Source organism: Aestuariibaculum sediminum, assembly GCF_014596945.1.
GTDB classification, from domain to species: Bacteria; Bacteroidota; Bacteroidia; order Flavobacteriales; family Flavobacteriaceae; genus Aestuariibaculum; species Aestuariibaculum sediminum.
The window spans coordinates 230,686-288,356 of record NZ_JACVXB010000002.1 but is presented as its reverse complement, the minus strand read 5'-3'; the positions used below and the strand labels follow the sequence as shown (position 1 = coordinate 288,356).

Genomic DNA, 57,671 nt, shown 5'->3' with positions numbered 1-57,671 from the left:
TACGCCAGAGACGCTTACGCCTGTGCTGAACCTGAATTTAGAACCAAAATTCGAGCTATTACCGAATTACCATGGTCTAACTTATTCATATACAACATGTTCTTGCGCCCTAGCGTCAAAGAGTTGGAAAACTTTAAAGAAGATTGGCTGATACTTTGCGCACCTGGATATATTTGTCCTGACCCTTCAGAATTTGGCATTCGTCAGGGGAATTTCTCAATTATCAATTTTACTGATAAGATTGCATTAGTTGGTGGTTCTGCTTATACAGGCGAAATGAAAAAAGGTATTTTTTCTGCTTTAAATTTAATATTGCCAGTTGAAAAGAATGTACTCCCCATGCATTGCTCTGCCAATGTTGGTAAAAAAGGAGATACAGCGATATTCTTTGGATTATCGGGAACCGGAAAAACAACATTATCTGCAGATCCCGAAAGAAAACTTATTGGCGATGACGAACACGGTTGGACGCAAGATAATGTTATATTCAATTTTGAAGGCGGATGCTATGCGAAAGTTATCGATTTAAGCGAAGAAAAAGAACCAGACATATTCCGAGCCGTTAAACCTGGTGCTATGTTAGAAAATGTTGTTTTTAAAGACAATGGAGAAGTCGATTATATGGATAGTTCTATCACTCAAAACACACGAGTAAGCTACCCCATTTATCATATCGATAATATTCAGGAAACACTATATGCCAACAATCCTAAAAACATCTTCTTTTTAACCTGTGATGCTTTTGGTGTTTTACCGCCAGTCTCTAAATTAACACCAGGACAGGCAGCATATCATTTCATTTCTGGATATACCGCTAAAGTAGCCGGCACCGAAGCCGGAATTACAGAACCTGTACCATCATTCTCTGCTTGTTTTGGCGAACCATTTATGCCTTTACACCCTGCAGTTTATGGAGAAATGCTAAGTAAAAAAATGCAGGAAGCTGGTGTTAATGTATGGCTTATAAATACAGGATGGAGTGCAGGACCTTATGGTGTCGGTTCTCGTATAAAACTAAAATACACTAGAGCCATGATTACGGCTATACTTAATGGCGAATTAGATGAAGTAGATTACGAACAAAACCCAATATTCGGATTGTTCATGCCTAAATATTGCCCTGGTGTCCCTTCTGAAATGTTAGACCCAATGAATACATGGCTTCAAAAAGGCGCTTACATTGGTAAAGCGATTCAATTGGCGCATTCATTTCATTTAAACTTTGAAAAATTTGCTCATCAGGCTTCGCAACAAATTGTAGAAGGCGGACCATTAATTGATGAACATCATCATTTGGGAGAACATATTTAAATCATTTTGATAAAAATTTAGTGTCCATAATTTTGTATCAAAGAGTGGTTTAATAAAGCGGTTTAGGAATGCATAAAACCCAGCTAAAATTTAATTCAACATACCAGGCCGTAAATAAACCCTTTTTCAAACTGTACAAGAGCCATAATATTAGGTTCTTGTACAGTTTTTTTTTAGTGATTATGTAGCATCTACTTTTTTAATCTTTATATATTAGCGCAAAAAAAGAAGGATGTTAAAAGCGGTAATTTTTGATATGGATGGTGTTATAATAGATAGTGAACCCCTTCACTATAAAGCCTACCATAATATGTTTAAGGATGTAAACGTTAAAGTTTCTCCTGAATTATACGAATCTTTTACCGGGCAATCGACATTAAATGTGTGTAAACGCGTTTGCGACACCTTTAAACTAAATGAAACACCAGAAACTTTGGTTGCCATAAAGCGGAAACACTATGAATATATTTTTGACAACGATAAGGAATTCGATTTAATCGAAGGAGTTTTAAACCTTATAAAGGATTATCATGCTAACGGATTAACCCTAGTCTTAGGCTCTTCGGCTTCAATGCCAAATATTGAACGAATTTTTAAGCGTTTCAATTTAAACCCCTATTTTAAAGCGAAATTAAGTGGCGCAGACTTAAAAGCATCTAAACCTCATCCTGAAATTTTTATAAAAGCAGCTGAAGCTACTGGTTTCCTACGTCACGAATGTATGGTTATAGAAGATAGCACCAATGGGATTGAGGCAGCAAAAAGCGCGGGTATTTTTTGTACGGGATACGACAGCAAACACTCTAAAAATCAAGATTATACTAAAGCTAATTTAGTGATAAAAAGTTTTGATGAAATTTCTTTTGAGCGGGTTAAACATTTATTTTAAAACAGCATAACCAAAATTTACAGAAAATGGTACACACCAAATTATAACGTGATTATACGTTTCGAAATTAATGTTTTCTGGTAAGTCGTAACTGTAATTGCCATTAACCCCCTTTATAGCGCCTAAGGTAATGTAAGTTGAAGCTGAGGTATTAGTAGCTAAATAAACCTCCAGATTAGGACCTTCGTCGGTTTTAAAGTTTGTTAAAGCTAAGGTTTTCTTATCTTTATCAATACTGGCCATACCAGAAGTTTCGTGAGCCGAAGAAACAAAATCTCCGGTGTAAGCAGCTTCGTCCGAAGTCATTTCTTCCATTTCCATGTTTTCTTCAGACATTTCAGTTGTATCATCTGAAGATGAACAAGAACTAAACAACAATGTAGTCAAAGCTAATAAGTAAAAAAGTTTCATAGTTAATAATTTAAAGTAGGTTTCTTCGTTTGTCGAAACACATTGTAAATCTTTACAACTAATCTTTGTTTGAATTATTTACTTTTTGAATTACCGCCTTTAATCGTTCTTTTCGCAATTCGGCTTCTTTTCGCTTTTTATTCTTTTTCTGCTCCATCAACCTGGCATGCTTGGCCTTGTTCTTAGTGTTTTTGCTCCTTCCCGTTTTCGCCATAAATTATTTTTTCGATTTAATCAATGTATTCTGTTCTTCCATAAGCTTTGTAAGCTTGGTTAGCAACTCAATATCTTTAGGGGTTGACACTGTTGTGTCTTCTGTATCCTGAGATTTATTTCGTAAACGGTTTAAAAATTTCACCACTAGAAAAATGGTAAAAGACACAATTAAAAAATCGATTAAAGTTTCTCCCAAAATTCCGTAGCCAATAGCGACTTCATCGGTTATGACCTTACCTGAAACGTCTAAAACAGCCTCTCGTAAAATAATGCGTTTATCATGAAAATTTACTCCATCGGTTAATAAGGATAAAGGAGGCAAAAAGACTTGTTTTACCAATACATCGATAATTTTGTTAAACGCAGCACCAATAATGATACCAACAGCCATATCCATCATATTACCCTTTACAGCAAACTCTTTAAACTCTTTCAATAATTTTTTCATAAGTATTTAGATTTGAAATAGATCTCTTTAAAACTAAAAAATCTTGCTAACATATATGGTTGTTAGCAAGATTTTCTGTCATCTTTTAATTACTTTCAATCTACTTTTTATAATACTTAGCGTAGCCTCTATAAGCAAAAAAGCCCAATACCGCTATTATTGCACAAGCAACACCTATAAATTTCAGACTTACAATTTGGTCTCCACTAGCATAACTGTGCAATCCAGCTAAATAAAAGTTTACTCCAAAATAAGTCATCATAATACTTGAAAAAGCCATAATAGACATGAGGTTAAAAAACCAACGCCCTCTTAAACCAGGTACTAATCGCATATGTATCACAAAAGCATACACCATTATACTAATTAATGCCCAAGTTTCTTTAGGGTCCCAACCCCAATAACGTCCCCAACTTTCATTAGCCCACATCCCGCCTAAAAAGTTCCCTATAGTTAGCATAGTTAAACCTACGGTTAAAGCCATTTCATTAATTATGGTTAGTTCCTTAATATTTAAATCAAGTTTCTTTTTATTGTTCTTATTAGTGAAAATCATTAGTAACAATGAAACCACCCCTAAAATCATACCTAAGGTGAATGGTCCATAACTTGCTACAATTACTGCAACATGTATCATTAACCAATAACTATTTAATACGGGCTGCAAGTTTGCAATGGCAGGATCCATCCAGTTCCAGTGTGCTACCATTAAAATCATTGAAGTAACAAATGCCGTTGCTGCAATCGTTAAATCACTCTTTCTTCCAAAAGCTAAACCAAAAAACATAGTAGCCCAAGCAACATAAATCATAGATTCGTATGCATCACTCCATGGCGCATGACCTGATATGTACCAACGGGTAATTAATCCAGCTGTATGCAAAAGAAACAAACCTAATATGATAAACTTAAATACCGTTATTGATACATTTAAAGCTTTGCTTTTTTCTTTAAAAATTTGAACAATTAATAAAACAAAAAGTAAACTACCTGCATACATATACCAGCTAAACAACTTCTTAAATATGTCATATTTATTATATAATATTTCAGTCTTTACCTTTTGATCACTTAGCATTACCGAGCCTCCATACTGATGCTGTGTTTTTTTAAACGCATCTAATAACTTGGAAGCTTCAGAAAAATCTCCTGTTTGTTTTGCTTGATTTAGAGTATACAAATAGGCTCTAAATCCGCTTCTAACGAAATTAGAATAAAGTGAATCCTGAATTTTATAATTTCCATATTTGTAATCGTAGGCCGATATCCATTTGTTGTTTTGGTCGTTAGGAACAGGAAATATTCTTAACGATGCCCCCTCAATTGTATTGAATAATAATCTAACCCGCTGATCAGTTTCTTTTATTTTCTTTTGATAACCATTCGGAACAGTTACACTGTAAGCATCTTCTAAATACGGATCTAACTTATAGGTACCATCCTCATTTAAAAAATCGACTAAAGCGAATAATTTATCCTCTTTGTTTACACCAATTATATTACGGAGGGAATCGGTTTCTTTTGGGCGTAAATAAATAACAGGAACATTATACCAAAGTGTTGGACTTTCTTGAATAGATAAAAATACCTGATTTGCATCAAATCCTTCGTAACTATCATTTTTACTAAGCTTACGAAGCAATTCTGACGCATAGGTATTTACAGGCATCATGCGCCCACTTAAATCCTGAATAACTAAATGTCCGAATTCATTAGCTACTTTTTTTGGCGTAATATTAGCAGCTAAAATTGAATCTATCTGATTTTTAGTAGGTTTACCGTCGTGAGTACTATGATTAGCATGATTTTGTGAATAACCATTTAATGCGAAACACACCAAAAACACACCTAGTAATTTTGCTTTTTTAGCCTTTACTTTATTAAGCATCACTTTTAATTCTCCAAAACGAGAACCCTTAACAAATAAAATAAGTAGTAAACCCGCGTAAAGCAGAAAATACCCAATATAAGTTAGCAACGTACCCCAATAATCGTGATTTACAGATAAAATTGTTCCTTTCTCATCGGGATCAAAACTAGATTGAAAAAATCGATATCCTCTGTGATCTAAAATATTATTCATGAAAATTTTATAATCAAAATTCTCCTCTTGTTCATCAATTACGGTTACCTTACTTGAAAAGGAAGAGTATCCTTTATCTGTACCTGGGTAACGTTCAGCTTCAAAATCATTAAGTTTTATTGAAAATGGCAATTCCAAGACTTTAGAACCATATTTAAATGCGAAATCTAAGCCACCAATTTTTATTTGCTTAAAAGCGTTGTTCATCCCTTTTCCACCAAGCAAACCAACTCGTTGTGTTTCCCCACCTGTGGTAACCTTTAAAACAACACCATCTTCATCATTTTTTAAAATTTTAGATTTTTGAACAATATCAAATTCGCCCTTCACAACAGGTTTTGGAAAAACCATTTGCATATCGCCAATAACATAACGGGAACGAAGCATTAATGGCTGAACGCTATCCTTAACCAACTTACCTTGCGACATCGTTGCCATGACCATATATTCACCTTCAAATGGCGATTCGATATTTAATTGATCATTTTTATAAGTAATATTAATAGCGCCAGGTGTAGGTTTATTAAGAGCGAATAATATGTTATGAATACTTTGAACCTCCCCGACTTTTAAAAAGTGATTATGCGGAGCGCCACCACCCGCTTCAACTATTTTTAAATAGGATTCGCCATTTTCACTCGGTACAATATCTTCTTCGGCACCTTTAATAAATTTTTCGAGTTCTATCGTTACGGGCTGTTGATCGTATCGGGTTTCTATTTTAAAATCATTCTCCAATCGAGACGAAAAATCTACTTTTTCCTCTAATGGCAATCGTTGTGCTACCCCATTAATTTCGTAGTCACCATCTATGTAGGTTGTGATGTAGGTGTCTCTTGACAAAAATGTATTTTCAGTAGCGCCTTCGCGAATAGCCATCATGCCTTCAAAACTTATGTAACGCGTAACCCCTGCTCCGATAATGATGAAAATGAAAGCTAAATGCAACAGTAATGTTGCCCATTTTTCCTTTTTATGTAACTTATATCTGAATATATTACCTGTAAAGTTAATTACAAATAATACCATAATGGCCTCGAACCACCAGGCATTATAAATTAAATTTCTAGTGTAAGCCGTTGGTGATGTTTCCTGCCCTGCATCTAAAAACGTTCCCGTTGCCATAGCAGCAGCAAAAGCAATAAACAAAACAGAAGTTAAACGAGTGGAAAAAAGAATTTTCGAAAGTTTATTTTGCATAGTACGAACCCTTTTTTGAGGTCGTGCAAATTTAAGTATTTAAGTTTATTTTGTGCCTGTAAAAATGGAAAGAATTGTTAATCATATGCTAATGTTATATTCGATTACAAACAATAATAAAAATTAGTTAGCCTGCCTGGCTTTAAATATTTCCATATACAAAAAAGTTCCCATCTTTCTAGCCCGCCGCTTAGCATTCTCTGCATAATCTCCTGCAAACAACTCATCAATGGTTTGGTACCATAAATTTAGCCACAAACCAAAATGTACGTCGCTAATACTATTATTGTTTTCCTGATCTACCTTAACATGAACTTTTAATGGATTCCCCAGGTATTTGGTTTTCAAAAATAAGCTTGATTCCCAAAAACCCGTTAATTTTTCAAGGTGAGCATCCCAATCGCTAATTGCATTGTTAAAAAACGGGCCTAATACTTTATCTTTTCTAATCTTAGCATAAAACGATGACACTAATAAAAAAACATCTTCTCTGGTGGTAATATCTTTTTTAATCATAATACTCAAAGATATAGTTTTCGGTTTTTAAATCACTTTATATTGTCTATTTTTGCCTTATGATTTCAGTAGTAATTCTTGGCGCCGGAAATGTAGCCACACATTTATATAAAGCCCTCAGTAAAACTCAGGAAACTGAGGTTAAGCAATGGTACAACAGAAGCATAGATGCTATAAATTCGTTTAAAAATGAAGTTTACATTACCGACGATTTGTCGCAATTAAAACAAGCCGATATTTATATTTTGGCTGTTAGTGATGATGCTGTAAAACCTTTAACGAAACAACTCCCTTTTGAAAACCGATTGGTGGTTCACACTTCGGGCAGCGTAAACATTCATGATATGGATAAAAAGAATCATCGTGGTGTTTTTTATCCGTTGCAAAGTTTCAGCAAATCTGCAACACTTAATTTCACCGATGTTCCCATTTGTATTGAAGCCATAAGGAGTGAAGATTATCACCTTCTAAAAAAGATGGCCATTGCCATTGGTAGTCCGACAAAAAAAGTAAACAGCGAGCAACGTAAAGTTTTGCATTTAGCAGCAGTTTTTGTCAATAACTTTACCAATCAATTATATCGTGTGGCGCATGAAATAACTGAAAGTGAAGGTGCTGAATTCGATCTATTAAAACCTTTAATTTTAGAAACCGCCAAAAAAGTACAGAAATTATCGCCTTACGTTGCCCAAACAGGCCCGGCAAAACGAAACGACAAAAAAACTTTAAACAAACACGCCAAGCTACTAACAAATAAGCATCATAAGGACATATATGATCTTTTAACCAAATCGATTCAACATACCCATGGAAGAAAAAAGCTATAAAGAATACCTACAACATATTACAACATTCATTTTTGATGTTGATGGCGTTTTAACTAACGGAAACGTGAATATTACTACTTCTGGAGAATTACTGCGAACCATGAACGTTCGCGACGGATATGCCCTGAAATTTGCTGTAAACGCAGGTTACAACGTCGCCATTATTTCGGCTGGACAAAATGAAGGTGTGAAATTACGTCTGGAAGGTTTAGGTGTAAACCCCGTTTACTTGGGTGCTAGTAATAAGGCAAAACAGTTTGAAACCTATATATCTAAAAACAATATTAAAGCTAAAAATGTGCTTTACATGGGAGATGATATTCCAGACCACGCTGTTATGAAACGGGTTGGTTTGCCTAGCTGCCCGCAAGATGCAGTACCTGAAATAAAAAGTGTATCAAAGTACATTTCACACAAAAAAGGAGGCGAAGGTGCCGTTCGTGATGTTATTGAACAAGTTCTTAAAGTACAAGGTAAATGGGAATTTTAAAAAATTAAAACAATGTATAATTGAATCGAGTAAGAAGACGGATTGCTAATAACTTTGGTTACATAGGTTTTGGAAATAACCAAAAAGTTTTCAACCAAAAGACAACCATTCCCTTTTCGGTTTTAAAAGATAAACTTAATTCCGAGGCGCATGCTCATGTTCAACTGCATTTTAAACACCAAAATTTAACCCAAGCAGATAAAGAACTAATTAAAAAAAACATAAGAAGAGCTGCGAAGCAACAAAAAATAAAAATCTTCATTCTTTTTATAATATTCTTTACTGCTGCAATTTTATTTATAAAACTTCTTATTGACCAATTTATGGCCAATATTTAAATCAACATTTTTTTGAAGTATTTAAAACTCATAAGATGGCAAAATTTAATTATGATTGTTATCACACAATTATTGATAAAATATGCTTTTTTAGATCCTTTTGGCGTTGCTACAAGTTTAGATGTAACAGGTATTACCGTATTAATAGTTTCAACCTTATGTATTGCAGCAGCAGGTAATATTATTAACGATATTTGTGATGTAGAAACAGATACTATTAACAAACCAAATAAAGTTTTAATTGGTAAATCCATTTCGGAGAAAACAGCTTACAATTTATTCATTATTTTAAATGTTACAGGTGTAGGTCTGGGTTACTATCTTGCTGCCAGCGTTAATCGCAATGCATTCCTGGGTATTTTCGTAATCATTTCGGCATTACTTTATATTTATGCGACCTATCTCAAACAATTGGCACTTATAGGGAATCTCGTTATTTCTTCATTAGTTTCATGTAGTATTTTAATTGTAGGGGTGTTTGAATTAATTCCGGTAATCACTCCCGAAAATCAAAATATTCAATTAGTCATTTTTAAAATTATTTTTAAATATGTGGGTTTTGCTTTTGTTATTAATTTATTACGTGAAATCGTAAAAGATATAGAAGATGAACAGGGCGATCGAGAAGCTAAAATGAAAACACTCCCGATAGTTTTAGGCAGAAAAACAACAAAAAACATTGTCATTATTTTAAGTCTTGCTTTTACTGTAACTTTATTTTTTTATGTTTTTCAAAACTTATACAAATCAGTAATTGCCAATATTTATTTCATTGCGCTTATCATAGGTCCTTTAATATACAATACACTCAAACTATTTAATGCAGAAAGCAACACTGACTATCACCAGGTAAGCAGTAGTTTTAAAATAATTATGCTTTTCGGAATGCTTTCCTTACTTTTATACAAGTATATTTTACTGGCTAAGTAATAATAAATATGAAATATGGCTTATCTGCTTCGCAACAAGTAAGTACATTACTTTCAAAGATATCGTAGTTGTTTTAAATTAAAAATGTTAAAAGAAAAACTTAAAAACCATCACATTATATTAGCCTCAGGCTCTCCAAGACGTCAGGAATTTTTTAAAAATTTGGGGCTCGACTTCGAAATTAGACTAAAACCGGTTAAGGAAGAATACCCGACGCGATTAAGACATTTCGAAATTTCTAATTACCTAGCACAGTTAAAGGCTTTGCCTTATAAGGAAGAATTAAAGAACAACGATATTTTAATAACCAGTGACACCATTGTATGGCACGACAATAAAGCTTTAGGAAAACCGCAGGATGAAAAAAAAGCTTACACCATTTTAAAATCGTTAAGCCACAAAACGCATCAGGTTATTACATCGGTTTGTTTTACAACCAAAACGTTTGAAAAAACGATACACAACATTACCGATGTTACTTTTAAAGAATTAACCGACGATGAAATTTGGTATTACATTAAAACCTGTAAACCTTTTGACAAAGCAGGCGCATATGGAATTCAGGAATGGATTGGTCAAATTGGTGTTATCGAATTAAAAGGCTCATATTTTAATGTTATGGGTTTACCAACACACATTGTATATAAGACATTGAATCATATTGTTGATGACGCTTAAATATTCTAAAACAAAGTTTAAGCAAATTAATAACATGTTCAACTACTAAAAATATATACTATGGTATTAGATTTTTTTAACGACAACAAAAGCAAATTAATCATTTCAGGAATTGCATTAATTCTGCTTTTCATTTTTCACTATTTTTTAAACTTCGCCATTACCAAAATTGCGAAGAAAAGCGGCTTTAATGATGCGCGCATTAGACTCATAAGAAAGTATGTCAATATCGGCTTAACAGGTATCGCCTTGGTTCTTGTAGCATCCATATTTGGTACAAACTTTAAAGATTTAGCGGTTATATTTTCATCTGTTTTTGCAGTTATTGGAATTGGATTTGTTGCCGTATGGTCCATTTTAAGCAATATTACTTCTGGTGTTATTATGTTTTTCAATTTTCCGCATAAAGTTGGTGACAAAATAAAAATTCACGACAGCGATTTCCCCATTGAAGGCATTATTGAGGATATTACCGCCTTTCAATTGCATTTAAAATTAGATAACGGCGATTTGGTAACCTACCCTAACAATTTAATGCTTCAAAAAGCGGTAACTTTAATTAAAAAAGACGCCATTAATGATGAAGCCCATACTGAATAAATATTCTATATATTTATAACATGGCTAAGAAAAGAACAAAAAAGCATCAAAAAAAATCTGGATTAGCGCCCGGAAGTGTTATTTACACGGGTGAAAAATCGGATAAAAAACTATTTTTAGAAGTTTTCGATTACACTCCGGAAGAGTATATTGAAAAAGAACTAAACAGTATTGAAGAGGTTTTCGATTTTAAACTCACCGATTGCGTTTCATGGATAAATGTTAATGGTCTTAACCATGTTACCGAAATTGAAAAGTTAGGAATTCATTTCAATCTTCACCCCTTGGTTATTGAAGATTTAGTTAGTATTTCACAACGTCCGAAAATTGATGAATATGAAGATTATTTATTTGTCGTTCTCAAAATGTTGTATCATGATGCTGATGAAAATATTATTAACGAACAGGTAAGTTTTATTTTGGGGCCTAATTACGTATTGTCCTTTCAGGAATCTGAAGGCGATGTATTTGGTGCTGTTCGAGATCGCATAAGACAAGGTAAAGGCCGAGTACGAACTATGCAGTCGGATTACCTGCTTTACATTTTAATGGATGCTATTGTTGATGAATATTTTAGCATTATTGAAACATTGGGTTATAAAATTGAAGACTTAGAAAGTGATATTTTTGAAGGAAGCATAGAAGAAACAGCTACTAAAGATATTCAGGAGTTAAAGAAAGAAATCCTAAAAGTAAGGCGTTCTATTTTTCCGCTTCGAGAAGTAATAAGTCGAATTGAAAAAGACGAAAGCAATCTAATTCAGCAACGCACAAAAACCTATTACCGAGATATTTATGACCATTTATTTCAAGTAACAGAAAACATCGACATTTACCGAGAAATGATTTGGAGTTTAATGGATATGTACATGACCACCATTAGTAATAAAATGAATGAAGTCATGAAAGTCTTAACCATTATGGCCTCAATATTTATTCCCTTAACTTTTATTGCAGGTATTTACGGAATGAATTTCGATTATATTCCTGAACTACATTATAAATACTCTTATTTTATTTTATGGGGTGTAATGATTGTCCTATTTATAGCTATGCTTATTTATTTTAAGCGTAAAAAATGGTTATAAATTCATATTCAATTTAACGTTAAAGAAATTTTAAAGACACATCCTTTCCTTATATAGTTTGGTATATTTGAAACAAGCTAACATTTCAACCATGCAAAAAAACTTCCTATTTGTTCTTTTATTAATATTTTCATTTTCTATAAGTCAGGCACAAAAGCCCAAAACACCTGCTTCTTCTGAAATTTTCGAATCGATACAAAAACTAAACTTTTTAGGCTCTGTATTATATGTTGCAGCACATCCCGACGACGAAAATACGCGTCTCATCTCATACATGTCTAATCATGTAAAAGCGAGAACCGCATATTTGTCCTTAACCCGTGGCGATGGTGGACAAAACTTAATTGGTCCGGAAATAAGAGAACTGTTAGGCGTTATTCGAACACAAGAATTATTAGCCGCACGACGTATTGATGGTGGTGAGCAACAATTTACAAGAGCAAACGATTTTGGGTATTCTAAGCATCCCGATGAAACTTTAGACATTTGGGATAAAGAACAAGTACTCAGCGATGTGGTTTATGCGATACGCCAATTTCAACCAGATATAATTATTAATCGATTTGATCACAGGACTCCGGGTACAACTCACGGCCATCATACTGGTTCTGCAATGTTGAGTTTTGAAGCTTTTGATTTAGCTAACGACAAATCGGCATTTCCTGAGCAATTAAATACTACAAATACCTGGCAACCTAAACGTTTATTTTTTAATACGAACTGGTGGTTTTACGGAAGCCAAGATGCCTTTGATAAAGCCGATAAAAATAACATGTTAAGTTTCGATATTGGTGTTTATTACCCACTAAAAGGTTTGTCAAATAATGAAATTGCGTCCATTGCCAGTAGCCAGCACTTGTGTCAGGGGTTTGGTAGAATGCATCAGCGTGGTTCGCAAAATGAATACATAGAATTTCTAAAAGGTGAACCTATTCATGATAAAACAGACGTTTTCGATGGTATCGACACGTCTTGGAGTCGAATTAAAGGCGGAAAAGCAATCGGTAATATTTTATATGCTGTTGAAAACAACTTCAACTTCACTAACCCTGCAACTCATATACCAGACCTGTTAAAAGCTTACGAATTACTTCAAGATATAGATAACGAACACTGGAAAAATCAAAAGACGAAAGAAATAAAAAATATTATAGCAATGTGTACTGGACTTTACTTAGAAGCTTCAGCCGAATCACCAACAAGTACGCCTAATTCAAAAATTAACATAAATATTGAAGCCTTAAATAGAAGCGAACAAGACATTATTCTGGAATCAATTTCACAAAGTGATGGCGTATCGATTTCAAAACATATAGAATTAACAGAAAATGATTCAAAAAAATTTCAAACCGAATTTAGAATCCATGCGAATCATGACTATACAACACCATATTGGTTAGAAAAAAAGGGAACTTTAGGTATGTATACCGTTGAAGACCAAACTATAATAGGTCTTCCAGAAACCCCAAGAAGTGTTTTTATAAACTTCAACTTAAAAATAAACAACACACCTTTAACTATAAAAAAACCAGTTATTTACCGCTATTCCGAACCAGATAAAGGTGAATTATATCGTCCTTTTGAAATCATACCAGAAGCTTCGGCAAAAATCTCAGAGAAGGTCATTATCTTTAACAATGGTGAGGAGCATCGTATCAACCTTATTGTAAAAGCGGGTCATGAAAATCTAATTGGAACAGCCGAAATTTGTCACCCTGAGAACTGGAATATTTACCCAGAAAAACAAAATTTTAATATCGCCAATAAAGGTGAAGAACAAACCTTAACGTTCACTATTACACCTCCAAAAAATCAATCTGAAGGTTATATTAGCCCTATAATTCATGTGGGAGACAATAGTTATACCAAAGAACTTATAGAAATAGATTACGATCATATTCCCTATCAAACTGTTTTATTACCTAGCGAAAGTAAAGTAGTAAGATTAGATATAAAAAAACAAGGCAATAACATTGCTTATATTGCTGGTGCCGGAGATGTAGTTCCTGAAAGTTTAGAGCAAATTGGTTACCAAGTGCAAACCATTTCCCCTGATGATTTAAACGCCGAAACCCTTAAACGCTTTGATGCTGTTGTGGTGGGTATTAGGGCCTACAACACTATAGATGAATTAAAGTTTAAACAACAAATTTTATTTGATTTTGTTGAATCTGGTGGCAATATGATTGTTCAATATAACACCAATCGTGGGCTTAAAACAGACCATTTAGCGCCTTACGATTTATCGATTTCAAGAGATCGTGTGACCGATGAAAATGCCAAAGTCACAATTCTGCAACCTAACCACCCAATTCTTAATACGCCAAATAAAATTACATCAAAAGATTTTGAAGGTTGGACCCAAGAGCGAGGTTTGTATTTTCCAAATAAATGGGACAAAGCATTTACGCCCATTTTGTCTATGCACGATAAAGATGAATCACCAAAAGATGGCAGCTTGCTTGTTGCCAAATACGGTAAAGGCTATTATATTTATACAGGTTTAAGTTTTTTTAGAGAATTTCCCGAAGGTGTATCTGGAGCTTATCGCTTATTTGCAAATATGCTTTCTATTGGAAAAAACCAGCTAACACAAAAACACCAACTTAACGACTAACCATGAGCAAAAACAACCCGCCTAAACATAAATGGTTAAAATTATACTCCTTGGTTTTAATTGCCAATGCCGTTTACATATTCCTTTTCTACTTAATTACCAAGACCTTTTAATATGCAGACATTAAATTGGATCGACTGGGGCGTACTTATATTAACACTTTTGGCTATTGTAGCCTACGGCACATGGCAAACTAGAGGTAGTAAAAACGTAAAAGATTATTTAAAAGGAGGTAACACTTCGCACTGGTGGACCATTGGTTTATCCGTTATGGCCACGCAGGCAAGTGCTATAACATTCTTGTCTACTCCGGGTCAGGCTTATAATGACGGTATGGGGTTTGTGCAATTTTACTTTGGGCTGCCCATAGCAATGATTGTAATTTGTATGGTTTTTATTCCCTTATACCATCGTTTAAAGGTGTATACAGCTTACGAATTTTTAGAAAACCGATTCGACTTAAAAACCAGAACCCTTACTGCCATACTATTTTTAATTCAGCGCGGGTTGGCTGCTGGTATTACTATTTTTGCACCGGCCATTATTTTATCGGTTGTTTTAGGCTGGGACTTGCTTTCGCTTAATATTATTATTGGAGTACTAGTAATTATTTATACTGTTTCAGGGGGTACACGAGCTGTAAATGTGACGCAAAAACATCAAATGATTGTTATTTTTATTGGCATGCTGGTCGCCTTCTTTTTAATTGTTAGCGACCTACCTAAAGACATAACGTTTTCTAAAGCATTAAAGATTGCTGGAGCAAACGGCAAAATTAATGTTCTTGACTTTTCCTTCAGTTTAAATAATCGCTACACATTCTGGAGCGGCATCATTGGAGGAACATTTTTAATGTTGTCTTATTTCGGAACAGACCAAAGTCAGGTGCAGCGCTACTTATCTGGTAAATCTGTTAAGGAAATGCAATTAGGATTAATTTTCAACGGTTTGCTAAAAGTACCCATGCAATTCTTCATACTGCTAGTTGGTGTTATGGTGTTTGTGTTTTACCAGTTTAATGAGGCACCAGTAAACTTTAACCCTACAGCAACGGAACTGGTATTGAATTCTGAGTATTCAGAAGATTATAAAACGCTTCAAGCAGAACAGAAAGCCATTTTTCATGAGAAGCAAGAGCTCATCTACTCCTTTTTAAATTCAGGTAATATCGATACACAACAACAATTAGCAAAAGTGAATGATGCATCGGATAACATAAGGAACGAAGCTAAAACATTAATTGAAAAAGCAGGCGAATCGCAACAAATAAAAGTAGAAAGTAACGATAAAGATTACGTGTTTATTCATTTTATTTTAAATAACCTTCCGCGTGGATTGATAGGCTTACTATTAGCCGTTATTTTAAGTGCTGCTATGTCCAGTACCGCAAGTGAATTAAATGCATTAGGATCCACAACCACCATCGATTTATACAAACGCAATACCGAGAATAAATCCGAAGAACAAATGGTATCTGCTTCAAAATGGTTTACCTTACTATGGGGAGTTCTAGCTATTGGAGTAGCCTGCATCGCAGAATTAGCAGAAAACCTAATCCAACTGGTAAACATTATTGGCTCTATCTTTTATGGCAATGTTCTAGGTATCTTTTTAATTGCCTTTTTCTTTAAATCGGTTAAGGGTAACGCCGTTTTCATCAGTGCTCTTATCACCCAAATAATTGTTATTGGATTATACCTTTTAAACCTTTACGACATTATTAATTTACCTTTTTTATGGCTAAATTTTGTAGGTTGCATTGTAGTCATCATTTGTAGCTTGCTTTTAGACTTCAAAAAAACCACACATTTGGATAAAGGAATTTTAATAACGCTTATTGGTGTACTTTCTATTTTCAGTACTTTAATATTATATAATTAATGGATACATCAAATAAAAAAATACGCTGGGGCATAATTGGATTAGGTAATATTGCCAATAAATTTGCTACCGATTTAGCCACGATTAGCAATGCCGAACTATATGCTGTCGCGTCAAGAAATCAAGAAAAAGCAAACACTTTCGCAAAAAAACACAACGCTAAACAAGCCTATGCAAATTATGAAGCGCTAGCAAACGACTCCAATATCGATGCCGTTTATATAGCTACACCGCATACATTTCACAAAGAAAATACCATATTGTGTTTACAAAAGGGTATTGCTGTGCTTTGCGAAAAACCATTTGCTATGAACAGCAATGAAGTTGAAGAAATGATTGCGACTGCTAAAGCTAATAAAACACTTTTAATGGAGGCGTTATGGACTTACTTTTTACCGCATTATCAATATGTTTTAAATTTGTTGCAGCAAAAAACATATGGCGATATAAAAACCTTGCATGCCGATTTTGGATTTCTTCGTCCTTTTGATACAAATTCCAGGCTTTTTAACAAATCCCTTGGTGGCGGAAGCCTTTTAGATATTGGTATCTACCCCATTTTTGCAAGTCTTTCAACACTCGGAATTCCTGATATAAAAGAAGCAAAAGCAACCTTTTTTGAAAATGGTGCCGACGCTTCTTGCGACATGGTTTTTAGTTACCCAAAAAACGTTAAAGCCTACCTTAAAAGTTCGCTTTTAGAAGATTTACCAACGCAGGCTATTTTTAAATGTGAAAAGGCCACCATTAAAATAAATACCCAGTTTCATGCGCCGTCAACGGTCTCTATTATAACAAATGAAAGTGAGGAAATTATTGATTTTAATTACAATACTATTGGTTATAATTTTGAAACCATTCATTTCAATAATTTACTTCTTGAAGGAAAAACTGAAAGCGATATAATGACCTTCGAATTCAGTAAAAACCTTATAAGCACTTTAGATGAAGTAAGTCATTTAATTGGATTAAATTATTAGAAATTCAACCATTAAATGAAAGTTTTCAAACCCCCTTTCGTCTAAAAATCAAAACAAAAAATATGCACATTAAAATATGGTCCGATATACGCTGTCCTTTCTGCTATATTGGAAAAAAACACTTTGAAGCTGCCTTAAATAATTTCCCACATAAGGATGATATTACTATTGAATGGAAAAGCTTTGAATTAGATCCCAACTTACAAACTAATACTACTATAGATGCTCTAACTCATTTTGTAGAAAATAAAGGCGTCGATGCCGAACGCGCCAAACATATGTTTAATAATGTTACAGCTATGGCGGCCAATACGGGACTTGATTTTAATCTTGAAAAATCCATTCCTGCAAACTCATTAAACGCACATCGATTGTTACATTTTGCCAAGCAACAAGGAGTCTCTAATCAAATAAAAGAAGCTTTACTAAAAGCGCACCTTTGCGAAGGTAAAAACATTGATGATACTAATTTTTTGGTGGAATTAGCAAAAACCATGGGTCTGGATAATCATAAAGTTAAAAACATGTTCTCTTCGGATGCATTTACTTATGAAGTTAGACAAGATGAAATGGAGGCTAGAAACCTAGGCATAAACAGCGTACCCTTTTTCGTTATTGATAACAAATATGGAATTTCAGGAGCGCAACCTATAGAGGCATTCACTAATGCCCTGCATGAATCGTATGAAAAACATCAAAATAAACCATTAAAAGCCGCAACAGAAAACACATGCGATATAGATGGAAATTGCAACTAGCAGAACGCTATGAATAAAAAAGGACATGATTTAAAGTTTTAAATCATGTCCTTTTTTTTGGTAACGACTATTCTATAACGCCCCCCACTCTTTTAAAGAATCCTTGTTCATTTTTACATAATCTGCATTTCCAGCTGCCTCCGCACCTGCTAAGGATTTTTTTGCTGCAGCAATAGCTCCCTTTTTATCCCCTGCTTTAGCATGAATTAAAGATTGCTGTCTTAATTGCCAAAATGGAGCTTTATCACCTGCCATAGCTATAGATTTATCTATCCATTCTTTGGCTTGATTAATATCTTTTCCCTCCTGCAAATAGTACACTGCTGCCGAAAAATAATCATTAGCTCCAGGACCATTCATAGCTCTATCAATAGAAGCTGTAACTATAGATTCGGTAGGCATATCAATTTTAACACCAACATAAGTACTTTCCCAAAGTATACCAAGTACAACAGAATTATTAGTTAAGTCGTCAAAACTTATTGTAAACGTTTCAATATTAACAGGCATTTCGTAAACATCAGCCTTTACCTTTGCAGCTACTTTCGAGTCATCCCAATTTTGAGGTGTTCCCCAATTTGAAGTATCATTGTAAAAAACAACTTCCCATGATTTTTTTCCTGGTGTTGCAAAAACAGCATATTCACCTGCTTTCAATTCAGAACCACCAATTGTAACATTAGTACTAAAACTAATTTTTGTATTGGCATTTGCTCCTAAACGCCATAATTTGTCGTATGGGACCAAATCTCCAAAAATGGTTCTTCCTCTCATATTAGGTCTGCTATATTCCAAAGTGACATCGGTTAAACCTACCTTTTGCTCCACTTTTGAAAACGGACTTGGAGCTGGTGTTTTAATCTGCGAATAACCGCTTAGCGAAACGGCTACAAATAAAATAGATGCGATAATTTTTTTCATTGTTGTTGGATTATTAAGTTATAAGGATTTTAAAGTTAATAAATAAGCACCCTGAATTTGTTAACAAAACCTTAAAAATCGTTTGATTATTATCCTTCTAAGGTATTTATAATTTCTTCAAAAATAGATATCTTTTTTATTTAACATAAATTTTGTTTAACTTTTACTTGTTATAGTTAAACATTTTGTATCTTTATATAAATATATAGGGTTATGAGTAAAAAGAACACAATATCGGCCGATTGGCTAATTACGGAATACATGAATTATGTTTTAAAAAATGATGGGAAACCGAAATCGGTATATGCATTCACTCAAGACATAAACACCGATGAGGCCAAATTTTATGAATATTTTGGATCTTTTGAAGGTTTAGAAAAATCAATTTTCAATACCTTCTTTAAAAATACATTACAGCTTTTAGAAAAGGATTCCAATTATACATCGTTTAGTCCGAGAGAAAAATTATTAAGTTTCTATTTTACATTTTTCGAAGTCTTAACAGCAAATAGAAGTTATGTTTCTTACACTTTAAAAGATTACAAAACCAATTTACAACGGCTTAAAATCTTTTCGGAATTAAAATCCAGTTTCAACGAATTTATAAATAGCTTAGAAATTGAAACGATTGAAACCAAACATAAAGATATCGACTCGTTTCAGAAGAAAGCATTAAACGAATCGGCCTGGATTCAGTTACTTATCACTATTGAATTCTGGCTTCAAGATGCCTCAGCTAAATTTGAAAAAACAGACATTTTCATTGAAAAATCGGTAAATACAAGTTTTGAAATTTTAAATATTTCTCCTTTAAAAAGCATTATTGATTTAGGGAAATTTTTATACAATGAAAAAATACAAATGCAATAACCTCAAATGAAGACAATTGATAGCATACCGACGTCTAAAATTCAAAGAGCATCAAAATTAGTATCGACAGGTGCTAAGGTAGGTGTGAACTATTTAAAATATTATGGCGATAAAATCACTAAAACCGAAGAAGAAGCCAAAGAAACCCTCAATAAAAATAATGCAGAAGATATATACGATAGTTTAAAGCAACTTAAAGGAAGCGCCCTTAAAGTCGCTCAAATGTTAAGCATGGAGAAAAACATTTTACCTTCGGCTTACGTTGAAAAATTTTCGTTATCTCAGTTTTCTGTCCCTCCATTATCTGCCCCTTTAGTACTTAAAACCTTCAAAACGAATTTAGGTAAACTGCCAAGCCAGATTTATGACTCTTTTAATTTAAATTCTGTCAATGCGGCCAGTATAGGTCAAGTGCATGAAGCAGAAAAAGACGGGAAAAAACTAGCTGTGAAAATACAATACCCTGGAGTTGCTAGCAGTATTGCTAGCGATTTGGCTTTGGTAAAACCTATTGCAATCAAAATGTTTAATATTAGAGGAAAAGACTCCGATAAATATTTTAAAGAAGTTGAAAACAAACTTATTGAGGAAACTAATTACATTCTGGAGGTTGAACAAAGTAAAACCATTGCAAACGCGTGTAAACATATACCAAATCTTAAATTCCCAAACTATTACGAAGAATTATCGTCAGAACGGATAATTACCATGGATTGGATGGAAGGCATTCACCTTTCAGAATTTACAGCAATCAATACCGATGACATTCTGGCACAACAATTAGGCCAGGCACTTTGGGATTTTTACATGTATCAAATGCACGTTTTAAAAAAGGTACATGCCGACCCACACCCTGGTAACTTTTTAGTTTCAAAAGAAGGCCAGCTTATTGTTTTAGACTTTGGGTGCATGAAGGCTGTTCCCGATAGTTTTTATATACCTTATTTCGAATTGGCCAAAAAAGAAAATTTAAATACACCAGATATTTTTAGAGAAAAAATGTTTGAACTTGAAATATTACGCCCCGATGATTCCAAGGAAGAAATCGAATTTTTCTCGGCCATGTTTTACGATATGCTAAGTTTATTCACCCAGCCATTTCATTCGGAAACTTTCGATTTTTCCAATGAAACTTTTTTTAAAGCTATATCAGATATGGGGCAACGTTACAGTAAAAGCACTGAACTTAAACAAATGAACGGCAATCGTGGATCGAAACATTTTATATACATAAACCGTACTTTTTTCGGATTGTACAATTTAATGTTCGATTTGAAAGCTAAAAATATTGCCATTAATAATTTTAATAACCTACAATGACTTACATAAGCAACGAACAAATTGAAAACATGCATCACTTGTACCGCATTAATTTAATTAATAGTTGTACAGGCTTTAAAAGTGCCAACTTAATTGGAACAAAGTCTAAACATGGTATAGATAACGTCGCAGTTTTTAGCTCAGTAATTCATCTAGGAAGTCACCCTCCTTTACTTGGTTTTATATTACGACCAACGACCGTTTTAAGGAACACTTACGAAAATATAAAAGAAACAGGCGTCTATACTATTAATCACATCCATAAAAATAGTATTGAAGACGCGCATCATACGTCAGCCAAATATGGCAATACGATTTCCGAATTCGACGTTACTAATTTAACACCTGAATTTAAAAATAATTGTTATGCCCCATTTGTTCAGGATGCTCCAGTACAATTAGAAATGGCATATCTTAATGAATATGAAATAAAAGAAAATGATACCATTTTAGTTGTTGGTAAACTTGTGGGTTTATATATAAATCAGGACATATTAGAAAAAGATGGATTCATTAACCTCTCAAAAGCCGAAATTGCCTCTATTAACGGGTTAGACACTTACACGATTCCTAAATTTGAAAAACGATTAGCGTATCAGCGTCCAAAAGAAGTAAAAACCAAGCATATTTAAACTAAGGTATTATGAAAATTTTGGTTACAGGTGCTACTGGTTATATTGGTAAACGCATCATTCCTTTGTTATTACACGAAGGACATACCATTGTTTGCGCTGTTCGAGGCAAACTTCGTACCGAACAAAAATATTACGACGAGGATAACATTCATGTTGTTGAAGCCGATTTTTTAAAACCTGAAACCTTAGTTAACATTCCTAAAGATATTGACGCAGCGTATTATCTCATTCACTCCATGTCAAACTCGGTCGACCAGTTTCATAAAATGGAGGAATCTTGTGCGATAAATTTTAAAAATTACATCGAAAAAACGACAGCTAAACAAGTCATTTACCTGAGTGGTATTACCAACGACACCAAGTTATCTAAACACCTGTTATCACGAAAGAATGTAGAACACACTTTACAATCAAACATCTATTCCCTTACTGTTTTTAAAGCTGGTATCATTGTGGGTTCTGGTAGTGCTAGCTTTGAAATAATTAGAGATTTAGTAGAAAAACTACCTGTAATGGTTACTCCAAAATGGCTTAATACCAAGACACAACCTATTGGCATTCGGGATGTTTTAAGTTTTCTCATTAATGCCCTTGAAAAAAAAGAGTTGTATAATACTTCACACGATATTTTTGGTCCTGAGATATTAACTTACAAGGAGATGTTACTTCAATTTGCTAAAATTAGAAAGTTAAAACGATACATTATAACATTACCAGTTATGACACCTAAACTTTCTAGTTATTGGCTGTATTTTGTTACCTCAACGTCCTACAAATTAGCAAGTAGCCTGGTAAATAGCATGGGGATTGAAATTATAGGGAAACCGAGTAATATTAATAAAATACTACAAGTAAACCCCATGACTTATAAAACAGCAGTAGAATTGGCTTTTGAGAAAATTGAAAGTAATCATATTGTTTCCAGCTGGAAAGATGCCTTAATAAATAGTAGACATAAAAAACGAGCTTCGAGCAAGTATTTAAAGGTTCCTAAATACGGGTGTTTTAAAGATATAAAAGAACGTGAGGTTAAGGATGAACAACGCACATTAAATAAAATATGGGCTATTGGCGGAGAAAATGGGTGGTACTATGGTACATTTTTGTGGCAAATTCGTGGTTTTTTAGATAAACTAGTTGGTGGTATAGGTTTGCGCAGAGGCCGAACCAATAAAACTGAAATACATACTGGCGATGCTTTAGATTTTTGGCGGGTTCTTTTGGCAGATAAACAACAAAAACGGCTCATACTTTTTGCTGAAATGAAATTACCTGGCGAGGCATGGCTTGAGTTTCAAGTAGCCCACGGTAAAGTATTTCAACGAGCTACCTTTAGACCTCGTGGTTTAGCAGGTAGACTGTACTGGTATAGTGTATTACCCTTTCACGGCTTTATTTTTAAAGGTATGATTAATGAATTAGCCAATGCTTAATTTAACTACGCTATGAGTAAGACTTTAAAAAAACAAAATCTACCTCAAAAAATATGTCCTGTTTGTGGCTTCACTTTCTCTTGGCGTAAAAAATGGCGAAACACTTGGGAATCGGTAAAATATTGTAGTGAAAAATGCAGAAAACAGAATTAGACACGCATTTAATTTGGTTTAGAAACGATTTAAGAATTCACGACAACGCCTCAATACAACAGGCTGTAACAAATGCTGCTAAAGTGTTGGCCGTGTTTTGTTTCGATACTAAAGCATTCGAAATTGGTGCCCTTGGATTTAAAAAAACCGAAAAGTTTAGAGCGCGATTTCTAATTGAAACAGTTAAAAACCTAAAAGCAAATTTAGAGCAATATAACATCCCATTATTCGTATACTTGGCCGAACCTGAACATTGCCTTCCTAAATTGATAAGAGAACATCAGGTTTCTAAAATTTTCATGCAAAGAGAATGGACCCATGAAGAAACCTTAAGCGTCAACCAAGTAAAGTCTAACTTGCCTAATACGGTTAAGGTTATTGAAACTTATAATCAGTTTTTATTTCACCCCGACGACATTCCTTTTCAAATAACATCAATTCCTGAAGTCTTTACCAATTTCAGAAAACAATGCGAAAAGCGATGTATGGTTCGCCCGTTACTGCCAGAAACATTAAGTGGTTTTAAACAACCTAAAATTCAAAACACAACACGTATACCAACCCTTTCAGAATTAGGTTTTGAACCGTTCTACACACATGCAGATAGTGCTTTCCCTTTTCAAGGTGGCGAAAATCATGCAATACATAGGTTACATGACTATTTTTATGAAACCAAGAAGTTAGCATTTTATAAAAAAACACGAAATGGGCTGCTTGGCACGAACTACAGTTCTAAATTTTCACCATGGTTAGCCAATGGCAGCCTTTCGCCCCGCTACATTTATCATGAAGTTAAAGAATTTGAAAGGCATCACATAAAAAACCAATCGACGTATTGGTTAATTTTTGAACTCATTTGGCGCGATTATTTTAAATACATATCGATAAAACATGGTAATGCTATTTTTAAAATTGGAGGCATTTTAAATAAATCTTATCAATGGAATAGAAATCCAGAAAAAATTAAAAATTGGATTGCAGGCCAAACATCAGAACCGTTTGTTAATGCCAATATGATCGAACTTAAAAGCACAGGCTGGATGAGTAATCGTGGACGACAAAATGTAGCGAGTTATTTTTCTAGAACACTTAACCTTGATTGGCGCATTGGTGCCAGTTATTTTGAAAGTTTACTTATAGATTACGATGTACACAGCAATTACGGAAACTGGATGTATGTGGCAGGTGTAGGTAACGATCCTAGGCATCGAACATTCAATGTAAAGCTACAAGCCGAACACTATGACCCACATGGTAAATACCAACGGCAATGGCTACAAAACAAACTTTTTTAAACGATAACTACCTTTTTTGAAGACACTCAGACTCATACTTGGCGATCAATTAAACAGTAAACACCGTTGGTTTAAAAACGAACAAGACGACTATGTGTATTGTATGTTTGAAATGCGTCAGGAAACCGATTATGTTAGGCATCATATTCAAAAGCTTGTTGGATTTTTTGCAGCCATGCGCGCTTTTGCTAACACTTTAAGAGCCCAAGGTTGCCATGTTGTATATTTTCAACTTGACGACCAAAGAAACACCCAAAATCTTACCGAAAACCTAAACCTTCTAATACATCAATTTAAGATACAAAAATTCGAATATCAATTACCAGATGAATACCGACTAGATGAGCAATTACTGGATTTCACCAATAGCTTAAATATAGCTTACCAAAGCTATTCAACAGAACATTTTTACACCAACCGTGAAGAATTACAAACCTTTTTTAAAGGCAAAAAACAATATGTCATGGAAATGTTTTATCGCTATATGCGAAAAAAACACAACATATTAGTCTTTAATGGCCAACCTGAAGGCGGCAAATGGAACTATGATAAAAGCAATCGAAACAGTTGGAAAGGAACTCCAGAAATACCACCATTTAAACGCTTTAACAACAACATTTCTGAACTCCTTGATTTAATAAAAAAAGAAGGTGTGAATTATATGGGAATGTGCGACTCTAATAATTTTTGCTACCCTATAAATCGGGAGCAGGCCTTAGATCAATTAAAATATTTTTGTGAATATTTACTAATTCATTTTGGAGATTACCAGGATGCCATGCACACCAAACAAGCCAACCTATTTCACTCCAGACTATCATTTGCCATGAATTTAAAGCTTATTTCTGCTAAAAATGTTGTCGATACGGTACTAAACTATTGGCGCAAGTTTGGTGAACACATTTCTATTACACAAGTAGAAGGTTTTATAAGGCAGATTTTAGGTTGGCGAGAATACATGCGTGGTATGTATTGGGCGATGATGCCTGAATTTAAAAATGAAAATTATCTGCAAAACCACAACCCGCTACCCGATTTTTACTGGACTGGAGATACTAAAATGAATTGCATAAAGCAAAGCATAAAAGACAGTCTTAACAACGGCTACGCACATCATATTCAACGCCTTATGATTACTGGAAATTTTGCATTACTCACTCAAACGCATCCCGATGAAGTTGATTATTGGTATTTAGGGATTTATGTAGATGCTTTAGAGTGGGTTCAATTACCTAACACCAGAGGCATGAGTCAATTTGCCGATGGTGGAAAAATAGCGACCAAACCTTATATCTCCAGCGGAAGCTACATTAATAAAATGAGTAATTATTGTAATACCTGCTTTTATAACCATAACGAAAAGACTCGAGACAACGCTTGCCCTTTTAATAGTTTATATTGGCATTTTTTAGATGAAAAACGTGATCAATTTTTCAATAACCATCGCATGCGTATGATGTACAGCCTGCTTAATAAAATGGATAAAAATAAATTGTTAAAGCTTAAAAAAAGAGCCCAGCGTATTATAGATAATCCCGATCAGTTTTAAAACATATGAAAGATAATTTAAGTATTGTTTGGTTAAAGCGTGACCTTCGTTTATGGGATAACGAAGCTATTTTTAACGCCATACATTCAAATCAAAACGTACTTTTAATTTATGTTTTTGAAACTTTTCTCATTACCGACAAACATTACAGTAAACGGCATTGGGATTTTGTGAAGCAATCTTTAGAAGACCTTAATAATACATTATACCAGTACAACTCAAAAGTACTAATCATAGAAAACTCTATTGAACAAACCATAAAAACCCTTCAAAAGTATTACCAAGTTACCCATGTGTATTCCCATCAGGAAACAGGGCTTTTTTTAACTTTTGAAAGAGATCTAGCCTTCGGTAAATATTGTAAAACACAAAACATTAGCTGGCAAGAAAGTATCAATAACGGTGTGCAACGAGGCTTAAAAAACCGTGCTACTTGGTATGACGATTGGACAGATTTCATGGGGCAACCAGAATTTAATTTCAACCCTGGTAAAAACCAGTTACTATCTATTACTCATATCGAAAAATTAGAACATCATTTTAAACTGGTATCTTTGGTAACTACCAAAAACACCTCCTTTCAAAAAGGAGGCACCAGTACTGGATTAAAATGCCTCAATTCCTTTTTAAACGACAGAAACAAAAGTTATATGTTCAACATCTCTAAACCTCGAGAATCCAGAACATCCTGTAGTCGAATATCGCCCTACTTAGCATGGGGAAATTTATCTGTAAAACAAGTTTTAAATGCTACTTCCGAAGTCTATAAAAACAAAACAAATAATCGACATATCAACGCTTTTAAATCACGTTTGCGTTGGCAGGCACATTTTATCCAGAAATTTGAAATGGAACATCAAATGGAATTTCGCAGCGTAAATAAAGGATATACAGAATTAAATAAACCCAGAAATTTAGAATATCAGCAAGCCTGGAAAGCTGGTAAAACAGGGTTTCCTTTAGTAGATGCTTGTATGCGTTGTTTAAATGAAACGGGGTATTTAAATTTTAGAATGCGCGCCTTAGTTGTATCGTTTTTTACACACAGTCTTTGGCAACCCTGGGAAGATTGTGCAGCATATTTGGCTAGTGTATTTCTTGATTTCGAACCTGGTATTCATTATCCGCAAATACAAATGCAAGCGGGAGAAACAGGAATTAATGCACTACGCATTTACAGCCCATTAAAAAATAGCAAAGCATTAGACCCTGAAGGTAAATTTATAAAACAATGGGTTAAGGAGTTAGTCCCTTTGGATGCAACAACGATTCATGATCCTAGCAGCATATCCTATTTCGACCAACAACTTACGGGTTTCGAAATTGGTGTGACTTATCCCACTCCCATAATTAATGATAAATTAGCCCGTAAGTATGCGAGTAACACCCTTTGGAAACTAAAAGATTCCCCATTTGTTAAGCAAGAAAATAGACGCATTTTAAAACGTCACACCTTAAAGGATCGAAGCATTATGCTTAAAAATTCATAAAACTATTCATTAAAACTTATGATAATTCAATTATTTTGTTTAACTTTTTATAATTAATATTAAACATTTTGTATTTTTGAACTAACTATCTTAGGTTTTATGTTATTTAATACTACATATAAAGATATAAACGTGACCCGTCAAATTAATGATTTGATTGGAAAGCCCTATTCTTTATGGTCTTCTATAAAATTAAAAGGTGTAGGCTCAAAACGCATGATTATTGATGAAGCCAGTCCGCAATTAAAAACAGTATTAAATGAAATAGACGACATTAACTACGGTAATATAGAATTGAGACCAGGAGGCATCTTAATCCATATCACCAAAGGATTAGACCGATTTTCCTGGACGATCCCCTATTTTCATTTAGTAATATTTAAAAGCAACGGAATCAGTATACATTCAAATGGAAAATTTGTTCATTTTAAAAAAAACAAAACGTTACAAGAGAATAAATCATTTTTTAAAAAACTTATCGCGCAAAAAATAAAGTTTGAAGAACATCATAAGTTAAACTTAAGATAATGAACAACGCATTTAATGAATTAGAAATCGATCGCATTATTGAAATGGCTTGGGAAGATCGTACGCCTTTTGAAGCTATCACTTATCAGTTTAATATAAATGAACAAGATGTAATTAGTCTTATGAGAAAAGAATTGAAGCCGAGTAGCTTTAAATTATGGCGAGAAAGAGTGCAGGGTCGAAAAACAAAGCATCGCAAGCGGCGACAATTTGAAATAGGTCCCTTTAAATCTAGCAGACAAAAACAAATATCTGCAAACAAAATTTCAAAAAGATAAACAACAAATTAAGTCCTTAAAAATCGTGATAAACTTACCCGGTAATTAGAAACGTAAAACTCATTTAATTATGGAAACCATTGAAAAAGCATTAGCATTTGAGCAAACAAGTTTAAGATCTCTATCCACCAGTGATCGTGTTAAAATTTCAAGACAAGCCAAAACATTAATACTGGAATTAAATCAAATTTACAAGGCTAAGAAGGATGAAAAAATCATGGATATCATGAAACGACTTACCGTAATAAAACGCAAGGTTGAAAAACGCCTTAACGGCAAACACTTGTTAAATAATATATAAAACATGAAAAATATAATTATTGTAGGAGGAAGTAAAGGCATAGGAAACGCTATTATTTCCTCTTTGATAGAAAACCATAAAATTATAAATATTAGCAGAACACCTCCACCTCAAACCCATGTTAATTTAACGCATTTCCAAACTGATGTTATTGCCGATGAACTCCCTGAAATAGATTCTGCCGACGCCCTAATTTATTGTCCTGGAAGTATCAATTTAAAGCCCATATCTAGATTATCTGTGAATGAATTTCAAGCGGATTTTGAGCTCAATGTGTTAGGTGCCGTTAAAGCCATTCAAAAATATTTACCTCAATTAAAGCAAGGAAATAAACCATCAATCGTGTTATTTAGTACAGTAGCCACAAAATTAGGTATGCCTTTTCATGCCAGCGTTGCCGTGGCTAAAGCCGGTATTGAAGGTTTGGTTAAATCGTTAGGTGCCGAATTAGCTCCAACGATTAGAATAAATGCCATTGCTCCTACAGTAACTAATACAGAATTAGCGTCTAAACTACTAAGAAATGACAAAATGGTTGAGTCTATCACAGAGCGTCATCCGTTAAAAAAAATACTAAAACCAGAAGAAGTTGCTGAAATGGCCGTATTTTTAATATCTGAAAAAGCAGCGTCAATATCTGGACAGATTTTTAATATGGATAATGGCATTGTATCCTTTAAATTATAAACAACACTTATGAAAAAACTATTTTTAATACTTACCATGTTCTCATTTTTCGCAAAATCTAATGCTCAGGCCGAACCCAAAGAATCAATCTATGATATTAAAATAAATAGCTTAGAAGGCGATCCAATAAATTTATCGGATTTTAAAGGACAACACATACTATTTGTAAATGTGGCATCAAAATGTGGATTTACGGGGCAATATGCTGATTTGCAAAAATTATACGACACATATAAGGATGATTTAATGATTATTGGTGTGCCTTGCAATCAATTTGGCAGTCAGGAACCAGGTTCAGCCGGCGACATTCAAAACTTTTGTGAAAGAAACTATGGTGTTACATTTTTAATGACTGAAAAAGTGGATGTTAAAGGTGCAAGCCAACATCCATTATATCAATGGTTGACAAAAAAAGAAAAAAACGGAAACATCGATACATCTGTAAAATGGAATTTTCAAAAATATTTAGTTGATGGAAATGGTCGTTTGGTAGATTATTACCTATCGGCAACCAAACCGTTAAGTGATAAGATTACGAATCATTTACAATGAAAACAATAAAATATTTTTTTGTATTCCTGATTGTCAATTTTAGCGCTTTGGCCATGGGGGTCTGGTTGATGCAAAGTGGTCCCCAATCGGAATGGTATTTGAATTTAAATAAAGCCCCCTGGACACCTCCTGGTTGGGTTTTTGGTGCGGCTTGGACCTCAATTATGCTATTATTTTCTCTGTATATGGCATTTTTATGGCAAAACCAACCAACAAAAAAAGTGTTAGCCTTATTTATCATTCAATTCATTTTAAATGTAGGCTGGAATTTTGTGTTTTTCAACCAGCATTATATCGGATTAGGACTATTAGTTATTCTTTTATTAACGGCTACAGTATGTATATTTCAGTTCGATTACCGCAAAGTTTTAGCCCTAAAATCACTATTAATAACTCCATATTTAATTTGGTTGTGCATTGCTAATTCGTTAAACCTCTATATCTGGCTTTATAATTAAAATATGAAAATATACACCCTACATAAAACTCAAAAATTACCAATTAGTGTAGATGAGGCCTGGCATTTTTTTTCAGACCCAAAAAACTTAAAGATTATAACACCAGATTATATGGGATTTGATATTATTTCTGGCGCTGATAGACCTATGTTCTCTGGTCAAATTATTCAGTATATCGTAACCCCTGTTTTAGGCATTAAAACCAAATGGGTTACCGAAATCACCCATGTTATCGATAAGCACTATTTTGTCGACGAACAACGTTTTGGCCCTTACAGTCTGTGGCATCACAAACATTTTATAAAACCTATAGAAGGTGGTATTGAAATGGAAGATATAATAGACTATAAACTTCCCTTAGGTATTCTAGGGCAACTTTTTCATCCTATTTTAGTAAAGCCAAAACTTGAAGAAATTTTCGACTATCGCACAAAAAAATTAGAAACACTTTTCGGCACTCTATAAATGAAGAAAACAATAAATATTTTTTGGTTTCGTCGCGATTTACGACTTCACGATAACCATGGTTTGTATGAAGCATTAAAAGGCGATATACCAGTTTTACCTATTTTTATTTTTGACACTGAAATATTAGAGCGTCTCCCAAAAAGTGATGCCAGAGTAACATTTATTTTCGATACACTTCAGCAGTTAAGAAAACAACTCCAAGAACAATTTAATAGCGCTATTGCTTTCTATCATGGAAAGCCCTTAGATATATTTAAAAGTATTTATGAAACATATAACGTAAATACCGTTTTCACAAATCGCGATTATGAGCCTTATGCTTTGACTCGGGACACAAAAATTAAGGCCTTTCTTAAATCTAAAGAAATATCATTTAACACTTTTAAAGACCAGGTGATATTTGAAAAAGACAACATTGTAAAAAGCGACAGCACACCTTACGTGGTTTACACACCATTTATGAAACTTTGGAAATCAACTTTTAAAAGTAACTCCATAGAAAGCTATTCAAGTGAATCACATTTAGAAAATTTGGTTAAATCAGATCAACTTCCTAATATCGAATTAGAAACGATGGGTTTTAGTAGGTCCAATCAAACTATTGAAGACTATACTGTTTCTATGAATCTCATTTCGAATTACGAAGACACAAGAAATTATCCTGCAAAAGACGCAACATCAAAACTCGGGCCTCACCTTCGTTTTGGTACGGTAAGTGTCAGAGAAATGGTTAACAAAGCTAAACAATGTAAAAATGAAGTGTTTTTACAGGAATTAATTTGGCGTGAATTTTTTATGCAAATTCTGTGGCATTTTCCGCATACAGTAACCGAAAGTTTTAAAGCGAAATACGACCGAATTGTTTGGAGAAATAATGAAGAGGAATTTAAACGTTGGTGCAACGGACAAACTGGTTATCCGCTTGTCGATGCCGGCATGCGGCAATTAAATGAAACAGGGTTTATGCATAATCGTGTAAGAATGTTGGTTGGCAGTTTTTTGTGTAAACATTTATTAATCGACTGGCGTTGGGGTGAAGCCTATTTCGCTGAAAAATTACATGACTACGAAATGGCCAGCAATGTTGGAAATTGGCAGTGGGTTGCTGGATGTGGTGTTGATGCTGCTCCCTATTTCAGAATATTCAATCCTACTACACAAATAGAAAAATTTGACAAAAATCTAAATTACATAAAAACATGGGTACCCGACTTTCAAGAATTAACCTATCCGCAACCTATAGTCGATCATAAATTTGCTCGAGAACGATGTTTAAAAGTTTATAAAGAAGCTTTAAATAGTTAATTGAAACTATTTAAATGACAAATATCAGGTCTTAAATAATCTTTATTTTTTACTTTTAGAAGAACTAAAATAAATAGGATTATGACTGATTTAGATATCGCAAAAGCGGTTACACTACAGCCTATTACAAAAATTGCTGAAAAATTTGGAATTGATTCCGATATCATAGAAATGTATGGCAAATACAAAGCAAAATTACCATTACATTTAATTAACAAAAAGACAGCTTCACAAAGTAATTTAATTCTAGTATCTGCCATTTCTCCCACACCGACAGGTGAAGGCAAAACCACGATATCCATTGGGCTTTCCGAAGGCCTAAATCTCTTGAACAAAAAAACGACCGTAGTTTTAAGAGAACCCTCTTTAGGTCCAGTTTTTGGAATTAAAGGAGGTGCTACAGGTGGTGGATATTCTCAAGTTCTTCCTATGGAAGACATTAATTTACACTTTACGGGCGACTTTTCGGCCATCGAAAAAGCTCATAATCTTCTTGCTGCCATTATTGATAATAATATTCAAAGTAAAACAAACTCTTTAAAACTCGACCCTAGAACCATAAGTTGGAAACGCGTTGTAGACCTTAACGATCGTGCCTTAAGACGTGTTATCGTTGGTTTAGGCGGTACGACTTCTGGAATTCCAAGAGAATCAGGCTTCGATATTACAGCAGCTTCAGAAATTATGGCTATCCTTTGCTTAGCTGAAAATATAAGTGATTTAAAAACCCGTCTTGGAAATATATTTATTGGTTACACGTTTAATAAATCACCTATCTACGCTAAAGATTTAAAAGCCGAAGGTGCTATGGCTACCCTTTTAAAAGATGCTATAAAACCCAATCTCGTTCAGACCATCGAAGGGAATCCTGCAATTATACATGGCGGCCCTTTTGCGAACATTGCTCAGGGAACAAATTCTGTTATCGCCACATTAATGGGCATGTCACACTCAGAATACACAGTAACCGAAGCCGGTTTCGGATTCGATTTAGGAGCCGAAAAATTTTTCGATATAAAATGTCAGAGTGCAGGATTAAAACCAAAAGCAGTTGTTCTAACCACAACCATAAGAGCTTTAAAATATCATGGTGGTGCCGATTTAAAATCTTTAACTGAAGAAAATATTGAAGCTTTAAAAAATGGATTACCAAACCTAGAAAAACACTTGGAAAACATTGCTAAATTTAAGGTACCTGCGGTTATAGCCATTAACAAGTTTACAAGCGACACCGATGCTGAAATAGAGCTTATTAAAAGTTTTGCTACTCTAAAAAACGTAAAAGTTGCCTTAGCTGATGTTTGGGCCAAAGGTGGCAAAGGAGCTATTGAATTAGCACAAAACGTGATTGATTTAGTAGAGTCTAAATCATCTGATTTTAATCCGTTGTACCATTGGGAATACCCTGTAAAAGATAAAATTGAAACGATAGCGAAAGAAATTTATGGTGCTGAACATGTAGATTATACATCTAAAGCGAAAGCACACCTCAATAAAATATCTGATTTAGGCTTGGAACATTTACCCGTTTGTATTGCCAAAACACAAAAATCGTTAAGCGATAATCCTAAATTATTAGGACGTCCAAAAGATTTTATTATTACGGTAAGAGAAATTGAAATAGCATCGGGTGCTGGATTTTTAATTCCTATTACCGGAGATATCATGCGTATGCCGGGGCTGCCCAGCCATCCTGCTTCAGAACACATTGATATTAATGATGAGGGGGAAATTACCGGGTTGTTTTAAATTATCAGATTCTAAAAATGTTTGTAAACCAAACGCAACATCTGTGTCTAATATGTACTTCAACCTAAAAAAATAAGCTTAATTTAGAAGCTTTTTTAACCCGAATTGTAACTTATGAATACACTAAAAAACTTCTTTTTTGTCTTAATATGTTTAACCTTTGTTTTAACTCATGCTCAACACCCTGAAAGACAATACACTGCTGATGTCGAAAAAGCCAAAGATTGGGTAAAACTTATTAATTGGACCCGATTTAAAAACTTATCTAGGACGTCTTCGCAACAAACATTAATGGGTGAAATTTTACTAAATGCCAATAAATATGCACTGACCAATTGGTGGGAAAAACGTGGATTTAAAAATACGCCCTTAAATGAATACCTAGATTTAAAAGGTGTTTCCGAACATTATATACGTCCTGTAGCAGCCGAAGCCGAGGCGTTAGCTGCTTCATTAAGAATGGGGCTTTACGACAGCTCTTTTACAGGCATACCTGAAGCAGAAGCCGAAGCAAAAACAATTCAATTAATTAAAAGTTTATCGCATAGTCATTTATCTATTTCAAACCAAGGCTGGGGAAGAAAATGGCAATCGGCTTTATGGGCAGGCTATACGGGTTTTGCTGCCTGGATGATGTGGGATAAATTAGATAAATTAACACGGAATGAAGTATTATTAATGATTTATGAAGAATGTGAATGGATTATGAACGATAAAAACCTACAACAAATAAAAAGCTACAGAGACCTGAATGGAAATATTACCAGTCCGGGCGATACTGGTGCTGAAGAAAATGCGTGGGATAGCCTAATCCTTTCGGTTGCCTGTGCCATGATGCCAGAAAATCCAAATCATAATAAATGGATGAATAAACTAATTTTTCTAAATATTAATGCACTTTCCCGCCCTAAGGATTTATACAACACAAAAAAATACAATGGTAAACCATTCAACAAATGGCTAATTGGAACCAATATTAATAACGACGGAACCATTGTTAATCATCATTTCATTCATCCGGATTACATGACCTCGCCATTTGAATTTAACCCAATTAGATTTTTTGCCTTAGCACAAGCACCAACTCCTAAAGTTTTTAAACAAAAATTAGAATTGGTTTTTAGTGCCTTTACCGAATTAAATTTTAAAGTAGGAGATTCCATTACAGGAGGAATTGTAAAATCTCCAGGAGGAACCATTTTCAATAGTCAATCGAATACCATATTTTATCCTTTAGGCACAGATTGGGGTAAAGATCGACGTATGAATTTTGCTTCTTTTTGTAGTACTACATCTGCTTTTGCTAAACATAGTAAAACAAAAAAGGAAGCTTCTAAATGGGTTTTAAAATTTGGACAAACGGCTTTGGAAATGCAAAACCGTTTTGATGATGGTCACACATATACAGACAAAAGTGAGGACAGTTACCCGTCTAGAGAAGAATGGGTTGCCGACATGGCAACAACTGCTTATATCACCGAAACCCTAAAATTATTAGGTAAAACAAAGTTTACAAATAAAAATTTCAACTAAGGTTAAAAAAACAAAAGAGGCTGTCTAAAAAGGATAACTTTCGTCCACCTGAACTTCATTCAGGTTCTCATTAAATCTGATAATCAATGATATGAGATTCTGAAATAAATTCAGAATGACGAGTTTTGTGACTTTTTAGACAGCCTCTTTTTTTAATACATTTTATATTTAATCCAAACGTTCAATCTTAGCTCCTATAGCACGTAAACGCTCATCAATATTTTCGTAACCTCGGTCTATTTGTTCAATATTTTGAATTGTAGACGTTCCTTTGGCTGATAATGCCGCAATAAGTAATGATACGCCTGCACGAATATCAGGAGAGGTCATTGTCATAGCCTTTAAAGTTGATTTAAAATCATGACCAATTACTGTTGCCCTGTGCGGATCACACAATATAATTTTTGCTCCCATATCGATTAATTTATCAACAAAGAACAAACGACTCTCAAACATTTTTTGATGTATAAGTACACTTCCTCTGGCTTGGGTTGCCACTACTAAAACAATACTTAGTAAATCGGGTGTAAAACCAGGCCAAGGTGCATCAGAAATCGTTAATATGGAACCATCGATAAAACTCTGAATTTCGTAACCATCGGTATGCGCAGGTATATGAATATCGTCACCTTGTTTTTCTACAGTTATTCCTAATTTCCTGAATACATTTGGAATAACACCTAAATCATTCCAAGACACATTTTTAATAGTAAGTTCACTTTTAGTCATGGCAGCCAAACCAATCCAACTCCCTATTTCAATCATGTCGGGTAACATAGTATGACTTGTTCCACCTAAGCTATCAACGCCATCAATAATTAACATATTAGAACCTACGCCGCTAATTTTTGCCCCCATACGATTGAGCATTTTGCATAATTGCTGCAAGTATGGTTCGCAAGCCGCATTATAAATTGTTGTTTGTCCTTCAGCTAATACCGCGGCCATAACTATATTGGCTGTTCCTGTTACAGAAGCCTCTTCTAATAGCATGTAAGTTCCTTTCAATCTATCGGCTTCAACACCATAAAATTGCTCTTCCTTACTATATCTAAATTTGGCGCCTAAATTAATGAGTCCTTCAAAATGAGTATCTAATCTTCTTCGTCCTATTTTGTCGCCTCCAGGTTTTGGAATATATCCTTTACCAAATCTAGCCAGCAACGGCCCAACAATCATAATAGATCCCCGCAAACCGCGACCATCTACTTTAAATGCATCGGACTCCAAATATTCTAGATTAACTTCATCGGCTTGAAAAGTATAAGACCCCTTGCCTATCTTTTCAATTTTAACCCCTAGGTTACCTAGTAATTTAATAAGCTTATTGACATCAACAATATCAGGTATATTGTTGATAGTCACGACATCGGAAGTTAATAATACTGCACATAAAATCTGTAATGCTTCATTTTTGGCACCTTGCGGCTTTATGCTTCCTTTTAATCGGTGCCCGCCTTCAATTTTAAATGTTCCCATACCTGTTTAGAAGCGTTTTCTTTGACGATTCGACGAGTTTTTCTTGTGATGACCTTTCTTGTTGTTACTGTATTTACTCTTGCTTCGCATTAAACTAGAGGAATCTGACAAATCTTCATCTGAATTTTTCAAATTAATTTTTCCTCCGGAAAGCTCAAATAAATGGTCATAAATCACATCGTCTTCAACGGTATCCTTGTTCCAATTTAAAAAACACTTTTTCATATGGTTGGCAATGGTAAAAGTTAAAGCTTCTTTTAGCTCTCCTTCTTCCCATGTGTTGGCCACATCAATCATGGTTTTTATATTGTTTCCGTAAAATCGGTACTTTGGGAAATTTTGTGGATATTTTAAAGGCTCTGGGCGTTCTTCAAAAAGTTCCTTCGATGGTTTTTCGAAAGGAGAATCGGCGTCTAATTCAAAATTAGACATTATAAATAACTGATCCCAAAGTTTATGTTGAAAATCTGGAACATCACGTAAATGTGGTTGCATATTTCCCATTACCGCAATAATTGCTTTTGCTACTTTATTACGTTCTTCCTTGGTTTCACGCGATTTAGCATAGTTAATCATTTTTTGAATATGACGTCCATATTCTGGTATAATTAAATGTTCACGCTCTGTATTGTATTCTAAATTATCTATTGTCAAAATAAAAAGTGTAGAGTTAAAAAATTATGCACGTAGTAATCATGCTTTTGCAAAATACAAAAAAAGAACTAAAGACTTATTACGCCTTCAATTTTTTCTGCTACTTCTTTATACTTAGAAATTACAGCATCTGGATCTTTCATTTGTAAATTAATTGAAATGCTGGTATAATTTCCGTTTTTTGAAGCCGTTTTATTTATAACTGCTCCCATATTATCAAAAATTGCTTCTAAATCAGAAATTTTTCCTGTTTCAGTTTTAACAATAAATTTATATAAATATTCCGAAGGCCAAATGGTTGTTTGGCTTAATTGTTCTTTTAATTTTTTATAAAATTCTTCCGAATTTGTAGGTGTACTCATAATTGTTCATGTATACTGCAAATATAATGTTATATAAATTTATAAACCGCCTTTTACAAGGCAAATGTAATTTAGTATCAACATAAAACTAGAGCATTTTTTTTATAACGGTTAAATTCCGAATTTTACAACTAAATTATCGCAGGTGTGAATACGAGAAAAATTGTTATTACTGGTGGTCCAGGAACAGGAAAATCGTCTTTAATTAACGAATTATCCAAAAGAGGCTATACTTGTTTAGAAGAAATTTCTAGACAGGTAACGCTACAGGCACAAAAAGAAGGAATCGACCAGTTGTTTTTAAATAACCCTATTCAGTTTAGTGAATTGCTCCTAAACGGCAGATTAAAACAATTTGAAGATGCTAATTCGCATGAAGCAGATACGATTTTTTTTGACCGTGGTGTTCATGATGTAATCGCTTATTTAAATTACAGTGGCGACACATACCCAAATCATTTTGTTGAAGCCTGTGAGCAATCGGTTTATGATACTGTTTTCATTTTAAAACCGTGGGAGGCCATTTATACTTCCGATAACGAGCGCTATGAGAATTTTAGTCAGGCATTAAAAATCCATGAGCACTTATTAAATACTTATAGTACTTTTGATTATCATTTAAATGATGTCCCTTTTGATACCATAGAAAACCGCGTAGATTACATTTTAAATCAATTAAAAATGTAATGGAACATCCTATTAACATATTAGAGCGCTATTGGAAATACACCTCGTTTAGGCCACTACAGGAAGATATTATTAATGCTGTATTAGAAGGCGAAGATACCTTTGCCTTACTACCCACTGGCGGTGGAAAGTCGTTATGTTTTCAAATTCCAGCACTAGCCCGAAAGGGCATATGTATAGTAGTCTCTCCACTAATTGCATTAATGAAAGACCAAGTGAAGCAATTAAACAACAAAGGCATTAAAGCAATGGCTATAACAAGTGGTATTAGTTACAATCAGTTGGATGCCCTACTCGATAATTGCATTTATGGAAATTACAAATTTTTATACCTATCTCCAGAGCGTTTGCAACAAGAATTGGTACAGGAGCGTATTAGACAAATGCCTGTTAATTTAATTGCTGTAGACGAAGCCCACTGCATTTCGCAATGGGGCAGTGATTTTAGACCTGCATACAAAAACATTACCATACTTAGGCAATTGCAACCAACGGTAAATGTCATTGCATTAACCGCTTCGGCAAAACCCGAAATCATTAATGATATCGTTAAAGAACTGGATTTTATTAATCCTCAAATTTTTAAGCAGTCATTTTTCAGACCCAATTTAGGCTATATGGTTTTTCATGAAGAAGATAAATACTATCGTCTTCAAACCATATTGAATAAATATAAAGAACCTTCGATTGTTTATGTGAGAAACCGAAAAATGACGTTAGAAGTTAGTTCTTTTCTTGAATCTAAACAGATATCTGCAACCTTCTATCATGGTGGCTTACCAACCGACGACAAGGACAAACATATGAACCTTTGGTTGAATGACCAAAAACAAGTCATGGTTGCTACCAATGCTTTTGGAATGGGGATTGACAAACCAAATGTAAAAACAGTGGTTCACTTAAATTTACCCGAAAGCATAGAAAGTTATTTTCAGGAAGCTGGTCGCGCTGGTCGTAATGGTAAAAAGGCATTTGCTGTAATATTAAAAAATAACAACGATGAGGCCCGCGTTAAAAACCAGTTTTTAAAAATTTTGCCTCATGTAGATTTCGTAAAACAGGTGTATCGTAAACTATGTAGCTACTTTCAAATTTCTTATGGCGAAGGAGAGTACAAAACATTCGATTTTGATTTTAACTCCTTCTGTAAAACCTATAATTTTAATACTATTTTAGCATACAATACTTTGTTACTACTGGACAGAAATAGTATTATTGTGCTTTCTAAACAGTTTAAAAATAAAGTTTCGGCACAGTTTATTATTTCAAGTCCTGCGTTATTTAAATATCTCGAAACACGGACTAAATATAACATCATTGTTAAATCTATTTTAAGAATGTATGGTGGAATATTCGATAACGATACTAAAATAAATATTAGTAAAATCGCAGAAAAAGCATCGGTATCGGAAAAACAAATTACCGAAGTATTACTTCAACTTGAGCAAGATGAAATAATAACTTTAAACTTAGCCAAAACTGATGCCCAAGTTACTTTTATTGAACCCCGAGAAGACGACAAAACAATAAACAGAATCGCTACTATTATAAAACAACAAAATCAGTTAAAAAACGATCAGGTGCATGCTATTCTGGATTACATAAACAACGACAAGACATGTAAAAGTATTCAGCTTCTTAACTATTTTGGAGAAAAAAACCTAGAACCATGTGGCATTTGTTCGGTATGTATCTCCAATAAAAAGCAAAGTGAAAAATCTAAAAACAAAAGTGATTTAAAACAATTGGTAATTACGCAATTACAAGATAAAGCCAAATCCTCTCGCGAATTGAAATCAGCATTAAACTGCCAAGAAACTGAGCTTAAAAAGGTTTTACAACTGTTGTTAGAACATGACATCATAAAAATTACAGAAACCAATACTTATAAATTAAGTCATTTATAATATGGTATTATAAAACAATTAAAATATAAAAACATCCGTATAATGAAAGATTTACGAATTGTATTTATGGGCACGCCAGATTTTGCGGTTGCCACTCTAAAATCTTTAGTAGAACAAAATTACAATATAGTTGGTGTAATAACTGCACCCGACAAACCAGCAGGACGCGGTAGAAAAATACACGAGAGTGCTGTAAAACAATACGCTGTTTCGCAAAAACTAAATATTTTACAACCCACAAACCTGAAGAACGAGGATTTTTTAAATGAACTAAAAGCCTTGAACGTCAACTTGCAAATTGTGGTGGCGTTTAGGATGCTGCCTAAAGTGGTATGGCAAATGCCCGAGTATGGCACATTCAACCTACACGCTTCTTTATTACCAAATTATCGAGGAGCAGCACCAATTAATTGGGCAATAATTAATGGTGAAACTGTAACTGGTGTCTCTACTTTCTTTATTAACGAAGATATTGACACAGGAGATATGATTCTTCAAGAATCAATTAATATCGAACCAGATGAAAACGTAGGTAGTTTGCACGATAAATTGATGACCTTAGGAAGTGGTTTGGTTTTAAAAACTGTAAAATTAATTGAACATGATAAAGTAAAAACTACACCACAGCGAGAAAACGAAAGTATTAAAACAGCTAATAAGTTAAATCGGGATAACTGTAAAATAGATTGGCAAGCTCCTATAGAAACCATCTATAATTTAATTCGAGGTTTAAGCCCTTATCCAGGTGCATGGTGCACATTAATTAACGGCGAAGAACAATTGGACGTTAAAATCTATGCTTCAACAAAAGAACTTGTATCTCACGACCACAATTTAGGTGATATTATTGCTACTAAAAAAGAATTAAAAGTTGCTGTTAAAAACGGATACATAAACATTAAAGACATTAAACTGCCAGGCAAACGTTCTATGGACGTAACATCGCTCTTAAATGGTTATACTTTTGAAGTAAATGCAAAAATGCGCTAAAGCCTTATTATTACTGACATTTTGAAAACACCGATAAAAAACACCTTTGTTATTAACAATCGACATAAGTTATTAACAAAACCTATCATTTCCCTTGCTATTACTTGCATTATTGCATAATCCGTATAAATTTGTAATAGGATTTAACACAAACGTTTAACCAATTTATTAATTATTAAATTTTACATTATGAACAAAACAGATTTAATCGATGCTATGGCAGAACATGCTGGAATCACTAAAGCAGCAGCAAAAAAAGCATTAGAATGCGCGCTAATTGAAATCGAAGGTGCTTTACAGAAAGGTAACCGTGTTTCTTTAGTAGGATTTGGTTCTTGGTCGGTTTCAAAAAGAGCTGCTAGAGAAGGTAGAAACCCACAAACAGGTGCAACCATCAAAATTAAAGCGAAAAACATTGTAAAGTTTAAGGCAGGTGCAGATTTATCTAACGCAGTAAACTAATTAGAATTACAACATCAATATCAAAAATGCCTTCAAACTTTGAAGGCATTTTTTTATATATAGCTCAAAAGTGTTGTTTTTTTAAGAAATAAATGTTAGATTTAGTTACTAATCCATCGATAGTATGATTACAATCCATCCAAAAAAAGGAAATTTGTTAATCGCAGAACCTGCTATAATAGGCGATATTTCCTTCAATCGATCTATTGTGTTATTAGCAGAACACTCACACGAAGGATCCGTTGGGTTCATCTTGAACAAACCTTTGGACTATAACATTAACGATTTAATACCAGAAGTTGAAGGCAAATTCAGGGTTTATAATGGTGGACCAGTAGAACAAGACAACCTATATTTTATACACAAAGTACCAGATTTAATTCCAGATAGCATTGAAATTTCCCTAGGAATTTATTGGGGTGGCGACTTTTCAAAAGTAGCCGAACTCATTTCAAAAAATAGTATTCAAGAAAATGATATCCGATTCTTTTTAGGGTATTCTGGTTGGGCTGCCAATCAATTAGACAGCGAATTAAAATCAAACTCCTGGTTGGTAACCGAAAACATTTACAAAAACGACATTATTGGTAAAAATTACGAATCGTTCTGGAAAGAAAAAATGTTAGAATTTGGTGATGAATACAGTATTTGGTCTAATGCACCAGAAAACCCTAATTACAATTAAGACAATCTTACTTTAATATTTAATTTATTTAAGATCGCCTGTGCCACCTCATGCTTAAATGCTTTTTTTCTATATTTCGATACCGGTATAATACCTGAAATTACATTGGTAATGAAGATTTCATCTGATTTTTGAAGCTCAAAAGGTGACACAGATTCTTCTATCAAATCATATTCATCCCAATTTTTTAAAACATCAATTATCTGCTTGCGCATAATACCTTTTAAACAACCATCGGAAATTGGAGGCGTCTTAATTGTTTTCCCCTTTACAAGAAAAACATTACCATTAAGCGCTTCAACCACATGCTTATTAGTGTTTAATACCAGACAATTATTTAATGCATTCTCCTTTGCATAAATACTACCAACAACATTTAAAGCTTTATTGTTTGATTTTAACGTTGATAATAAGCTAGGAGACACAAAATAATCTTTGAACAAATCTATTTCATAAAAACCTTCACTTAATTCATAAAAATCATTTTCAAGAGGTTTTACTGAAATATTATAACCAACGGCATTGGTTTGTGGTAAATACAATCCGCCTTCGGCTCTATGAACTGTTAATTTAACCCGTGCCGAAACATCCATTAAGTTATTCGCCTCTAAGGTTTTTAACATTTGATCTTCAAGATATTCCATGGTGAAATTCATTGGAATTTCCATCCTTAAAATACGCATCGAAGCCATTAATCTAAAATAATGATCTTCCCAAAATAGCAATTTGCCGTGTGAAGCCTTTATAGTTTCAAACAGGGCATCACCATAGGCATACCCCCTATTTTGAATTGATAATGTGTTGGTTTCAGCTAAAATATTTCCGTTGTAATTTGTCATAAAAAAATAACCTGTTCTCTTTTTTGGAGAACAGGGCACAAATATAATTGAAAATATATGATTTTGGAATTATGCTGAACCTAATACCTGCTTTAAACTGGAAATTTGGTTATCCCAAAGCATCTTAGCTTCATCTACTTCATCTTCTTCAGCAAAATCGGTAACAATTAAAGATACGTCCTTAGTAATTTCATCTACCTGAATTTTAATTTCGAAATACGAAGTATTATCTTCATCGTCATTTAACCATCTAAATTTAACACGTTCACCACTTTTTTTACTGAGTAATTTGGCTTTCTCTTCACTATCGTCCCATATAAAGGTAAAAATTTCACCACGAGAATTTACATTATCTGAAAACCATTCTGACAATCCTGAAGGTGTAGAAATGTACTGAAATAATAACTGAGGAGAGGCATGTATTGTGAATTCTATTTCAAATTTAATTTTATCGTCCATAAATACTTTTAAAAAATTATTTATGCCCAATATATACATTAATTGAGACCTATGACAATAATTTTTAATAATATTTTTTTCAATAAGTGTTTGCGCAGATAAATAATGTTTCTATATTTGCACCCACAAAAACAAGGCGAGGTAGCTCAGCTGGTTAGAGCGTCGGATTCATAACCCGGAGGTCGCGGGATCGTGCCCCGCTCTCGCTACAAAATGTAATCAATTCACAATTAGCGGTTTATGTTTCATAAACCGCTTTTTTTATGTCTTATTTAAATGAATTTCTTACATTTGAACACAGAAGTGAACACGTTTTTGAACACGATTTGAGTAAAAAACCCCAATTTTCAACCCCAAAAATCTATACAGCCAACGGTAATTTAGACAAACGTTGGTATGTTTATTTTTCATTTCGCAATCCTAAAACAGGTAAATTAGAGCGAATGAAAAACATTTATGGTATTGCCAATACTTATAAAAAGAAAGAAGAGCGGCTTTCGGTTTTAACCACTTATAGAAAACGACTTATTATTCTTCTTAAAAAAGGCTACAATCCTTTTGAAAATAACGAAGCTTTATTTAAAAAGGAGAAAGCTCAAGCTATAAAACCAAAACAGATTAAAACCGAAGTAGCACCTAAAGTTCAACCTGCTCACTCATCTAATGAAGGAAAGAATCAAACAAGCAAGTTCTTAGAAAAACCTCAACCTAATTCGCCTACTATTAAGGAAGCTTTCGATTTAAGCTTAAACCTTAAAAAGAATGTTATTAGTGAAAGAACCCTTAAAGATTATACGTTTCACGCTAACAAATTTACAGACTGGTTGAATGAATCTGCGCCAGAAATAAAGACAATCAACCAAATTGATAAGGCCGTAGTTCAAACTTTCCTTAATCATGTGCTTTCAAACACCAGTGCAAGAAGTTTTAACAATCATAGAACCAACCTTGGCGCACTCTTGCAAACCATGGAGGATAACGACATCATTGTTACTAATCCCGTAAAGAAAATTAAGGTTTTAAAAGCCAAACCTGAACGAAACAAAACCTATTCTCAAGAACAACAAACTACAATATTTAATTACCTAAAAAAGGAAGATCCTATACTCCTACTCTATATTCAGTTTGTTGCCTATAACTTTTTAAGGCCAATTGAGGTATGCAGGCTTAAAATAAAAGACATTAATGTTGCAGAAGGACTCATACAGTTTAAATCGAAAACCAATGCTTTAGAAGTTAAACGCATTCCCGACATGTTGCTTGAAGAACTTCCTGATTTAAGTGGTTTTGATCCCGAGAGTTTTCTTTTCACCCCTGATAAATTAGGTGATTTCTGGGATACCGAAGAAAACAATAAAAGAAACTACTTTTCAAAGCGTTTTAAAAAGGTTGTCAAAGAGCATTTCAATATAGACGATAATTATGGTTTATATAGCTTTAGACATACGTTTATCACCAAATTATATCAATCGTTAATTTCTCAGTATCCACCAAACGAAGTAAAGAGTAGAATTATGCAAATCACTGGGCATTCCACAATGAATGCGCTTGAAAAATACCTAAGAAGTATCGATGCAGCGATACCAGAGGATTATTCACACTTATTAAAATAAAATATGAACGATATTTTTAAAACCATACGTGATAATCTAACAAGATCATACATTTTTTATATTCCAGATACAATATATAACGAGTTTCAACAAACAGAATTTAAGGATTTAGTGCCACCTGGTGCAATCAATACTATCGCCTTTAGAAACCGTAAAGAAGAAATAACAGCTGATGAAACAAAATTTAGTAGAGTTGAAATAGCCACAAAATATAACCTGTTCGAAGAAAACCTCTTTTTACTTTTAGATGCTCAAGAAAAACTAACAGAAAGTCAGTTTCAATTTTTAATGAATAAATATTGGGAACATCTAGACATTCATGTCAACATTACTTATTTAATGTATGTGAATTTAGGTAAGTATTTTGTTAATTTATCGGAAAATGTTAGGTCGCTTTTTAAATTGCAATTTGATGCTTTTAAAGTTCATCACTCCGAAATAAAAACCAAGTTTTCAAAACTTATAAAAGGGAGTCCCTTTGAGGAAAAAACGAGGGGTTTTAGTGCCAATACATACCTTACAACACAAACTAAAAAAACACCTGTGTTAAAGCCAAAACCTAAAAAGCAACAATTGATTAGTGATGCTGATGCCGATGCATTTTTATTAGAATCGGTTTTTAACATTCCCATAAAAATGGTTACAAATGTCACCTAAAATTAACTTAAAACTCAAAATCAACGGTATTATACGTAAAACAAACGTTTATTTTACGCTAAATTATGGAAAGTAGATTTTACAAATGTCAGTATTGTTTTAAAGAATTTGAACCTAAAAGACGTCGTGTACAGAAGTATTGCAGCGACACTTGTCGTAATAAAGCACACCATGCTAGAAAGGTAAAAAATGTTTTACAAACACTTTCAGAAGAAAGCTTACCTTCTACTGAAATTACCCCAGAAAAAAAAGCAAAAAAAGACACAATGAGTCTTGCTGGTGTTGGAAATTCTATGGCTGGTACTCTTTTGGCTGATAGATTAATAAACTGGGCAACCAAAGAAGAAAACAAATCTATTACTAAAAAAGAATTTCAGGAATTAAAATCACTTATTGCAGGGGCTAGATATTTTCCGGTTACCAATTTACAACCAAATCAATTTGGGCAACGACCATATTACGATATTGAAACTCAGGAATTAGTTTATCTATAAATTGGGTAATTGTACGAATAATCATTTTACTAATTAAGTAATTACCTTATATTCGTTGTATATATAATAAAAATAAACACACCAGTGTGTTTATACACACGTTGGCGGTCATTTAAGAAACAGAGTGCTAAACAAGAATATTTAGATAGAATAAAAAAATATGGCAAAAGAATCTTGGTACATAAACGAATCTGAACTTGATGATTATCAAGTAAGAATAGTGCGTAGAAATTTAAGCAGTTCTTTTATTGTAAAAGGCTGTGCAGGAAGTGGAAAAACTGTTTTAGCACTGTGGAGAGCAAAAGAACTTGCTGAACAAGGAAATAATGATTACTTGATTATCGTGTTTACAAAAGCATTGAAACAATTTATTGAAGATGGAATACACACTATTGGAGTTGACGAATCTAAAGTACTTTATCATTGGGAATGGGTAAATCGAAGAGATAAGGCATCAGCTGAATATATAATTGTAGATGAAGTTCAAGATTTTGATACTAACGAATTAGCTGATTTACAAAATGCAGCTAAAAAACATTTTATCCTTTTTGGAGATTCAGCACAACAACTCTACAAAAACATACCGAACAAAGGTAAACTTCTGACAATGGAGGAAATCCAAATCCAAACTAATATTCCAATGGAAAATTTAGTAATTAATCACAGGTTGCCAAAAAAAGTAGCTCGAATTGCAGAAAAAGTAACTCAATCTAGAGACCCGTTAGAAGACAGATGTAATAAAGAAGGAGTTAATAAACCAAGGTTAGTGGAATGTTCTTCTTTTGAAGACCAATTGGATTATATAAAAGATGTTGTTAAAGCACAAAATTATACTGATGTCGGTATATTACTGCCAACAAATAATGATGTCAAAATAGCAAAAAGCTATTTTGACAAATCAAATTGGGGTGTAGAAGCCAAAATAGGATATGGTTCTAATTCAATGGATTTAGATTTTACAACCGAAAATCCTAAATTAATGACCTATCATAGTGCAAAAGGACTTCAATTTGAGGCGGTTTTCATTCCAATGTGCATTGGAAGTGATGAAAAAGATAGAAACCCATTATATGTTGCACTAACTAGAAGTTATCGTGATTTATTCATTTTATACTCAAATCATTTATCAAGTTTTATTGAAAATATCGACAGAAATCTATTTGAGTATCATAACGAAAAGAATAAAAATTCTGTAAATGACGATTTACCTTTTTAAAAAAGTAAAATGAAAGTATATATTCCATTTAACTCAAACGATTTCAATAGTGTATTTACTACATTATCAATTTCGCCTGTTTCATATTATCCAAATAGAAAATATAGTTTTAAAAGAGCTTCTGCGACTTTCCTTAATGAGAATGAAAATTTCTTGATAGGTTATGAAAAACCAATTTTTCATAATAGAGAAATTGACAAAGATTATGGTTTTCCAATATTGTTAGAAACAAGTATTGACAATAATAACTTTGAAATAATTAAGGACAAAACTGGGGTAAATTATATAATAATTGATAAAACTATATTTTTATTTAACGACTTTAAATTAATTTTCAGAAGAGAACAAGAGCTAAATGAAACTTTAGCAAAATCTTTAAAAAGCATTGAAACAAAGTATGCGAAAATTGCAAAAGAGAATTCTGTTGTGATTAAAGAAGATTGTTTCGTTATGGATTTACCTAACCCCAATTTACCGTCAAAAAACAAAGAACTCAATTCAAATACTTTCTTAAATGAAAGAATAATAAACAGAATTTTTGGTGTTATTTTAGGTAGTTCAATAGCTTTTTCAAATAAAACTTCTAAAGAATGGCAAGAAATATCACTTCTATTAAAATCTCTAAACAATAACCTGTCTCTATTTCTAAATAAAATAGGTGAAGAAAATGACTTTGAAAAAAAGAAGTCTTTAGATATTATAGATGAAATCTACTCTCTTTATGAATCTACTGAAACACTTGATGAAGCAATTATGCTTGAATCAACAATTACTTCTGACGTACTAAATTCATTTAAGAAGTTTGAAATCTTCAAGACATCAGTATATGAATTATTAATTGAAGGTATTTTAAGTAAGTCAAAAATTGACTTACCAATATTACTTAAAATTGAAAAGTTAAAACGTGCAATAGATTCAAAATATAGTTCAAAATACCCAAGTAATTACATCAAAAAAGTAACTGATGTTTTTAATGATATTAAATTCACTATTGGAAAACAAATCACTTTATCTAGAAAGATTAACAAGCTGAATTTGGATGATTTAATCATTCCAGAGTTTAAAAATGATGTACTAACAATAAAAACGCCCGAATTTCTAAATTCTACTGACAAAGAATATTTAACTTCTACTTTATTGTATTTTATAAAAGCAGATAATATTGAAAATATTGAGTACTTTTTTATCAATAGAAAAGAATTGCTAATTGACATTGCTAGACACTTTAAAACAAGTATTAAAGGATTTGATAAATCCGCAGACAGAACATATCTTTTAGAACTCCTAAAATCATTCGACAGTTTAAGAAGTGGTTTTAAAATTTCATCAACCAATAATGAAGTTCTTAAATCAATAGCAATTTTATTTACTTCAGGTCGTGACTTTTTAAAGTTCGTTGAAAATAATGAAAAAGAAGAAATTTTAAACCCAATAATTTATTATTCACTTTGGGGTTCAATTTATGGAGCAGCAATTTTACCAAAAACAACAACTGAACTTATAACAGATGACAGGAATAATTTAAAAACTTTAATTACAGCTTTTGAAAGTACATTGAATACTTATGTGCCTAGTAAAGAATTAAGTTCAGAAGGAGCTGAAACATTTTTGAAATCAGATAAGACAGAAGAAAATATAGCGTCTGAACCTAGTGATGTTTATTCTAAACCTATTTCAGTTTTAGCTTCTAAAATTCTTGAAATCCTTAAGGAAAAGAAAAAAGTAAAACTTGCTGACATAAAATCAATTTCTAAAAAATTTAAAACAAATAGTGATGTTGAAAATTTAATAACAAATGAGATTGGCGAAACTGTAAGAGTTACAAAAGAAGGTAGGACAATGTATGCAATTTTGAAAGAAAAAAACGAGCTGTTTAAATAGAAAAACGAACCGCCAACAATGTATAAAAATAATAGCGGGTTTATCGCTAAAACGAAAGTAAGTAAATATAAATAAGGTCTGTGTTTAGCCGAAAAGTTAGTGCATAAAAATCCGCTACTATTCTTATACTAGACCGTTACGCCACATTAAAAACATTGACATAAAATGCCCCCAAACTCAAAAAACATAATTCACCAACATTTTGAACAAGCTGATTTGCGGACCTATTTTGTTGGGTTTGATTTTGGCGAATTTAGGTATGATGCACTGACTGAATTGTTAATGGATTCAATTGTCGACTTTGCTTTTGGTTATCATACGGGCATTCTAAAACAGTACGATCGAAGAAAATTAATCGAAGCGGCTAAATCAATTTACAATATAAAAGAATTCAAAGAAGCAAAAGCAATCTATGTTGATAAGGATGATTGTCTCAATGATTGTGAAATTGAATTAGAAGACAAATACCTAAAACGGGGAGAATTTGGAGAGCTAATACTTCATCTTCTTTTAAGAGACTTTGTCGATACAATTCCCCTGATCTCTAAAATATATTTTAAAGATACAGATGGGGCAACAGTTCATGGATTTGACCTAGTACATATTGGTCCTGACCTTAATAATCCAGAAAACTCCTCATTGTATTTTGGTGAGTCGAAATTATATTCAAGAAAAAATGGTAACGCTGGATCTCACGGTATTTCTGATTTAATTGGTGATATAGAATCTCACTTTAAAAAGGACTTTCTATATCGAGAGATAGCATTAATTGGAAAGAAAAAATATTCATTCATCCCTCCAGATGATTATGAGGATAAAAACACAAAGGACGAATACCTTCGATTTTTGGACGATAAAAAGTATTGGTTCGATGCTTTATCAAAAGTGGAATTGAAAGAAGCGAAACTTCAAGATTTTTTACAGTCTGTGACCATCCCTTTAGTGTGTACTTATCAATCCAATCTCTATGAAACTCACACTGATGAAAACACAAATGAGTTTATTCAAGAGTATGAGAAAGAGATGCTTGAGTTGCAAGAATTACTTAAAAATAAGCTAAATGAAATCGAAGACAACGTTGGTGAACCTGTGAAAACCGAACTAAATATCTTACTCGTACTATTCCCAATTCCAAGTAAGAAAGAATTACTAAAAAGATTACACACAAAACTATATAATCAGCAAAATGCGTAGTTCTGAAGAAATATTATTTGACTTAGAAAATCTTGAAACCCTTGACTTTAATCAAAGTTTCGATTATGCTCAATATTGCTCTTCACTGCTCAAAACAGACGATTCTTCTGCTCGTAAAATAATAATTAACGCTTTGAGTAATTGGGACAAACTCGAAAAATCGACTCATGATATATGGATTGATTTAATTGAGTCATCTGGCTTTTATCCATACTTAGAGAAAGACGAGTTCAAAGGGTTGAAAAATCTTCCAGCTGAAATAAGAAAAGGCTTGCACCATTCAGAAAATATACCTTCAAAATATTTCCATGAAGAGCAACTAGAGTTGTTAGAGTACTTAAAGACAGATCAAAACGTAATTGTAAGCGCCCCCACTAGTTTTGGTAAAAGCCTCTTGATTGAAGAAGTTGTATCATCCAGAAAGTACCAAAATATTGTAATAATTCAGCCGACACTAGCACTACTTGATGAGACCCGTAGAAAACTATTGAAGTATCGCGAACACTATAAATTAATAGTTAGAACTTCACAAGAATCAGATAAACAAAAAGGGAATATTTTCCTGTTTACTGCGGAGAGAGTAAATGAGTACCAAGATTTCTTCAATGTCGATTTTTTAGTAATTGACGAGTTTTATAAATTAAGTGGAAATAGAGATGACGAAAGATCTTCCTCACTCAATAATGCCTTCAATCATATATTAAAAACCTATTCTCCAAAATTCTACTTGCTAGGCCCTAATATAGATGGAATCAGTGAGGGTTTTGCCGAGCGACACAATGCTGTCTTTATTAAAAGTGATTATTCGCTTGTAGATTCTAAATCTATTGATGTTTATAAAGAATACAAAGGGGAGTTTGGACAAAGAGGAAAAAAAGCACGATTCAAGGAAAAAGTTCTATTTGACTTATTACATGAACTTGAAAATGAGCAGACAATAATTTATTGTTCTTCTCCAAATAGAGTTAGAAGTCTGTCGAAGAAGTTTTGCCATTATTTATCAGACATTGAAGCGAAAGCCAGTAATAATGAATATCCGTTAAGCAATTGGATAATTGATTATGTAACCAAAGAATGGAGCATTCTTAAAAATCTAAAATATGATATCGGTGTTCACGATGGTGCATTACAGAAACACATTACGACTTCCATAATAGACTATTTTAATAAGGGAGAATTAAAATATCTTTTTTGCACATCTACGATAATTGAAGGAGTCAATACCAGTGCGAAGAACATAATCTATTTTGATGAAAAAAAGGGTCCGAATGATGTTGATTATTTTGACTACTCAAATATTAAGGGAAGAGCCGGCAGAATGATGATTCATTATGTCGGGAACATCTACAACTTTAATCCTCCTCCTCTGAAAGAGCAAATTATAATTGATATTCCATTTTATCAGCAAAACCCTATTAAAGATGAAATCCTAATTCAACTCTCAGAAGAGGAAGTAAAAGACAGAACCTCTGAGCAGTATGAAGCTATTCTATCTATTCCAGAGAATGAAAGGCAAATAATTAAGAAGAATGGAGTTAAAGTTCATGGTCAGAAGAATATCTTCGATACTTTACGTAATGACATTCATTCTAAATACGAGCTTATTAGCTGGAATCAACCACGTTATAAGCAGTTAGAGTACATTTTAGGAATTTGTTGGGACAATTTGATTGTTGAAGGTGAAACTACAAGGCCAATGACAAAAGGTAAACTTGTAAATATGACCTTTAATTATGGTCTTAATCAGGACATTAGTTATTTGGTGAATAACAATTTTGCTTATTTAAGAAGGCTTGAAGGAAATAAGGATATTGAAGACGCAGATTTAATGGACAAGGCTATTCAAGACACTTTTCAGATAATGAAGCACTGGTTTCAATATAAAGTGCCAAAATGGTTGTCGGTGGTCAGTGAAATCCAAAGGTTTGTTTGTGCTGAGTTTGGGTTAAGACCAGGGAACTATATTTATTACGCAAATCATATTGAAAACGATTTTCTCCGTGAAAATTTGGCGATTTTAAGTGAATATGGTATTCCGGGTAGTGCAATCAGAAAAATTCAAGAGCAAATTCCAACTGACCTAGATCAAGATCGTGTTTTGGAATTTATTCGCGATAAGGAGCTTTTTAATTCAAAAGACCTATTGGAATACGAAAAACAGAAAATAAATGAAAATATAACGTGGCCTAACAATGGCTAAAAAATCATAGCTGCCCTGCGGTTCGGCAACGCTTTTTAGCCGGGCCGTTACCCAACATTTTGACCAAACAATAAACTTATGAACATTAAAAGACTAACTTTAATAATTTTTGTAATTGTTACTGCAAAATTGATAGCCCAAAACAACATTCGATATGGAGCTAAAGCAGGAATAAATCTTTCTGGATTCCATACAGGTAAAAGTGCCTTTACCGATAACGTTTCTTTTAATATTGGTGGTTTAGCAGAATTGGAATTATCAGAATCATTTTCACTACAAGCTGAATTGCTTTACAACAAAAAAGGAGGTTTGATTAGCATTCGTAACACAAATGAACCTACAATATCAATTGATGCTAAATTAGACTACATAGACATCCCTATTCAAGCAAAATTTGAGTTTATTAAAAACTTAAGTTTTCATTTTGGCCCACAAATAGGTTTTTTAATAGATAGCAAGGGAGAAATTGAATATCCACAAAATAACAAAGGTGAGGAAGTTGAGTTCACTAACACAAATACAATTGACTTTGCTTTAAATGGAGGTCTATCCTTGAAATTTAATGAAAGCCTATTTTTACAAGCAAGATACAGTTATGGATTAATAGAAATATTTAAAAACGATAGATATAAAAATTCTGTGGTGAGTCTATCGTTAGGTTACTTTTTTAAATAAACTCAAATTATCAACTATGAATTTTAAAAGAATCAGATTAGTAGTTCTTTTTACTATAACAATTTTTATCACAAGTTGTTCGTCGGACGATAATGGCGACAATCCAAATCAATCAAAAAATGAAGTTACATTTAACGGAACTACCTATGACATAACTACTGCTTGGATTAACGATGAAAATACAACAACTAACGACCCAAGTGACATTGGAATAAGTCTCTTTAATAAAACGACCTCAGAAATTAATAGTGGCAATGATTTGACAAACATTACTTTTATCTATTTTGATTTTACCGAAGTTGACTTACAAGAAAAAACATACACGGAAATTTGGGACTATGATTTTTCAATAAACGGAACATTAATTAGTGGTGAATTTACCCCTGGAACTGTATTTCTTTCTGATGGCGATTCAAATTTGGATATTTACGCTTCAAGTTCTACGGTAACAATTAACAACTTGACAGATACAACGGTTGACTTGACTTTTTCATTTACTCGAAAAGATGGCAAAGTGATATCTGGAAATTATAGTGGAAATTATATCGACCCGAATTAAAAAACGTTGGGTAACACCGGCTATAGTTCATTGCTTCTGACTTTCCTAGCGGAAAGTCCTCGCAAATTTGCTATCTTCGGTTTACAGCGGAAAATCCTTGCGGATTTTCACGCAACGAAACCATAGCCAAACACGTTGTGTACAATTTAAGAAACAACCTCAAAGGGATTGAAAATAACGACAGAAATAATTAAAACTGATTGGTTTCTTGACAAAGAGCACTTTGAAGGAACTGTCTCTTTTAAAGGTAAAAATGGTGGAATAATTCAAGCGTTTTCATATGGAACTGAATTCAAAATCGGACAAAAAACTGAATTGGAATTAGATTCTATAAGTGCTGAATTGGAATGGGACATTATCTTCTCTGAAAATTCTAAAAAAGAAATAAAAATTGAGCGGAAAGGAGATTGGGAATATGAGGCTTATGGAAAGGTTTTGAGTATTAATCCTGTGAATATTGATTTCGGAGAATTTGAATTAAATACTGGAAATTGGACAAATGATAAAAAAATAATCGGAGAATATGTTTATTGGAAAATTGACAGATTGGACATATAAAAACTGTACACAACAATGTATCCTATGAAAAGCACTAGTCCAGTTCTTCAAAGTTAATATTTATTCTTTTAACTATCTCATTTTTAATATTTTTAAACGTGTTGAATTAGGGATGAAGCTACGATTCATCTTTAATTCAATACTATATAACTTGCTCCGCATCCTATTTGTAATCAACTCCTTTTGGACGTCACCAGCATCTGTATGATTATAAATTAAAATGAGCATATTCCGCCACTATTTGGAGATGATTTCCGAATGGTACCTACGACGGTTTTCTTATAAGTACCCTAAATTAAACCATTAATTATTATTACGAATTTGTTCTAACTGTATCGATAACTCTTTTACCTTTTCAGGATACTTATCGGCGAGATTATACAATTCTCCAATATCTGTCGATAAATTATATAATTGCGGTTTATTTAAGTTACCTAACTCGATATTTGTAAGCCTCTCAATCGCTGGTCCTCCATGAGGCTCAATAAATTTCCAATGATCCTTTATTATAGCTAAATTATCTCTAAGCCCCTGCTCTACCAAGTATGTTCTCCCTTTTTGAGATTTTCCTAATAAAGCTTCCAAAACATCTTCACTATCCATCTTTTCCCATCCTGACTCAATATTCAGCATTTTTGAAAAAGAACCTAATAAATCAACTTGCGAAATCATAGCGGATGACACTTTAGGTTTTATGGTACCTGGCCAGCTTAACATCATTGGTACTCGAGTACCTGCTTCAAAAACGCTGTATTTTCCTCCTCGTAATGGTCCCCAAGGTGTATGTCCATTTAGTTGAGTAACTGCTCCATCAATATAACCATCGTCCAGAACGGGGCCATTATCACTTGAAAATAAAAGTATTGTATTTTCTTTAAGTCCTAAGAACTCAAGGTGCTTCATTATTTCACCTACCGCCCAATCTAATTGCAAAATAGCATCTCCACGATAGCCTAAACCGCTTTTACCCTTAAACATAGTCGAAGGCATTCGAGGTACATGGGGTTCGGTTAAAGTATAAAATAAAAAAAATGGATGATCTCTATTATCCTCAATATAATCCTTTGCTTTGGACAAAAATGTCATCGGTACCTCTTCGTCTGTCCATCTTGCTCTGCGACCTCCACTCATAAACCCAATTCTTCCAATGCCATTAACAATAGTATTATTATGACCTTGACCCGGCGAGGATTTCATTTTAAGCAATTCTGGGTTCTCCAAACCAGTAGGATCATTTCCAACCTTGTTTTTATAATCTACAGCAATAGGGTCTAAAGAATCTAGTGCGACCACATTATGATTTTCCATAAAAACCGTTGGTACGCGGTCTGCTGTTGCAGGAAAAATATAGGAATAATCAAATCCCGTTTCGTTTGGGCCAGGTTTAATAGATTGATTCCAATTTTTATCGACAGCTTCACCTAAACCTAAATGCCACTTCCCTACAATAGCAGTGTTATAACCTGCCTTTTTAAACAACTTTGGTAAGGTTATTTCATTAGTTGGCACAATTAAAGCAGCATCTCCAGGTAAAATACCTGTTCCTGTCTTTCGCCAAGGATATTGTCCTGTTAAAATTGCATAACGAGATGGAGTACATGTTGCCGAAGTTGTATGTGCATTTGTGAATCTTATACCTTGATCTGACAATTTATCTAAATTTGGTGTTTTTATTTTTGTAGCTCCATAGCTGCTAACATCACCATAGCCTAAATCGTCAGCCAGAATAAAAATAACATTAGGTCTTTGTTGGGCTAAGGTCCCAAAACTAACGTAAAGTAAAACTACAGCACTAACTATTCCTTTAATTAAATTATTCATTATTAATACTTAAAAATTTGTCTTTTTTATAATTTTCTTAAATTAAATTCTCTTGGTAAGCCATTAACACATTTCAAAACAATACTAGTGTTTCCGTCTAAATAACTAATTTGCTCTATAAAATTAACAGGAACTGAACTCCACTTTCCTTTTAAAAGAAGGGTTACTGATACTTCCTGACTGTAGTTATTAAATTTGCCACTCTCCTTTAAAGGGAAATTTAAATCAGGCTGAACAACACTTAAGCTAATATCCTTATCGCCATTTTCTTTCAACATAACTAAAGAAGGATTTGAAACCTTTTTTAGTAAACCATTATTTAAATCCGTTTTACCTTCAAAAATTACATATCCCATAGTATTAGTTTCTTTATCCAATACAATATGTGCAATACTATCGGCACGTTTAATATCGAAAGTTAATTCTGATTTAACAATTTTATCAAAATTAGATTGTTTTTCTTCATCTAAAAACGGATAAATAACATATTTGT

The 57,671-nt window shown here is 33.4% G+C and carries 59 protein-coding genes and 1 tRNA gene (2 of these 60 only partly in view); 47 read left to right on the top strand and 13 right to left on the bottom strand.

The features are described 5' to 3' along the window. Together pckA and ICJ83_RS06095 are read left to right on the top strand one after the other, a co-directional pair. Positions 1–1,311 carry the 3' portion of a phosphoenolpyruvate carboxykinase (ATP) gene (gene pckA, locus ICJ83_RS06100; RefSeq protein ID WP_188229493.1) on the top strand. 321 nt of this gene lie to the left of the window's left edge, so 1,311 of the gene's 1,632 nt are visible here — the last part of the coding sequence; the start codon falls outside the window, past its left edge; it ends in the stop codon at positions 1,309–1,311. Between the two features lie 232 nt (positions 1,312–1,543). Continuing rightward, the gene (locus ICJ83_RS06095; protein ID WP_188229492.1) at positions 1,544–2,200 is read left to right on the top strand and encodes an HAD family hydrolase; all 657 of its coding nucleotides are present in this window, start codon (positions 1,544–1,546) and stop codon (positions 2,198–2,200) included. Here the strand turns inward: ICJ83_RS06095 and ICJ83_RS06090 are convergent. The 5 genes from ICJ83_RS06090 to ICJ83_RS06070 all read right to left on the bottom strand — a co-directional run bounded on the left by ICJ83_RS06090 (position 2,192) and on the right by ICJ83_RS06070 (position 7,074). Then, a complete protein-coding gene (locus ICJ83_RS06090) occupies positions 2,192–2,611 on the bottom strand; it encodes a DM13 domain-containing protein (protein ID WP_188229491.1) in 420 nt (139 codons plus the stop codon). The two genes, ICJ83_RS06095 and ICJ83_RS06090, sit on opposite strands and share 9 nt — an antisense overlap. A gap of 58 nt (positions 2,612–2,669) precedes the next feature. Then, a complete protein-coding gene (locus tag ICJ83_RS06085) occupies positions 2,670–2,825 on the bottom strand; it encodes a hypothetical protein (RefSeq protein ID WP_188229490.1) in 156 nt (51 codons plus the stop codon). A gap of 3 nt (positions 2,826–2,828) precedes the next feature. Then, positions 2,829–3,275: a large conductance mechanosensitive channel protein MscL gene (gene mscL, locus ICJ83_RS06080; RefSeq protein ID WP_188229489.1), complete on the bottom strand. Its 447-nt coding sequence runs from the start codon at positions 3,273–3,275 to the stop codon at positions 2,829–2,831. 100 nt (positions 3,276–3,375) lie between these two features. Continuing rightward, positions 3,376–6,558, bottom strand: coding sequence for a cytochrome c biogenesis protein CcsA (gene ccsA / locus ICJ83_RS06075; protein WP_188229488.1), 3,183 nt, complete (start codon positions 6,556–6,558; stop codon positions 3,376–3,378). Between the two features lie 123 nt (positions 6,559–6,681). After that, complete coding sequence (locus ICJ83_RS06070; RefSeq protein WP_188229487.1) at positions 6,682–7,074, bottom strand: group III truncated hemoglobin; 393 nt, start codon at positions 7,072–7,074, stop codon at positions 6,682–6,684. Positions 7,075–7,133: 59 nt separating this feature from the next. Here ICJ83_RS06070 and ICJ83_RS06065 point away from each other — a divergent pair, with 59 nt between their 5' ends. The 11 genes from ICJ83_RS06065 (at position 7,134) to ICJ83_RS06015 (ending at position 18,261) form a co-directional block, all read left to right on the top strand. Continuing rightward, a complete protein-coding gene (locus ICJ83_RS06065; protein WP_188229486.1) occupies positions 7,134–7,901 on the top strand; it encodes a Rossmann-like and DUF2520 domain-containing protein in 768 nt (255 codons plus the stop codon). Then, positions 7,882–8,391 carry a KdsC family phosphatase gene (locus ICJ83_RS06060; protein WP_188229485.1) on the top strand — a complete coding sequence of 170 codons (510 nt, stop codon included), beginning with the start codon at positions 7,882–7,884 and terminating at the stop codon, positions 8,389–8,391. Before ICJ83_RS06065 ends, ICJ83_RS06060 begins: the two co-directional genes overlap by 20 nt. Positions 8,392–8,411: 20 nt before the next feature. After that, entirely contained in the window at positions 8,412–8,729 is a 318-nt protein-coding gene (locus tag ICJ83_RS06055) for a hypothetical protein (RefSeq protein ID WP_188229484.1), read from the top strand. A gap of 12 nt (positions 8,730–8,741) precedes the next feature. Next, on the top strand, positions 8,742–9,659 hold the full coding sequence (locus ICJ83_RS06050) for a geranylgeranylglycerol-phosphate geranylgeranyltransferase (protein WP_188229483.1): 918 nt from the start codon (positions 8,742–8,744) through the stop codon (positions 9,657–9,659). Positions 9,660–9,743: 84 nt separating this feature from the next. Then, on the top strand, positions 9,744–10,337 hold the full coding sequence (locus ICJ83_RS06045; protein ID WP_188229482.1) for a Maf family nucleotide pyrophosphatase: 594 nt from the start codon (positions 9,744–9,746) through the stop codon (positions 10,335–10,337). 60 nt (positions 10,338–10,397) lie between these two features. Beyond that, on the top strand, positions 10,398–10,937 hold the full coding sequence (locus ICJ83_RS06040) for a mechanosensitive ion channel domain-containing protein (protein WP_188229481.1): 540 nt from the start codon (positions 10,398–10,400) through the stop codon (positions 10,935–10,937). 20 nt (positions 10,938–10,957) lie between these two features. Continuing rightward, the gene (corA, locus tag ICJ83_RS06035; RefSeq protein ID WP_188229480.1) at positions 10,958–12,025 is read left to right on the top strand and encodes a magnesium/cobalt transporter CorA; all 1,068 of its coding nucleotides are present in this window, start codon (positions 10,958–10,960) and stop codon (positions 12,023–12,025) included. Between the two features lie 91 nt (positions 12,026–12,116). Beyond that, on the top strand, positions 12,117–14,642 hold the full coding sequence (locus ICJ83_RS06030; RefSeq protein WP_188229479.1) for a PIG-L family deacetylase: 2,526 nt from the start codon (positions 12,117–12,119) through the stop codon (positions 14,640–14,642). Positions 14,643–14,756: 114 nt separating this feature from the next. Then, complete coding sequence (locus tag ICJ83_RS06025) at positions 14,757–16,523, top strand: sodium:solute symporter (RefSeq protein WP_188229478.1); 1,767 nt, start codon at positions 14,757–14,759, stop codon at positions 16,521–16,523. Further along, positions 16,523–17,503, top strand: coding sequence for a Gfo/Idh/MocA family protein (locus ICJ83_RS06020; RefSeq protein ID WP_188229477.1), 981 nt, complete (start codon positions 16,523–16,525; stop codon positions 17,501–17,503). The genes ICJ83_RS06025 and ICJ83_RS06020 overlap by 1 nt, the downstream gene beginning before the upstream one ends. A 62-nt stretch (positions 17,504–17,565) precedes the next feature. After that, positions 17,566–18,261 carry a DsbA family oxidoreductase gene (locus ICJ83_RS06015; RefSeq protein ID WP_188229476.1) on the top strand — a complete coding sequence of 232 codons (696 nt, stop codon included), beginning with the start codon at positions 17,566–17,568 and terminating at the stop codon, positions 18,259–18,261. A 72-nt stretch (positions 18,262–18,333) separates the two neighbouring features. On the opposite strand, the gene ICJ83_RS06010 is transcribed toward ICJ83_RS06015, so the two are convergent. Further along, on the bottom strand, positions 18,334–19,182 hold the full coding sequence (locus tag ICJ83_RS06010; protein WP_188229475.1) for a DUF2911 domain-containing protein: 849 nt from the start codon (positions 19,180–19,182) through the stop codon (positions 18,334–18,336). A 213-nt stretch (positions 19,183–19,395) separates the two neighbouring features. Here ICJ83_RS06010 and ICJ83_RS06005 point away from each other — a divergent pair, with 213 nt between their 5' ends. The 18 genes from ICJ83_RS06005 to ICJ83_RS05920 all read left to right on the top strand — a co-directional run bounded on the left by ICJ83_RS06005 (position 19,396) and on the right by ICJ83_RS05920 (position 35,786). Then, entirely contained in the window at positions 19,396–20,052 is a 657-nt protein-coding gene (locus ICJ83_RS06005) for a TetR family transcriptional regulator C-terminal domain-containing protein (protein WP_188229474.1), read from the top strand. Positions 20,053–20,058: 6 nt separating this feature from the next. Continuing rightward, positions 20,059–21,372 carry an ABC1 kinase family protein gene (locus tag ICJ83_RS06000; RefSeq protein WP_188229473.1) on the top strand — a complete coding sequence of 438 codons (1,314 nt, stop codon included), beginning with the start codon at positions 20,059–20,061 and terminating at the stop codon, positions 21,370–21,372. Continuing rightward, a complete protein-coding gene (locus tag ICJ83_RS05995; protein WP_188229472.1) occupies positions 21,369–22,004 on the top strand; it encodes a flavin reductase family protein in 636 nt (211 codons plus the stop codon). Before ICJ83_RS06000 ends, ICJ83_RS05995 begins: the two co-directional genes overlap by 4 nt. A gap of 11 nt (positions 22,005–22,015) precedes the next feature. Beyond that, the gene (locus tag ICJ83_RS05990; RefSeq protein ID WP_188229471.1) at positions 22,016–23,440 is read left to right on the top strand and encodes an SDR family oxidoreductase; all 1,425 of its coding nucleotides are present in this window, start codon (positions 22,016–22,018) and stop codon (positions 23,438–23,440) included. A 12-nt stretch (positions 23,441–23,452) separates the two neighbouring features. After that, positions 23,453–23,593, top strand: a complete 141-nt coding sequence (locus ICJ83_RS05985; RefSeq protein ID WP_188229470.1) for a DUF2256 domain-containing protein — start codon at positions 23,453–23,455, stop codon at positions 23,591–23,593. Continuing rightward, the gene (locus ICJ83_RS05980; protein WP_188229469.1) at positions 23,575–24,888 is read left to right on the top strand and encodes a DASH family cryptochrome; all 1,314 of its coding nucleotides are present in this window, start codon (positions 23,575–23,577) and stop codon (positions 24,886–24,888) included. The genes ICJ83_RS05985 and ICJ83_RS05980 overlap by 19 nt, the downstream gene beginning before the upstream one ends. 16 nt (positions 24,889–24,904) lie before the next feature. Further along, complete coding sequence (locus ICJ83_RS05975) at positions 24,905–26,437, top strand: cryptochrome/photolyase family protein (RefSeq protein WP_188229468.1); 1,533 nt, start codon at positions 24,905–24,907, stop codon at positions 26,435–26,437. Between the two features lie 5 nt (positions 26,438–26,442). Beyond that, the gene (locus ICJ83_RS05970) at positions 26,443–27,927 is read left to right on the top strand and encodes a cryptochrome/deoxyribodipyrimidine photo-lyase family protein (protein ID WP_188229467.1); all 1,485 of its coding nucleotides are present in this window, start codon (positions 26,443–26,445) and stop codon (positions 27,925–27,927) included. 99 nt (positions 27,928–28,026) lie between these two features. Next, entirely contained in the window at positions 28,027–28,455 is a 429-nt protein-coding gene (locus ICJ83_RS05965) for a hypothetical protein (RefSeq protein ID WP_188229466.1), read from the top strand. Further along, a complete protein-coding gene (locus tag ICJ83_RS05960; RefSeq protein WP_188229465.1) occupies positions 28,455–28,733 on the top strand; it encodes a TIGR03643 family protein in 279 nt (92 codons plus the stop codon). The genes ICJ83_RS05965 and ICJ83_RS05960 overlap by 1 nt, the downstream gene beginning before the upstream one ends. Before the next feature lie 70 nt (positions 28,734–28,803). Beyond that, positions 28,804–29,034 carry a hypothetical protein gene (locus ICJ83_RS05955; protein ID WP_188229464.1) on the top strand — a complete coding sequence of 77 codons (231 nt, stop codon included), beginning with the start codon at positions 28,804–28,806 and terminating at the stop codon, positions 29,032–29,034. A 3-nt stretch (positions 29,035–29,037) separates the two neighbouring features. Further along, positions 29,038–29,721: an SDR family NAD(P)-dependent oxidoreductase gene (locus tag ICJ83_RS05950; protein ID WP_188229463.1), complete on the top strand. Its 684-nt coding sequence runs from the start codon at positions 29,038–29,040 to the stop codon at positions 29,719–29,721. A 36-nt stretch (positions 29,722–29,757) separates the two neighbouring features. Next, positions 29,758–30,273 carry a glutathione peroxidase gene (locus ICJ83_RS05945; protein WP_394354300.1) on the top strand — a complete coding sequence of 172 codons (516 nt, stop codon included), beginning with the start codon at positions 29,758–29,760 and terminating at the stop codon, positions 30,271–30,273. Continuing rightward, a complete protein-coding gene (locus tag ICJ83_RS05940) occupies positions 30,270–30,731 on the top strand; it encodes a TspO/MBR family protein (protein ID WP_188229461.1) in 462 nt (153 codons plus the stop codon). The genes ICJ83_RS05945 and ICJ83_RS05940 overlap by 4 nt, the downstream gene beginning before the upstream one ends. Positions 30,732–30,734: 3 nt before the next feature. Next, positions 30,735–31,196 carry an SRPBCC family protein gene (locus tag ICJ83_RS05935; protein ID WP_188229460.1) on the top strand — a complete coding sequence of 154 codons (462 nt, stop codon included), beginning with the start codon at positions 30,735–30,737 and terminating at the stop codon, positions 31,194–31,196. Next, a complete protein-coding gene (locus ICJ83_RS05930; RefSeq protein WP_188229459.1) occupies positions 31,197–32,504 on the top strand; it encodes a cryptochrome/photolyase family protein in 1,308 nt (435 codons plus the stop codon). 81 nt (positions 32,505–32,585) lie between these two features. Continuing rightward, positions 32,586–34,253, top strand: coding sequence for a formate--tetrahydrofolate ligase (locus tag ICJ83_RS05925; RefSeq protein WP_188229458.1), 1,668 nt, complete (start codon positions 32,586–32,588; stop codon positions 34,251–34,253). A gap of 114 nt (positions 34,254–34,367) precedes the next feature. Continuing rightward, positions 34,368–35,786 (top strand): hypothetical protein, encoded by a 1,419-nt coding sequence (locus ICJ83_RS05920; protein WP_188229457.1) that lies wholly within the window; start codon positions 34,368–34,370, stop codon positions 35,784–35,786. A gap of 168 nt (positions 35,787–35,954) precedes the next feature. Here the strand turns inward: ICJ83_RS05920 and murA are convergent, their stop codons facing one another. From murA to ICJ83_RS05905, 3 genes are all read right to left on the bottom strand, one after another. Further along, the gene (murA, locus tag ICJ83_RS05915) at positions 35,955–37,265 is read right to left on the bottom strand and encodes a UDP-N-acetylglucosamine 1-carboxyvinyltransferase (RefSeq protein ID WP_188229456.1); all 1,311 of its coding nucleotides are present in this window, start codon (positions 37,263–37,265) and stop codon (positions 35,955–35,957) included. A gap of 6 nt (positions 37,266–37,271) precedes the next feature. Next, complete coding sequence (locus ICJ83_RS05910; RefSeq protein ID WP_188229455.1) at positions 37,272–37,919, bottom strand: DUF4290 domain-containing protein; 648 nt, start codon at positions 37,917–37,919, stop codon at positions 37,272–37,274. A 68-nt stretch (positions 37,920–37,987) separates the two neighbouring features. Beyond that, complete coding sequence (locus ICJ83_RS05905) at positions 37,988–38,281, bottom strand: DUF493 family protein (RefSeq protein WP_188229454.1); 294 nt, start codon at positions 38,279–38,281, stop codon at positions 37,988–37,990. 147 nt (positions 38,282–38,428) lie between these two features. Between ICJ83_RS05905 and ICJ83_RS05900 the strand changes: the two genes are divergently transcribed. The 5 genes from ICJ83_RS05900 to ICJ83_RS05880 all read left to right on the top strand — a co-directional run bounded on the left by ICJ83_RS05900 (position 38,429) and on the right by ICJ83_RS05880 (position 43,012). After that, the gene (locus ICJ83_RS05900; protein WP_188229453.1) at positions 38,429–38,968 is read left to right on the top strand and encodes an AAA family ATPase; all 540 of its coding nucleotides are present in this window, start codon (positions 38,429–38,431) and stop codon (positions 38,966–38,968) included. After that, positions 38,968–40,875, top strand: a complete 1,908-nt coding sequence (locus ICJ83_RS05895; RefSeq protein WP_188229452.1) for a RecQ family ATP-dependent DNA helicase — start codon at positions 38,968–38,970, stop codon at positions 40,873–40,875. The genes ICJ83_RS05900 and ICJ83_RS05895 overlap by 1 nt, the downstream gene beginning before the upstream one ends. Positions 40,876–40,917: 42 nt before the next feature. Continuing rightward, positions 40,918–41,865, top strand: a complete 948-nt coding sequence (fmt, locus tag ICJ83_RS05890; protein WP_188229451.1) for a methionyl-tRNA formyltransferase — start codon at positions 40,918–40,920, stop codon at positions 41,863–41,865. A gap of 189 nt (positions 41,866–42,054) precedes the next feature. Next, positions 42,055–42,327 (top strand): HU family DNA-binding protein, encoded by a 273-nt coding sequence (locus tag ICJ83_RS05885; protein WP_188229450.1) that lies wholly within the window; start codon positions 42,055–42,057, stop codon positions 42,325–42,327. 124 nt (positions 42,328–42,451) lie between these two features. Then, the gene (locus ICJ83_RS05880) at positions 42,452–43,012 is read left to right on the top strand and encodes a YqgE/AlgH family protein (protein WP_188229449.1); all 561 of its coding nucleotides are present in this window, start codon (positions 42,452–42,454) and stop codon (positions 43,010–43,012) included. Here ICJ83_RS05880 and ICJ83_RS05875 read toward each other — a convergent pair. Beyond that, a complete protein-coding gene (locus ICJ83_RS05875) occupies positions 43,009–43,851 on the bottom strand; it encodes an aminotransferase class IV (protein WP_188229448.1) in 843 nt (280 codons plus the stop codon). The two genes, ICJ83_RS05880 and ICJ83_RS05875, sit on opposite strands and share 4 nt — an antisense overlap. 69 nt (positions 43,852–43,920) lie before the next feature. Continuing rightward, entirely contained in the window at positions 43,921–44,310 is a 390-nt protein-coding gene (locus ICJ83_RS05870) for an START-like domain-containing protein (RefSeq protein WP_188229447.1), read from the bottom strand. Between the two features lie 135 nt (positions 44,311–44,445). On the opposite strand from ICJ83_RS05870, the gene ICJ83_RS05865 reads away from it, so the two are divergent. The 11 genes from ICJ83_RS05865 to ICJ83_RS05815 all read left to right on the top strand — a co-directional run bounded on the left by ICJ83_RS05865 (position 44,446) and on the right by ICJ83_RS05815 (position 55,357). Next, positions 44,446–44,519 (top strand) — tRNA-Met (locus tag ICJ83_RS05865). Between the two features lie 54 nt (positions 44,520–44,573). Further along, positions 44,574–45,923 (top strand): tyrosine-type recombinase/integrase, encoded by a 1,350-nt coding sequence (locus ICJ83_RS05860; protein WP_188229446.1) that lies wholly within the window; start codon positions 44,574–44,576, stop codon positions 45,921–45,923. Between the two features lie 3 nt (positions 45,924–45,926). Next, positions 45,927–46,580, top strand: a complete 654-nt coding sequence (locus ICJ83_RS05855) for a hypothetical protein (protein WP_188229445.1) — start codon at positions 45,927–45,929, stop codon at positions 46,578–46,580. A 65-nt stretch (positions 46,581–46,645) separates the two neighbouring features. After that, positions 46,646–47,074 carry a hypothetical protein gene (locus ICJ83_RS05850; RefSeq protein WP_188229444.1) on the top strand — a complete coding sequence of 143 codons (429 nt, stop codon included), beginning with the start codon at positions 46,646–46,648 and terminating at the stop codon, positions 47,072–47,074. A gap of 160 nt (positions 47,075–47,234) precedes the next feature. Beyond that, a complete protein-coding gene (locus ICJ83_RS05845; RefSeq protein ID WP_188229443.1) occupies positions 47,235–48,290 on the top strand; it encodes a 3'-5' exonuclease in 1,056 nt (351 codons plus the stop codon). Positions 48,291–48,299: 9 nt separating this feature from the next. Then, a complete protein-coding gene (locus ICJ83_RS05840) occupies positions 48,300–50,171 on the top strand; it encodes a hypothetical protein (protein ID WP_188229442.1) in 1,872 nt (623 codons plus the stop codon). Positions 50,172–50,336: 165 nt separating this feature from the next. Next, positions 50,337–51,365: a HamA C-terminal domain-containing protein gene (locus tag ICJ83_RS05835; RefSeq protein WP_188229441.1), complete on the top strand. Its 1,029-nt coding sequence runs from the start codon at positions 50,337–50,339 to the stop codon at positions 51,363–51,365. Further along, complete coding sequence (locus ICJ83_RS05830; protein ID WP_188229440.1) at positions 51,358–53,565, top strand: helicase-related protein; 2,208 nt, start codon at positions 51,358–51,360, stop codon at positions 53,563–53,565. The genes ICJ83_RS05835 and ICJ83_RS05830 overlap by 8 nt, the downstream gene beginning before the upstream one ends. 78 nt (positions 53,566–53,643) lie before the next feature. Then, positions 53,644–54,240: a porin family protein gene (locus ICJ83_RS05825; RefSeq protein WP_188229439.1), complete on the top strand. Its 597-nt coding sequence runs from the start codon at positions 53,644–53,646 to the stop codon at positions 54,238–54,240. A gap of 16 nt (positions 54,241–54,256) precedes the next feature. Then, positions 54,257–54,799 carry a hypothetical protein gene (locus ICJ83_RS05820; RefSeq protein WP_188229438.1) on the top strand — a complete coding sequence of 181 codons (543 nt, stop codon included), beginning with the start codon at positions 54,257–54,259 and terminating at the stop codon, positions 54,797–54,799. Between the two features lie 168 nt (positions 54,800–54,967). Further along, on the top strand, positions 54,968–55,357 hold the full coding sequence (locus ICJ83_RS05815; protein ID WP_188229437.1) for a hypothetical protein: 390 nt from the start codon (positions 54,968–54,970) through the stop codon (positions 55,355–55,357). 303 nt (positions 55,358–55,660) lie between these two features. On the opposite strand, the gene ICJ83_RS05810 is transcribed toward ICJ83_RS05815, so the two are convergent. Together ICJ83_RS05810 and ICJ83_RS05805 are read right to left on the bottom strand one after the other, a co-directional pair. Further along, positions 55,661–57,178, bottom strand: a complete 1,518-nt coding sequence (locus ICJ83_RS05810) for a sulfatase family protein (RefSeq protein WP_188229436.1) — start codon at positions 57,176–57,178, stop codon at positions 55,661–55,663. Between the two features lie 26 nt (positions 57,179–57,204). Beyond that, positions 57,205–57,671, bottom strand: partial view of a chondroitinase family polysaccharide lyase gene (locus tag ICJ83_RS05805; protein WP_188229435.1) — the 3' portion only. The gene runs 2,572 nt beyond the window's last position; only the last 467 of its 3,039 coding nucleotides appear in the window; its start codon lies off the right edge, out of view; it ends in the stop codon at positions 57,205–57,207.

Bases quoted from the DNA above. Each gene is read 5' to 3' on its own strand.
- ICJ83_RS06045 (WP_188229482.1), top strand. From the start codon at position 9,744: ATGTTAAAAGAAAAACTTAAAAACCATCACATTATATTAGCCTCAGGC.
- ICJ83_RS05855 (WP_188229445.1), top strand. From the start codon at position 45,927: ATGAACGATATTTTTAAAACCATACGTGATAATCTAACAAGATCATAC.
- ICJ83_RS06040 (WP_188229481.1), top strand. From the start codon at position 10,398: ATGGTATTAGATTTTTTTAACGACAACAAAAGCAAATTAATCATTTCA.
- ICJ83_RS05880 (WP_188229449.1), top strand. From the start codon at position 42,452: ATGATTACAATCCATCCAAAAAAAGGAAATTTGTTAATCGCAGAACCT.
- ICJ83_RS05955 (WP_188229464.1), top strand. From the start codon at position 28,804: ATGGAAACCATTGAAAAAGCATTAGCATTTGAGCAAACAAGTTTAAGA.
- ccsA (WP_188229488.1), bottom strand. From the start codon at position 6,558: ATGCAAAATAAACTTTCGAAAATTCTTTTTTCCACTCGTTTAACTTCT.
- ICJ83_RS05825 (WP_188229439.1), top strand. From the start codon at position 53,644: ATGAACATTAAAAGACTAACTTTAATAATTTTTGTAATTGTTACTGCA.
- ICJ83_RS05840 (WP_188229442.1), top strand. From the start codon at position 48,300: ATGAAAGTATATATTCCATTTAACTCAAACGATTTCAATAGTGTATTT.
- ICJ83_RS05970 (WP_188229467.1), top strand. From the start codon at position 26,443: ATGAAAGATAATTTAAGTATTGTTTGGTTAAAGCGTGACCTTCGTTTA.
- ICJ83_RS06030 (WP_188229479.1), top strand. From the start codon at position 12,117: ATGCAAAAAAACTTCCTATTTGTTCTTTTATTAATATTTTCATTTTCT.
- ICJ83_RS05850 (WP_188229444.1), top strand. From the start codon at position 46,646: ATGGAAAGTAGATTTTACAAATGTCAGTATTGTTTTAAAGAATTTGAA.
- ICJ83_RS06015 (WP_188229476.1), top strand. From the start codon at position 17,566: ATGCACATTAAAATATGGTCCGATATACGCTGTCCTTTCTGCTATATT.
- ICJ83_RS05995 (WP_188229472.1), top strand. From the start codon at position 21,369: ATGACTTACATAAGCAACGAACAAATTGAAAACATGCATCACTTGTAC.
- ICJ83_RS05875 (WP_188229448.1), bottom strand. From the start codon at position 43,851: ATGACAAATTACAACGGAAATATTTTAGCTGAAACCAACACATTATCA.
- ICJ83_RS06090 (WP_188229491.1), bottom strand. From the start codon at position 2,611: ATGAAACTTTTTTACTTATTAGCTTTGACTACATTGTTGTTTAGTTCT.
- ICJ83_RS05845 (WP_188229443.1), top strand. From the start codon at position 47,235: ATGGCAAAAGAATCTTGGTACATAAACGAATCTGAACTTGATGATTAT.
- ICJ83_RS06020 (WP_188229477.1), top strand. From the start codon at position 16,523: ATGGATACATCAAATAAAAAAATACGCTGGGGCATAATTGGATTAGGT.
- ICJ83_RS05905 (WP_188229454.1), bottom strand. From the start codon at position 38,281: ATGAGTACACCTACAAATTCGGAAGAATTTTATAAAAAATTAAAAGAA.
- murA (WP_188229456.1), bottom strand. From the start codon at position 37,265: ATGGGAACATTTAAAATTGAAGGCGGGCACCGATTAAAAGGAAGCATA.
- ICJ83_RS05945 (WP_394354300.1), top strand. From the start codon at position 29,758: ATGTTCTCATTTTTCGCAAAATCTAATGCTCAGGCCGAACCCAAAGAA.
- ICJ83_RS05920 (WP_188229457.1), top strand. From the start codon at position 34,368: ATGAATACACTAAAAAACTTCTTTTTTGTCTTAATATGTTTAACCTTT.
- ICJ83_RS05980 (WP_188229469.1), top strand. From the start codon at position 23,575: ATGCAGAAAACAGAATTAGACACGCATTTAATTTGGTTTAGAAACGAT.
- corA (WP_188229480.1), top strand. From the start codon at position 10,958: ATGGCTAAGAAAAGAACAAAAAAGCATCAAAAAAAATCTGGATTAGCG.
- ICJ83_RS05860 (WP_188229446.1), top strand. From the start codon at position 44,574: ATGTCTTATTTAAATGAATTTCTTACATTTGAACACAGAAGTGAACAC.
- ICJ83_RS05990 (WP_188229471.1), top strand. From the start codon at position 22,016: ATGAAAATTTTGGTTACAGGTGCTACTGGTTATATTGGTAAACGCATC.
- ICJ83_RS06065 (WP_188229486.1), top strand. From the start codon at position 7,134: ATGATTTCAGTAGTAATTCTTGGCGCCGGAAATGTAGCCACACATTTA.
- ICJ83_RS05885 (WP_188229450.1), top strand. From the start codon at position 42,055: ATGAACAAAACAGATTTAATCGATGCTATGGCAGAACATGCTGGAATC.
- ICJ83_RS05835 (WP_188229441.1), top strand. From the start codon at position 50,337: ATGCCCCCAAACTCAAAAAACATAATTCACCAACATTTTGAACAAGCT.
- ICJ83_RS05960 (WP_188229465.1), top strand. From the start codon at position 28,455: ATGAACAACGCATTTAATGAATTAGAAATCGATCGCATTATTGAAATG.
- ICJ83_RS05895 (WP_188229452.1), top strand. From the start codon at position 38,968: ATGGAACATCCTATTAACATATTAGAGCGCTATTGGAAATACACCTCG.
- ICJ83_RS06060 (WP_188229485.1), top strand. From the start codon at position 7,882: ATGGAAGAAAAAAGCTATAAAGAATACCTACAACATATTACAACATTC.
- ICJ83_RS06085 (WP_188229490.1), bottom strand. From the start codon at position 2,825: ATGGCGAAAACGGGAAGGAGCAAAAACACTAAGAACAAGGCCAAGCAT.
- ICJ83_RS05965 (WP_188229466.1), top strand. From the start codon at position 28,027: ATGTTATTTAATACTACATATAAAGATATAAACGTGACCCGTCAAATT.
- ICJ83_RS06010 (WP_188229475.1), bottom strand. From the start codon at position 19,182: ATGAAAAAAATTATCGCATCTATTTTATTTGTAGCCGTTTCGCTAAGC.
- ICJ83_RS06095 (WP_188229492.1), top strand. From the start codon at position 1,544: ATGTTAAAAGCGGTAATTTTTGATATGGATGGTGTTATAATAGATAGT.
- ICJ83_RS05820 (WP_188229438.1), top strand. From the start codon at position 54,257: ATGAATTTTAAAAGAATCAGATTAGTAGTTCTTTTTACTATAACAATT.
- ICJ83_RS06000 (WP_188229473.1), top strand. From the start codon at position 20,059: ATGAAGACAATTGATAGCATACCGACGTCTAAAATTCAAAGAGCATCA.
- mscL (WP_188229489.1), bottom strand. From the start codon at position 3,275: ATGAAAAAATTATTGAAAGAGTTTAAAGAGTTTGCTGTAAAGGGTAAT.
- fmt (WP_188229451.1), top strand. From the start codon at position 40,918: ATGAAAGATTTACGAATTGTATTTATGGGCACGCCAGATTTTGCGGTT.
- ICJ83_RS06070 (WP_188229487.1), bottom strand. From the start codon at position 7,074: ATGATTAAAAAAGATATTACCACCAGAGAAGATGTTTTTTTATTAGTG.
- ICJ83_RS05950 (WP_188229463.1), top strand. From the start codon at position 29,038: ATGAAAAATATAATTATTGTAGGAGGAAGTAAAGGCATAGGAAACGCT.
- ICJ83_RS05985 (WP_188229470.1), top strand. From the start codon at position 23,453: ATGAGTAAGACTTTAAAAAAACAAAATCTACCTCAAAAAATATGTCCT.
- ICJ83_RS06025 (WP_188229478.1), top strand. From the start codon at position 14,757: ATGCAGACATTAAATTGGATCGACTGGGGCGTACTTATATTAACACTT.
- ICJ83_RS06005 (WP_188229474.1), top strand. From the start codon at position 19,396: ATGAGTAAAAAGAACACAATATCGGCCGATTGGCTAATTACGGAATAC.
- ICJ83_RS05925 (WP_188229458.1), top strand. From the start codon at position 32,586: ATGACTGATTTAGATATCGCAAAAGCGGTTACACTACAGCCTATTACA.
- ICJ83_RS05810 (WP_188229436.1), bottom strand. From the start codon at position 57,178: ATGAATAATTTAATTAAAGGAATAGTTAGTGCTGTAGTTTTACTTTAC.
- ICJ83_RS05930 (WP_188229459.1), top strand. From the start codon at position 31,197: ATGAAGAAAACAATAAATATTTTTTGGTTTCGTCGCGATTTACGACTT.
- ICJ83_RS05935 (WP_188229460.1), top strand. From the start codon at position 30,735: ATGAAAATATACACCCTACATAAAACTCAAAAATTACCAATTAGTGTA.
- ICJ83_RS05940 (WP_188229461.1), top strand. From the start codon at position 30,270: ATGAAAACAATAAAATATTTTTTTGTATTCCTGATTGTCAATTTTAGC.
- ICJ83_RS05830 (WP_188229440.1), top strand. From the start codon at position 51,358: ATGCGTAGTTCTGAAGAAATATTATTTGACTTAGAAAATCTTGAAACC.
- ICJ83_RS05870 (WP_188229447.1), bottom strand. From the start codon at position 44,310: ATGGACGATAAAATTAAATTTGAAATAGAATTCACAATACATGCCTCT.